We start from the raw sequence: 56,512 nt of genomic DNA on the forward strand, positions 1-56,512 counted from the left end.
TCTTGGAGGGGCTCGCAGCCATCGAGCGGGACTGAGAGTCCCGACCTCGCGGGCACCGGCGTGTCGACCGGTCGGCCCGCAGCCGGCGGACCGCGTCGTCACCGTGCCAGAGCCGCCGCGATCCACCCCGGCCGGTGCGCCCGGACCCCGAGCGTCACCGCCCGCACGCCGATGTACCCGAACGAGAACACCGCCCACAGCGCCGCCAGCCCGTCCCCGAGCCACCACAGCAGCGGCAGGTACACGACCAGGTTCACGACGCCCGCGAGCGCCAGGTAGCGGGCGTCACCCGCACCGATGAGCACCCCGTCGAGCACGAACACGTAGCCGGCGACCGGCAGCCCGACCGCGATGAGGACGAGCACGAGGGGGAGGGCCGCCCGGACGTCGGCGGAGTCGGAGAAGACCGGCCCGAGCACGCCGCTGGCAGCGGCCGTCAGCACCCCGAGCAGGACGCCGCCGACGATCCCGAGCACCACGAGCCTCCCGGTCACCAGGCGGACGCGCCCGGCGTCCCGCGCCCCGAGGGCGTGCCCGACCAGCGCCTGTCCGGCGATCGCGAGCGCGTCGAGTGCGAACGCGAGCGTGCTGAACACCGTCAGCCCGATCTGGGTCGTCGCGAGACCGATCGTGCCGAGGCCGGCCGCGGTGGCGATCGTCGCGAGCATCGCGACCCGCAACGACGCGGTCCGGAGGAACAACCACGCGCCGGACCGCAGCACCCGTACGACCCCGGAGGCGCCGGGCCGGAGCGGTGCGCCCGATGCCCGGGCGGCGCGGACGGCGATGCCGACGTACACCGCGGCCATCGCCCACTGCACGACGACCGTGCCCGCGGCCGACCCCTCCACGCCCCAGCCGAACCCGTAGATGAGGAGCGCGTTGAGCAGACCGTTCGCGACGAAGCCGACGCTCGCGACGACGAGGGGGGTGCGGGTGTCCTGCAGTCCGCGGAACAGCCCGGTCGAGGCCGTGACGACCAGGATGCCGGGCAACCCGATCAGCGAGACGGTGAGGTACGCCGTGGCGGCCGCGGAGACCCCGGGCGTCGCCCCGAACAGGTCGACGAGCGGCCCGGCGAGCGGCCAGCCGACGAGCGCGAGCACCACCCCCAGCGCGAGCGCCAGCCACATACCGTCGATGCCAGCGTGCACGGCGCCGCGGCGGTCACCGGAGCCGAGCGCCCGGGCCACGGCCGGCGTGGTGGCGTAGGCGAGGAAGACCAGGAGGCCCGTCACCGTCTGCAGGACCGCGCTCGCCACCCCGACGGCGGCGAGTGGTGCCGCGCCCAGGTGCCCGACGAGTGCGGTGTCGGTCAGCAGGAAGAGCGGTTCGACGACGAGCGCGCCGAGTGCGGGCAGCGCGAGCCGGACGATGTCGCGGTCGACGGCTCGACGCACGTGGCGGGGGTCGGTGTCGGACGCGGAGGGCACCAGGACATCCTGCCGTCGCTCCGGCCGGGCTGGTGACCCCGCCGCTCCGGGCCGAGGGCCACCCCTCCAGTGGGACGACTCTCGTCGAGGACCTGTCAGCGCGCGGTCGCTGCTGACGCTGTGACACCGGCGCGGTGGGCGTCCGGCTCAGCCGGGCAGGAGATCCGGGTGAGGACGGCGTCGCCCTCGAAACTCTCGACGCCGCCCGCCCAGACGGTGAGGGGGACGTCCTCGTGGAGCTCGACGGGGATCACGAGGTCGTGCGGGTTCCCGGTGGCGCCGTAGCCGTCGTACACGGCGAACTGCACGTCGGCTCGCGCGCAGTCGCGGCCGGGGATGACGTCGAAGCCGACGCAACCGAGGTCCCAGCACCCTTCGGGCTGGGCCTCGTGGTCCAGGGTGGGGAACCAGGTCGCGACGTGGTCGTCGATCTCCGGTCGCGGTCGGCACCCGGCGGCGTCGATGCTGCTCCACGACTCCGCACCGACCGAGGCGATGAACGCCGGTGTCCCCGGTCGGACACGCACCGATCGCTCTTCGGTGCGAGCGATCGGCCCGGTCTCGGTGTCGGCGAAGCTGATCGTCACTTCGAGGTCGCACTCGACGGCAGCGACGACGCCCCACGCCAGACAGTCGGAGTCGCCCATGGCCGCTCCGCAGAGTGCCCACCAGGCGTCCTCGTCCTCGACCTGCCCGATGCGCACGGCACCGCCCTCGACGGCGAACGGCGGGACGGGGAAGCCGCGGGCGCCGCGGGTCGCGGCGACGGTCGGTGTCGGTGTCGGTGACGGTGTGGGCTCGTCCACGACGGCGGGGCGTGCTGCCGTGGACTGTGCGGGGACGGGCGCCGGGAGGCCCTGAGCACCGATCCCCACCACGAGCGCCAGGACCGAGAGGGTCGCGCTGAGCACCAGCGCGATCCGCCGCGCGCTGCTCACGGCGGCGACGGAGACCGTCGGGTGGCCGACCAGCGGCCGGGTCCGGAGGTCGTCCTGGGCGCGGATCGCCCGTGCGGTGTCGACGGCGAGGTTCCACCACCGGACCGACGACACGGTGAACAGCGCGCCACCGCCCAGGACCGGGACCACGGCGAGCACGCCGACGATCCCCGTCCCGGGCACGGACAGGACGACACCGACCACGACGAGCCCGAGTCCGACCCACCGCAACGTCTCGTACTGCCACCGGTAGGCCGGCATCATCGCACGCACGACGTGGACGGAGGTTCTCAGCGCCGGGCGACTCACGCGGCGAGGCTAGTGAATGCGCCGTCGCCGCTGCAGGCCCCTGTTCGGGTCGGACCGACGGCCGCGAGCATCTGGCGTGCTCGCTTCTTCGTCAGTCCCTCCGGTCCGGACCCGCACGCGACCGGCGGAGCCTCGTCGGCGAGAACGACCCGTCCACCGGCTCCCTGCACGAGTCGTCGAGGGGTCGCTCGGTGACGGGTCCTCCTACCGATGGTGGCGGCTGGTGGCGATCACGAGGTCGCCTTGTCGATCATGGCGAGCACGTGCGGCGTACTCCATCGCAGGAGGTCATTGGAGGGCGAGTCCTCGAGGTCCTCTCCCCAGATCGCGACCGCCGCGCCCGCCATCGGAGCAGCGAGGAGCGCACCCGATTCGCCGTCCCACGTCCGCAGTGACCAGTTCTCGCGGAGATCGGTGGCCATGTACTCGCTGTCGGCCTCGTCGAGGTCGCTCGGCACCTCGTAGAGGTAGTACGAGTTGTAGTTGAGCAACTCGACCCCTGCCGCGTACAGGTCGTTCGCACCCGCTCGTCGCTGTCGGCGTTCGCGGCGCTCCGCAGCGTCCTCCGTGTCGCCGTCGAAGCTCCAGTACGTCACGTGGATGCGCGGATCCAGTCGGTTCACCGCAGCCCGGTCGATGCCGTCGTTCCAGGCCCAGACCTCACGGTCGCCGAGAGCGGCCGCCATCGCGTTCAGCCACCCGACCCGTTCGTCTGCGGTGACGCCACCTCCCCATTCATCACCGCCGATGTGGACGGTGCGGCTGGAGGGGAAGGTCCGCGTCACCTCCGCTACGAGCTCGGTTGCCAGCGCGAGGCTCCCGGGTGCCGACGTGTCGAGCTCACTCTCACCCGAACGGATGCGATCGACCCACTCCTTGCCGTGTCGCGCCTCGAGGAGGGCGAACGCGGCTGCCATGTGGCCGGGAGTGTCGACCTCGGGCACGATCGCGATGCCTCGCTGGGCGGAGTACGCGGCGATCTTCCGCGCCTGTGCGGCGCTCAGGAACGGACGGCCGGTCACGCGGCTCGTGTAGACGCCGTCGTGGAGATCGGCGTTCGCGGGGGTCTGGCCGAGGACGTCGCTCTCGATCCCGACGTTCTGGTCGTCGGTGAGGTGCAGGTGCAGGAAACGGCCGCCATTGTCGGCCAGCAGGTCGACGTACCGCTTGATCAGCGCCACCGGGTAGTAGGCGCGAGCGACGTCGAGCATCACACCCGGTTCGGGACGTGCGCGGGACGCGGGTCTGCTCGTGACGGTCGTGGCAGACGTGCGGCATCGCTGTACGGAGTAGACCCCGGTGCAGCCGAGGACCCTGTACTTGCCGGCTTCCGCGCGGAGGGGTGACCTGTGGATCGCGCGGACCGTGGTGCTCGCGCCCGCGGCGAGCGGCTTCACGGTCACGTGGCCGAGCGTGTACTTCTTGCTGCCGACGGACAGGTAGAGCCAGGCGTGGGCAGCCGGCTTCCGCACCGAGCTGGTGTTCTTGACCGTCAGGGTGGTCCGCACGGCCGTGCCGGTGGAGGTGACGGTGTTGGTCGCGGTGACCTTGGTGACCGTCGCTGCCGAGGCGTTCGACTCGATGGCGACTGCCTGCACAGCAGGGGCGTCGGGCGTCGCGCCCTCCGCCGGTCCCGCGGTCGCACCGATCCCGACCAGGGCTCCTGCCGACATCGCGATGGTCAGACCGACGGCGGTGATCCAGCCGACGCGTTCACGCGGACGCACTTCCGGCATCGGGGACGGGTTCGGTTCCTGACGCATCGCGACGTTCTTCCCCTCGACCATGCGGAACGTCCACCGCGCTACCGGGCCGGCTCGGATGGACCGGATGGCGCAGATCGTACCGGAACCGCTGGGGCCGCACTCCGAGCACCCGGTACTCGACGCGTGGCCTTTTGTGGCAGTCGCGGCGAGTGGCGACGGAGAGCTCGCGGAACTCCGGATGAGGCAGGTCCGAGCGAGTGGCGCGACGCCGTGGCGCGCCTCGTCCTGAGCCTCGACGCCGGGTAGCGGACGCGGAATCTCACCGCACCTCGCGGGAACGGTGCGCTGCCTGGTGCACTGCGGCGCTCGGACAGCCAGCTGCCTACTGCGACGGTTCCCGCCACCATGTGGCACGAGGCAAGCGTTCGAACGTGGCGGGATCAGCACCCACGAAGACGGTCTCGGCGCACGCCTCGGCGACGGGCAGATCATGCACCGAGTCCGTGAAGAACCGTGCTCCAGCGAGCGGGATGCCCGCCGCCCGGAGCGTCGCGTGCTTCTGTGCGCCGACGTTGTGGAGCCCGAATCGCAGACCCTCCGGGGTCGACTCGAGTTCCGACCCGAGCACACGGACGTCGTCGATCCCCATCGCCTCGACGAGTGCGCGCACGAGCCCTGCCTCGCTCGCCGTCGTGACGACTGCCCTGCCCGAAGCCGCTTCCGTCCGGAGCTCGGTGACGAACGCAGCCCGGAGCCAGTGAGAGGCGATGAACCGCGACACCACCCGTCGGACCAGTTCGTCGTACGTCCGGCGGTCGAGGCCGACGAGAGCAGCCTCGACGAGCGCTGCGTCCGCTCGCTGACGGGCGCGCGAATCTCGGGCGACCACGCGACGCACGAGTGACGGCACGGCCGCGACGAGCCGGCGCGGGTCACTCAGCAGGCGGAGCCGACACACGTAGGCCATCGTGTCGCGGCTGGTGATCACTCCGTCGAAGTCGAAGACGACCACACCGACGGTACGCACGGTCGTCTGTCGGGCCGACGACCGGGACGGCCGGTCAGCCCTTCCGGTGTCCGTCGATCCGCGGCTCGACGGAGGTGCCACCCGTCGCGGCCCGCTCGGCCTCGGTCGCGTCCGGGGTCACCGGATCGGTGCCCCGGGCCCGGCCCACCAGGTCCATGAGGTGGTAGACGACGATCGCGGCGATGGTGCCGATGATGATCCCGCCGAAGGTCGCGCCGCCGAACGAGAACGTGAAGTCCGCGATGCCCATGATGAGCGCGATGCCAGCGGTGAGCTGGTTCTTCGGCTTGGCGAAGTCGACCCGGTTCTCGACCCAGATGCGGATGCCGATCACGCCGATGAGTCCGTACAGCGCGGTGGTGGCGCCACCGAGCACGCCGGCCGGCACCGTCGAGATGACTGCACCGATCTTCGGCGACAGCCCGAGCAGCACCGCCGCGATCGCCGCGACCCAGTACGCCGCGGTGGAGAACACCCGCGTCGCCGCCATGACCCCGATGTTCTCGCCGTAGGTCGTCGTGGCCGAACCGCCGCCGACGCCGGCGAGCACGGTCGAGACCCCGTCGGCGAGCAACGCGCGCCCGGTCAGCGGGGTCAGGTCACGTCCGGTCAGTTGCCCGACGCCCTTCACGTGGCCGACGTTCTCGGCGACCAGGGCGAGCACGACGGGCAGGAAGCCGAGGTAGACGGCGGTCTGGGACAGGTCGAAGGCCGGAGCCGTGAAGGTCGGCAGTCCGACCCAGGCGGCGTCCTGCACGGCGCCGAGGTCCACCTCGCCGGCGACGAGTGCGACGAGGTAGCCCACGACGACACCGACGACGATCGACAGGCGACCGACGAGCCCCTTGAACAGCACGGTGCAGAGGACGATCGCGGCGAGCGTGACCGCGGCGATCACGGGCGCCTCCACGAAGTTGTCGCGGGCGGCCGGCGCGAGGTTGAACCCGATCAGCGCGACGATGGCGCCGGAGACCACCGGCGGCATGAGACGGTCGATCCAGCCGGCGCCGGCCAGGTGCACGATCAGTCCGACCACCGCGAGCAGCGCCCCGACGACGATGATCCCGGACAGTGCGAGCGGGATGCCGCCGATCTTCGTCGCGGCCCCGATCGGCGCGAGGAACGCGAACGACGAGCCGAGGTAGCTCGGGAGCCGGTTGCCGGTGATGAGGAGGAACAGGATCGTGCCGATGCCGCTGAACAGCAGGGTCGTCGACGGGGGGAAGCCGGTGATGAGCGGCACGAGGAAGGTGGCGCCGAACATGGCGACCACGTGTTGCACGCCGAGGCCGACCGTCCGGCCCCAGGTGAGTCGTTCGTCCGGCGCCACGATCGCCGAGGCGGACACGGTGCGGCCGTCGCCGTGCAGCTTCCAAGGGAGTCCCATGCGATGACCGTAGCGGGCGCACGGGCGTCCGTGGGTCCGCAACCCGCCCTGTGGAGAACCGTGACGGACGGCCGGAATGCTGGATATGGTGTGTGGGACACCACGAGGAGCACCATGCGAACCACCAGCCACGTCCTTGTCCCCGTCCTCGCCGCACTCGCGGTCGGCGCAATGACGGCCGCGCCCGTGCTCGTCGCCGACCCCGCCCTGGCCGCGGGTGTCGACCGGCACGCGACGGAGACCTCGCGGTCGCCGGCGTCCGACCCGCCTGCCCCCGTCGACTTCACCGCCGGGGTGCGGTCGATCGCACACGGCACCGGCGTCGTCACCGTCACCGGCACCGTTCCCACAGGCGAGAGCGTCCAGGTCGCCGGGGACGTCGTCGAGCCCGTCTGGACCGAAGGGGACGCGGACGGTCGCTGGACGGCGCGGGTCCGGGTGCATCCGGGCGACCACGTCATCCGAGCCACGTCCCAGGTGTCCGGGCAGTCGATCGACATCCCGGTCCGGATGCTCGTGCTGCTGCCCCCGGACATGACCGCGACCGTCGACGGCATCGGACGGACCATCACGCTCGACGGCTCGGGCCATCCCGGAGCGCACCTCGTCGTCCGGGACCGCGGGACGGAGCGCGCCGAGACCGACGTCGCCGACGACGGCACCTGGCACGTCGTGCTGCGTGGTCTCGCCTTCGGTCGCCACCACGTGGAGGTCGGCCAGTACTTCGACGGCACCCTGAACGGCGGGGTCGACGACGTCTACGAGCTCTCGGGCACCCCGACCGTCGAGCACGCGACGGCTTCCCGGCAGACGGAGCACCTCGTCCTGGACGGACGTGCTCCCGCCGGCAGCACGCTGACCTTCGCGGACCGCCGGGGTCCGGTCACGGGAGCGGACGGCGAGCCCGTGGTCGTCGACGTCGGGGACGACACGTCGTGGCGGGCGGAGCTCCCGATCCCCGACGACGTCCGTCTGCACGTGGTCTCGGTCATCGCCTCCGACGGAGGGGACGAGATCGGTCGGACGGACGCGCACGTCACGATCCCGTCCGTGCTCACCGGCGCGGTCGAGCGACTCGACGACGGCCGCCTCCGGTTCAGCGGCACGGGAGAGGTCGGCGGCACGGTGACGCTCGAGGACGAGGCCGGGAAGACCCTCACCGCCGCGGACGGCGAACCGCTCCGCACCACGATCGGTCGGTCCTGGGAACTCGTCGTCCCGCGCGACGCCCTGCCCGCCGCTGCCGTCGTCGCACAGCAGCGCGTGCAGGACGTCGAGCAGGGCGCCCTCCGGCTCGTGCTCCCCGGCGCACCGGGACGCCCCGGTCCGGGCACCGGGAGCGCCGGGAGCGACGGTGGCACTCCGACGGGAGGCGGCGTCACCAGCGGGGAGGAGGCCCGTCATCCGGCCGCGGCCCGCCTCCGGACCGCGGGCGCGCGTGCTGCCGCTGCCGGACGACTCGCCTACACCGGTGCGGACGTCGTGCGCCCGGCCGTCGCGTCCCTCGTCCTGCTCGTGCTCGGAGCCGGCACCCTCCCGCTCGCCCGGGTCGTGCGCCGGCGTGCGACTCCCCGTCGGTGAGGGGCTGACGACGTGGACAGGTCGGTGAGCGAGCACCGGGTGGCGGAGGAGGGACCGGTGGCTATCGTGGAGCCCATGACCGACGTCGCAGGCACCACCGGAATCCGCACCGACGAACTCGACGAGTCGGTGCGACCGCAGGACGACCTCTACCGGCACGTCAACGGCAGGTGGATCGCCGACACCCCGATCCCGGACGACAAGGCCCGCTACGGGTCCTTCACCGTCCTGGCGGAAGAGGCCGAGGCCGCCGTCCGGACGATCATCGAGCGCGCGCAGACGGCTGAGCCGGGCACCGAGCAGCGGAAGGTGGGCGACCTGTTCACGTCCTTCACGGACGAGGTCGCCCTCGAGTCCGCGGGCTCCGGGCCGATCGAGCCGCTCCTGGCCGACATCGCCGCGATCGAGGACAAGAACGACGTGCTCCGCATGGTCGGTCGCTTCGAGCGGCTCGGGCTGCCGAGCTTCATCCAGCTCTTCGTCGACAACGACCCGGGCGACCCGGACGCCTACATCGTCTTCCTCGAGCAGTCCGGCCTCGGTCTGCCCGACGAGTCGTACTACCGCGAGGACCGGTTCGCCGACATCCGTGAGAAGTACCGCGAGTTCGTCGGGTCGATGTTCCCCCTGGCCGGCTACGACGAGAGCGGCGACCGCACCGAGCACGTGATCGCCCTCGAGACGGCCATCGCGTCGGCACACTGGGACAACGTCGCCACCCGCGACAGCCAGAAGACCTACAACAAGATGCCGTGGGACGAGGTCTCGGCGCTCGCCGAGGGCGTCGACCTCCGCATCTGGTGGGACGCCATCGCCGCACCGGCGGGTGCGTTCGACACGGTCGTGGTCCGGCAGCCCTCGTTCATCACCGGCCTCGCACAGCTCTTCCGCGAGCAGCCGCTGCCCGTCTGGAAGGACTGGCTCTGCTGGCAGGTGATCCGGGCCTCCGCCCCGTACCTGACCAGCGCGTTCTCCGCGACCAGCTTCTCGTTCTACGGCACAGCCCTGACGGGTGCGCCGAAGCAGCGTGACCGCTGGAAGCGCGGAGTCTCCCTGGTCGAGGGCGCGATGGGTGAAGCCGTCGGACGGATCTACGTCGAGGAGCACTTCGACGAGACCTCCAAGGCGACGATGGACGACCTCGTCGCGAACCTGGTCGAGGCCTACCGGCAGAGCATCACCGGGCTCGAGTGGATGACCGACGAGACCCGTGCCCGCGCGCTGGACAAGCTCGAGAAGTTCACGCCGAAGATCGGCTACCCCGTGAAGTGGCGCGACTACAGCGCCCTGCCCATCCGGGCGGACGACCTGCTCGCCAACGTCCGCGCGATCGCGTCGTTCCAGGTCGACCGCGAGCTCGGCAAGATCGGGAAGCCGATCGACCGCGACGAGTGGTTCATGACCCCGCAGACGATCAACGCCTACTACAACCCGGGCTTCAACGAGATCGTGTTCCCCGCGGCGATCCTGCAGTTCCCGTTCTTCGAGGCGACTCGCGACGCCGCCGCGAACTACGGAGCGATCGGCGCCGTCATCGGGCACGAGATCGGCCACGGCTTCGACGACCAGGGTTCGCAGTACGACGGCGACGGCCGCCTGCAGAACTGGTGGACCGAGGCCGACCGCCAGGCGTTCGAGGAGCGCACGAAGGCCCTCATCGCGCAGTACGACGCCCTCGTCCCGACCGAGGTGCCGGACGGCCACGTCAACGGCGCCCTCACCATCGGTGAGAACATCGGCGACCTCGGCGGCCTCTCGATCGCGTGGAAGGCGTACCTGATCTCGCTGGACGGTGCCGAGCCCCCCGTGATCGACGGCCTGACGGGTGCCGAGCGGTTCTTCCTGAGCTGGGCGCAGGCCTGGCGCATGGCGATCCGCACCGAGGAGGCCGCACGCCTGCTCAGCATCGACCCGCATTCGCCGAACGAGTTCCGCTGCAACCAGATCGTGCGCAACATCGACGTGTTCTACGACACCTTCGCCGTCTCCGACAGTGACGCGATGTACCTGGCTCCGGCCGAGCGCGTCGCCATCTGGTGATGGTGGAGCCGGACGCGCCGAACTCGTCGCGCCGGCGCCGCCCGGGACGCCCCTCCGACGACGGCACCACCGCAGGGAGCGGGGGTGCCGCTCGGTCCGGCGGTGGCCGCGCCGGTGGTGGCGGTCGCAGCCGCGGCAAGCACCGGGGAGGTGCGGACGAGCGCTTCACGGCGACGACCGAAGCGCTCGGCGCGATCGCCGTCGACGGCGCCGGGGTGAGCGCGTCGATCATCGACACGTCCACCGGTCGGGCGCTGCTCGCGATCGACGACCGCCTCGTGCAACCGGTGGCGAGCCTCGGACGGGTGCTGCTCCTCATCGAGGTCGCCGCGCAACTCGAGGACGGTCGCCTGCACGGTGACCGCCTCCAGCGGATGGCCCGCGACACCGCGACCGGCGCGGGCCTGTGGCAGTTCCTGCAGGAACCGACCATGCAGGTGTCGGACCTGGCGACCCTGGTCGGCGCCACCGCCGACGCCTGGGCGACGAACGCGCTGCTCACCACGGTCGGGATGGACGCCGTGCGGTCCCGCGCGGAGTCGCTCGGCATCGAACGGACGGCCCTGATCGACCGGGTGCGCGACCGGCGCGGCCCCGACGACGCCCCCGACGTGTCCGTCGCCGCCGCGGGTGAACTGAGCTGGCTGTTCCGGGGCCTCGCGCTCGGTGAGGTCGTCGACGAGGCGGTGTCGAACCGGGTGCTCGGCTGGTTGTCGCTCGCCGCCGACCTGTCGCTCGTCGCGGGGTCCTTCGGGCTCGACCCGCTCGCGCACCGGGCCCTCGACCACGGCCTGCAGTCCGTCGCCGTCACCGGTTCCGGACCCGGCGTCCGCGCGGAGGCCGGGGTCCTCCGTGGGCCGGCGTCGTCGGTCTGCTACGCGGTCACGATCCGGTTCGAGGACGACTCGCTGCAGCGCCGCCTCGCGGTCGTCGACGCCCTGCGCACCATGGGGACCGAGGTGCTCGAGGTCGTGCACGCCCCCGCCGAGCGCTGACCCCGAACCGGCCGCGCCGAGCGCTGACCCGGAACCGGCCGCGCCGAGCGCTGACCGGACCGGCCGCTCCCAGCGCTGACCCGGACCGGCCGCACTCAGGCCGTGCTCCCGCCCCGCTGCCGGTCGTGGGCCTCACGCATCTTCGCCCCGGCCATCACCCGCGTGACGCGGCCGTCGGCCTCGCGCGTCAGGCCGTGCCACTCCCCGACGATGCCGCACACGACGGGGATGCTCACCACGGCGAAGCGCACCCGTTCGGGCATGGAGTCGGGTTCGAGCGGCGTGGGCACGAGGTGCACGAGCCCGAAGACGGCAGGGCTCCCGTGGCGCACGTCCTCCCAGGAGCACACCGCCGCACAGCGACATCGGGCAGGATCGGCAGCGTGCACGTCGACGACGACGTGCCGGACGGAAGGACAGACCCATGGCAGCAGGCAAGCACGAGGCAGCACGCGGCGACGAGGACCGCGCGGACGGCGTGGACGAGCGCGCCGGCGAGTTCGTGGACAGCGAGATCCCCGGCGAGCACCGCGTCGCCGATGACGAACCGGTCGGTGAGTTCGTGTCGAGCGACATCCCCGGCGAACGGCGTCCGGAGTCCGAGGGTGAGCGCGGCGAGTACGTCGAGTCGGACATCCCCGGCGACGTCGAGCCCGGCGGCCCGGAGACGGCCGGCGAGTACACCGACCGCGACCAGTAGCGGCGAGGCGGGCCGACCTCAGTCGACGAGGTCGGCCTGCGTGAGCAGGCGCAGCGTCTCGACCCCGGCGGGCGGGCACCGCCCGGCGTCCTCGGAGGTGACCCACTCCACCTCGTCGACCTCTGCGGAGGCGAGGGGCGTGGCGGTGTCGAGCGCGCCTCCCGGCCGGGCCAGGAACAGCGTCATCGCGACGATCGTCCCCGGTGCCTGCCCGTGCGCCGGCTCGGTCACGGTCGCGAACTCGTCGACGTCGGCGGGCGTGAGCCGCAGCCCGGTCTCCTCGAACGCCTCGCGGACCGCGGCGTCCACGCTGCTCTCGCCGGGCTCGACCTTGCCGCCGGGCAGGTAGAGGACGTCGCGCCCGCGGGCGCGCACCATGAGCACGCGACGGTCGCGGACGAGCAGGAGGGCGCTGACCCGCAGCAGCGGGGCGGCGGCCGGGAGGCCCGGATCGTCCGACCCGGTCAGCTCGCGTCCGCCTCGTCGTCGCGCACACGCGCGGCCCGGTCGGCGAGGGGCACGACGGCGGACGGCACGTCCGCGACGGGCTCGGGGCGCACCCCGAAGAGTGCGTCGAGCGCGCCGGTGAAGTCGTCGCCCCGACCGGCACGGCCGAGTTCGCGGGCCCGGACCGAGGGGCGGTGCAGGAGCACGCCGACCAGGTGCCGGAGTGCTCGCTCGGTCTGCTCGGCGGACTCGGGGGTGGTGTCGCCGCGCCGCTTCACGCGGTCGATCTCGTCGTCCAGGATGTCGAACACGTGCTTGCGGAGGGCGACGAGGGCGGGGGTGGTCGACTGCTCGAGGGCCTGGGCGCGGAAACGGGACACGGCGTCGTCGACGATCGCGCGTGCTTCGGTCTCGGCGTTCAGCTCGGCGATCGGGGCGTGGATGCTGATCGTCTCGAGGTCGAGCAGTTCGACGCCCTCGACGTCGGCGGCGTCCGGGTGCACGTTGCGGGGGAGGCCGAGGTCGATCACGATGCGGCGGGCCCCGTCGTCGAGGTCGCACGCCTCCACGACCGGGACCTCGCTCGACGTGCAGGTGATGACGACGTCGCTCGTGCCGATCGCGCTGCGCAGGTCGGTGGCGGCGACGAGGTCGTGCTTGGCGGCGAACCACGGCGCGCGGCCGGACGGCGAGAAGACCTGGATGTGCTGGGCCCCGCGGTCACGGAGGGCGGCGATGGTGGTGGCGGCGTAGCTGCCGGTCCCGACCAGGAGCACGCGCGTCGCGGCCCAGTCGGTGATCCGCGAGGACGCGAGCTCGAGCCCGAGGCGGACGAGCGACCGGCCGGCGGCGCCGATCCGGGTGCGGGTCTTGACGCCGCGGGAGGTGTGCGCGGCCTCCTGGAAGAGCCGTTCGAGGTCCGAGGTGGTGGTGCCGTTCCGGCGCGCGTCCTCGAGGGCCCGGCGGACCTGTCCGGAGATCTCGGTCTCGCCGACGACGACGGACTCGAGCCCGCTCGACACGGCGAAGAGGTGCTGCACGACGTCTCCGCCGCCGAGCACCTGCACGGCGTCGAGGACCTCGTCGGCCTGCAGCTCGCTCGCTGCCGAGACGGCCTCGACGGTGGCGCGGACGGCTGCGCCGTCGTCGCCCGCGATGTCGAGGTAGGCCTCGAACCGGTTGCACGTGGCGAGGACCACGGCGCCGTCGAGGACGTCCGAGTCCGTGACGAGGTGGCTGGCGGCCGCGGGTGCTCCGATGCTCAGACGCTCCAGGAGGTCGAAGCTGGCGTTGCGATGCGACGCCGTGAGACAGATGAGCACGTGTTCAATGGTAACCCCGGTGCCCCGAGCACCGGGTCGGGGAGCCGTCCTGTTCGCGGTGCGAGAATCATCCGGTGACCGACGCGCTCCCGACCACCCATCCGCTCGCCGACGGCCGCACCACGGGCTCGCGGCTCGTCCGTGCCCTCCGTGGGGACCGGCCGGAGACGCTGCCGGTGTGGTTCATGCGGCAGGCCGGCCGGTCGTTGCCGGAGTACCGGGAGCTCCGCGTCGGGACGGCGATGCTCGACGCGTGCCTCGACCCGGCCCTCGCGTCCGAGATCACCCTGCAGCCGGTCCGTCGGCACGGAGTCGACGCCGGCATCTTCTTCAGCGACATCGTCGTGCCGATCAAGCTCGCGGGCGTGGACGTCGAGATCGTCCCCGGTCGTGGTCCGGTCCTCGGGTCACCCGTCCGGACGGCGGCGGACGTGGACGCCCTGCGTCCGCTCGAGGCGGAGGCCCTGGCCCCGATCACCGAGGCGGTCGCCCGGACGGTCGCCGAGCTCGGCAGCACGCCGCTCATCGGCTTCGCGGGCGCGCCCTTCACACTGGCCGCGTACCTGGTCGAGGGCGGCCCGTCGAAGGACCACATCCGGGCCCGCACGATGATGCACGCCGAGCCGGAGACCTGGGCACGGCTGCTCGACTGGGCCGCCGACGTGTCGGGGGCGTTCCTCCGTGCCCAGGTGCTCGCCGGTGCCTCGGCCGCGCAGCTCTTCGACTCGTGGGTCGGGTCGCTGTCCCGCGCGGACTACGTCTCCCGGGTCGCTCCGCACTCGGCGCGGGCGCTGTCCCACGTGACCGACCTCGGCGTCCCGCGCATCCACTTCGGCGTCGGCAGCGGCGAGGTCCTGGCCGACATGGCGACCGTCGGCGGCTCCGTCGGTGCCGTGGACGCGGTCGGCGTGGACTGGCGGCTGCCCCTCGACGAGGCCGTGCAGCGCGTCGGCGGCGACGTGACCGTGCAGGGCAACATCGACCCGGCGATGCTCTCGGCCCCGTGGCCGGTCCTCGAGGCGCACGTCCGCGACGTCGTCCGCCGCGGTGGCGTGGCCCGTGCGCACGTCGTGAACCTTGGCCACGGCGTCCCGCCCGAGACCGACCCGACCGTGCTGACCCGCGTCGTCGAGCTCGTGCACGCACTGGGCGACGGCACCGACGTCGGGACCGACGGGACCGACCGGGTCGAGTCGTGACCGACGTCGTCGTGGTCGGCGGCGGGGTCGCCGGGCTCGTCGCCGCGCGTGACCTGGCGAAGGGCGGCGCCCACGTGGTGCTGCTCGAGGCCTCGGGCGTGCTCGGCGGGATGATCCGACGGCACACGGTCGCGGGCCTCGACCTGGACATGGCGGCGGACTCGTTCGCGACCCGGACGGATGCCGTGTCCTCGCTCGCGGTCGAACTCGGTCTCGGCAACGACATCGTCTCCCCGGACCCGAGGGGTGCGTGGCTGATGACCCGCGACGGGCGGACCGCGCCGATCCCGTCGACCGGCCTGCTCGGGATCCCGGGCACCCCGATGGCCGCGGACGTCATCGCGGTCGTCGGTGGTGCCGGCGCCCTCCGCGCACAGATGGACGCGCTGCTGCCCTCGCCGGTGGGCGCACGGGCGACGTCGCTCGGCGCGATGGTCCGGAGCCGGATGGGCGCGAAGGTCCTCGACGACCTGGTCGTCCCGGTCGTGGCCGGCGTGCACTCGACGCACCCCGACGACCTCGACCCGGACCGCGTGGCGCCCGGGCTCCGTGCCGCCCTGCAGCGCGAGGGGTCGTTGGCCCGTGCGGTGCTCGCCCTCCGGAAACGTGCCGTCGCCGGGTCCGCCGTGCAGGGGCTCCGAGGCGGCATCGCGCGGCTCGTCGACGAGCTCGTCGCCGACCTCGACACGTACCGCGTCGACGTGCGGCTGCACACGCGGGCCACCTCCGTCGGACGAGCGGCCGTCGAGACCGTGTCGGCGGACGGCACGACCGAGCGGCTGGCGGCGGACCACGTCCTCGCGACGGTCGCCGACCCGGCCCGGACGGCGGCTCCGCGTCGGTCCGGCATCGAGCTCGTCACCCTGGTCGTGGACCGGCCCGAGTTGGACACGGCTCCGCGCGGCACCGGCATGCTCGTGCACCCGGCAGCGACCGGCGTCGCCGCGAAGGCGCTCACGCACGCGACGGTCAAGTGGCCCTGGCTGGCGGAGCGGGCGGCCGGGAGGCACGTGCTGCGGCTCAGCTACGCCCTGCCCCCGGCAGGCGCGGACCAGGCGACCGGCGCTGCCGGCGCGACGGACGCGGACGAGGTGGCCACGAGCCTCCCGGTCGACCCCGCCGGTGCGGTGAGCGCACGGGCGACGACGGACGCGACCGCGCTGCTCGGCCTGCCCGTCGGTCCGGAGCACGTGGTCGGCGCGGCCCGCGTCCGCTGGCACGGACCGGACGCCGAGGCCGCCGGGCTGGCGGAGGGCGTGGTCGGGATCGGTGAGGCGTCCTCCGGACGGGGCCTGTCCGGCATCGTCACCGCTGCCCAGGCGGCTGCTGAGCGCATCCTGGATTCCTGAGCGGACCGCGGACCCTCCGAGGGCTACTGTTGGGGGAACCGTCGGACACATGCCGATCGGTGCATGACCACGCACGGTGCCTTCACAGCACACTGACCCAACGGAGGAATCGCTCATGCGAGGAAAGCTCCTGTTCGTCGCCGGCGCAGCACTCGGGTACGTCCTGGGATCGCGAGCCGGACGGGCGCGGTACGAGCAGATCAAGACCGTCAGCGGCAAGATCTGGAACAGCAACGGCGTCCAGAAGAGCGTGAACCAGGTCGAGGACTTCGTGTCCGACCGCACCCCCGACGTCGCCGACTTCATCGGTGAGCAGACCAAGAAGGTCGTCCGCAAGGTGAGCTCGAAGGCGTCGTCCGGCAAGGGCTCGCAGATCTCATGACCGACACACGCGACCGGAAGTCGCGGTCGCTGTTCGGCCTCGTGAAGGACGTCCCCGACCTCGTCAAGGACCTGGTCAAGGGGGAGATCGCCCTCCTCAAGGCCGAGATGATCGGCAAGGCGAAGGTCTTCGCGGTTGCCGCGGGCATCCTCGTCGCCGCGCTGGTGATCGTGCTGTACGCGATCGGCGTGCTCCTCACCGCAGCGGTGATGGGCCTCGCCACGGTGATGCCCGCGTGGCTCGCCGCGCTGCTGCTCGCCGTCCTCATGCTGATCGTCGCGGCGATCCTCGGGCTCATCGGGTGGAAGCGGCTCAAGAAGGGCCTGCCGGTCACGCCGAAGCGCACCATCGCGAGCGTCAAGAACGACGTCAACGCGGTGAAGGGCCTCGGCCGGAAGCCCACCCCCGAGACGCTCCGTGCGTCACGGAAGCCGGACGTCGACGGCCGGTTCTGACGCCCGTCATCCCCACGACTCCCTCGGAGGACCAGTGACCGACCCCCAGCACGACGACCAGTCGAAGATCGCCGACCGCGTCGCTGCGACCCGTGCCCAGCTCTTCGACACCCTCGACGCGATCGAAGACAAGCTGAACGTGCCGAAGCAGCTCGGCATCGCCGCGTCGAAGGTCAAGCGTGGCGTCGACGCGAACCCGGTGCCGTACCTGGCCGGGCTCGCAGCGGGAGTGGCAGTGGTCGGGGGTATCGTCGTAGCGGTGCTCCGACGGCGGTGATCCACACGCGGCGAGCCTTCGCGAGCCGCAGTGGACGATCGTCCCGGACACCCGCTCGGCGAAGGGGGCCGGCGAACCACACCCCCGGCGAACGTGGAGGACGACCGATCCATGAGCACTGACGTGCCCACCCCAGCAACTCCCGCAGCACCAGCGGCCAGCACAGCGCACGAGACGGACCCGGCTTCCGGGATCGACCCGAACCTGCTCACGGCCTACGCCCTCTGGGCGGTCTTCCGCCGCCCGGTCGGCGCCGTCCGACCCGGCGGTGCGGATGCGGTCGCGGAACTCGACGCGGTCGTCTCCGCGGCTGCCGAGCGCGGCGTCACCATCCGCGGCTTCTACGACGTCTCCGGCTTCCGGGCCGACGCGGACGTCATGATCTGGCTGCACGGCGACGACGCACAGGCGATCCAGGCGGTCCTCCGCGAGATCCGCCGCACGGCCCTCTTCGCCGAGGCCGAGCCCGTCTGGCACGCCATGGCCATGCACCGGGAAGCCGAGTTCAACAAGCGGCACACCCCGGCCTTCCTGCGCGGCAAGGACCCGGAGCCGTGGATCACGGTGTACCCCTTCGTGCGCTCGTACGAGTGGTACCTGCTGCCCGAGGAAGAGCGTTCGAAGATGCTGCGCGACCACGGCATCGCCGGCGCGAAGTACCGCCGCGTCCTGACGAACACCATCGCGTCCTTCGCCCTCGGTGACTACGAGTGGATCCTGCCGCTCGAGAGCCCGGACCTGGTCGACCTCGTCGACCTCATGCGCGACCTCCGCTACACCGAGGCCCGCATGCACGTCCGCGAGGAAGTGCCCTTCTACACGGGTCGTCGCGTGACGACCGCCGAACTCCCGGAGGTGCTGTCATGACCGACACCAGCATGATCACGAACGGCCAGCCCGTCCTCGCCGCCACCGCTGCGGCCGCGTCCGGCCCGGAGCATGTCGAGGTGCCGACCGCGTACGACGCGATCCTGCTCGCCGGCTTCGGTGGGCCCGAGGGTCAGGACGACGTCATCCCGTTCCTCCGCAACGTCACGCGCGGTCGCGGCATCCCGGACGAGCGCCTGGAGGAGGTGGCGCACCACTACCGCCACTTCGGCGGCGTCAGCCCGATCAACGCCCAGAACCGTGCGCTCAAGGCCGCGCTCGAGGCCGAGCTCGCCTCGCGGGGCATCGACATGCCCGTCCTCTGGGGCAACCGCAACTGGGAGCCCTACCTCGAGGAGGCGTTCACCGAGGCGGCCGACAAGGGCTACAACAAGCTCATCGCGATCGCCACGAGCGCGTACTCGTCGTTCTCGAGCTGCCGCCAGTACCGCGAGGACTACGCCCGCGTGCTCGACGAGACCGGTCTGATCGACACGATCCAGATCGACAAGGTCCGGCAGTTCTTCGACCACCCCGGCTTCGTCCGGCCGTTCATCGACGGGGTCCGCGACGGACTGGCCCGCGCGATCGCCGAGAACGACGGCCTCGACGTCGCGACGGAGCTCCAGGTGCTGTTCTCCACGCACTCGATCCCGTCGACCGACGCCGCCCGCTCCGGCCCCGACTACCGGGGCTTCGACGAGCACGGTGCGTACGAGGCGCAGCACCTCGCCGTCGGCCAGGTCGTCCTCGACCAGGCATGGACCGAACTCCTCGAGCAGCCCGAGCACGCGCACCTGCAGGGCACGTCGAAGCCCGCCTGGAAGCTCGTCTACCAGTCGCGCTCGGGTCCCCCGACGCAGCCGTGGCTCGAGCCCGACATCAACGACTACATGAACGAGGAGCTCAAGGGCGGCCCCACCCGCGCCGTGCTCATCGTCCCGCTCGGCTTCGTGAGCGACCACATGGAGGTCATGTGGGACCTCGACGAAGAAGCCACCGAGACCGCCGGCGAGCTCGGCTTCTGGTCGCTCCGCACGCAGACCCCCGGCGTCGACCCGGCCTACGTGGCCGGTCTCGTCGACCTCGTGCTCGAGCGGGTCAACGGCACGCCGACCGCCGAGCGTCCGCACATGACCGACATCGGCCCCTGGTACGACGTGTGCCGTCCGGGGTGCTGCGAGAACGTGCGAGCGGGGTTCAAGCCCGCAGCCGCCGGCGTCGCTCCGTGACCGAGGCGACCGCGGACCACCCCAGCACCCCGGCGACCGACGGCCCGGCCCCGATCCGGCTCGGCACCCGTGCCAGCCGACTGGCGGTCGCCCAGTCGCAGGACGTCGCCGACCGCCTGGCGAAGGCCGCCGGCCGTCCGGTGGAACTCGTCACCGTGACGAGCGAGGGCGACACGAACCGGGCCTCCCTGGCGTCCCTCGGCGGTACCGGCGTCTTCGCGTCCGCGCTGCGCGAGGCGCTCGTGGCGGGCGAGGTGGACGTCCTCGTGCACTCGCTGAAGGACCTGCCGACCGCGCCGTACCCGGGCCTGACGATCGGTGCCGTGCCGAAGCGTGCCGACGCTCGTGACGTCCTCGTGGCGCGGAACGGCGCCACGGTCGAGACCCTGCCCGAGGGCGCGAAGGTCGGCACGGGGTCGCCCCGCCGTGTCGCGCAGCTCAAGGCGGACCGGCCGGACCTGGACGTCGTCGACATCCGCGGCAACATCGACACCCGGCTCGCCCGTGTGGAGGACGACCTCGACGCGGTCGTGCTCGCGGCCGCCGGGCTCGGACGCATCGGACGGCTCGATGCCGCGACCGAGCTGCTCGACCTCGGGTTCTGGCCGAGTGCGCCCGGCCAGGGTGCGCTCGCGGTCGAGATCCGCACGGACGAGGACGACCGCAACCTGCTCGCCGCGCTCCGGAAGATCGAGCACGCCCCGACCCGCCTGACGGTGACCGCCGAGCGCGAGGTGCTCGCCAAGCTCGAGGCCGGCTGCTCCGCCCCGATCGGCGCGACCGCGGTCGTCGACGCCGAGATGCTCCTCGTCTCGGCGACGGTCTACCGCCCCGACGGCTCCGAGTACCGCACCGCGTCGCACGCGGCCGTGCTCGACGGGTCGGCGCAGGACCGCCTCGACGAGGCCCTGTCCGTCGCCGACCGGGTCGCCGCCGAGCTGCTCGAGAACGGTGCCGCCGAGCTGGCCGACCTGTCGAACTCCGCCGGGTCGGACTCGGCCGAGCACGACGCCGGGCACACCGTCGGCCCCGGCCTCGACACCCCCGGTACCGAGGGGCCGTCCGACACGTCCGCCACCACGACCGAGTAGGGCGACGATCACCACGGACACCACGCGGGACGACAGGACCGGGCCCCGGCCCGTGGTCGTCGTCCCGCGCGGTGGCTCATGGGGTGAACGGGTCGCCGCGGCAGCTGCGGCGCGCGGGCTCGACCCGCGCATCGTCCCGCTCGTCACCGACGCGCCGCCGCTCGACGCCGGTCCCCTCGACCGGATGGTCGCCCGGCTCGCGGCCGGCCGCCCCGCCCCGGCTCCGGAGCGGGCCGGAGCGGCTCCCAGCGCCGGCCGCCCCGCGCCGGTTCCCGAATTCCGGAACCTCGAGGCGTCAGGTTCCGACATCGTGGAACCTCGACGACCCGCACGCGGCGAGTCGTCGCACCTCGACGGCGAGGGCGCCGGTCGAGCGGGCGACGACTGGCTCGTGGTGACCAGCGCGACCACCGTGCGGGTGCTCGCGGAACGCCTGCCGGGCCTCCCGGCCGGGGTCTGCGTCGCCGCCGTCGGCGAGTCGACCGCCCGCGCGGCCCGCGCCGTCGGGTGGACCGTCGACCTCGTGCCGGACGACCACTCGGCAGCCGGACTCGTGCGGGCGCTCCCGGCGGACGCCCGAGTCGTCCTCCACCCGCGCTCCGACCTGGCCGCACCCACCCTCGTCGACGGCCTGCGGGCCAGGGGCATCGACGTGTCAGAGGTGGTCGCGTACCGTACGGTCGGGACCGGTGACGCGCCGATCCCGGGCGACCCCGCGCCGGACGTCGTCCTCGTGACGAGCGGCAGCATCGCCCGCGAAGTCGCTCGTCGTCTCACCCCCCTCGACCCCCGCACCCGGATCGCCTGCATCGGCCCCGGCACCGCCGACGAGGCCCGCGCCGCCGGCCTGCCGGTGGACGTCGTCGCCGCCGAACGGTCCGCAGAAGCCCTCCTCGACGCCGTCGTCGAGGCCCTCGACCCATCCACCCCCGAACAGGAAGGCCACCCGTGACCGGCCGCTTCCCCCAGGTCCGCCCCCGACGTCTCCGCGCCACCCCCGCGATGCGTCGTCTCGTCGCCGAGACCCGGCTCCACCCCGCCGAGCTCGTGCTGCCGATGTTCATCCGCGAAGGCGCCACCGACGCGATCGACATCTCGAGCATGCCCGGGGTGCAGCAGCACTCCCTCGACTCGTTCCGCCGTGCACTGAACGAGGCCGCGTCGGTCGGCATCGGTGGCGTCAACCTGTTCGGCGTCCCGCAGCACAAGGACGCGGTCGGCTCCGGCGCGACCGACCCGGACGGCATCCTCAACGTCGCGATCCGCGTGGCGAAGGAAGAGGTCGGGGACGCCCTCGTGGTGCAGTCCGACCTGTGCCTCGACGAGTTCACCGACCACGGGCACTGCGGTGTCCTCGCGGCGGACGGCTCGGTCGACAACGACGCGACGCTGCTCCGCTACCGGGACATGGCGGTCGCCCAGGCCGAGGCCGGCGCCGAGCTCGTCTGCCTGAGCGGCATGATGGACGGCCAGATCGCCGCCGCCCGGGACGCGCTCGACGTCTCCGGGCACTCCGGCACCGCGCTGCTCGCCTACGCGGCCAAGTACGCCTCGGCGTTCTACGGACCGTTCCGGGAGGCCGTCGCGAGCACCCTGCAGGGTGACCGCCGCACGTACCAGCTCGACTCCGGCAACGGGCGCGAGGGCCTCCGCGAGGTCGAGCAGGACATCGAGGAGGGCGCCGACATCGTCATGGTGAAGCCCGCGATGAGCTACCTCGACGTCCTCGCCCGCACGGCCGACACCTCACCGGTGCCGGTCTGGGCGTACCAGATCTCCGGCGAGTACGCGATGATCACCGCCGCCGCCCAGAACGGGTGGATCGACCGGGACGCCGCCGCGATGGAGGCCCTCATCGGCATCAAGCGCGCCGGCGCCGACGCGGTCCTCACCTACTTCGCGGTCGACATGGCCCGCAAGCTCAACGAGGAGGCCGGCCTGCGCACCTCCGGCAGCTCGGCGGACGTCGCCGGCATCGCACCGACCGGGAAGGCACCCGAATGACCACCAATGACGACCTGTTCGGCCGCGCGAAGGACAGCATCCCCGGCGGCGTGAACTCGCCGGTGCGTGCCTACGGCTCGGTCGGCGGGACGCCCCGCTTCCTGGTGTCCGCGAAGGGCGCCACCGTCACCGACGCCGAGGGTCGCGAGTACGTCGACCTCGTCGCCTCGTGGGGCCCGGCGATCCTCGGCCACGCGCACCCCGGCACGGTCGAGGCCGTGCAGCAGGCGGCGGCCCGGGGTCTGTCGTTCGGTGCCTCCACGCCCGGGGAGACCGAACTCGCGGAGCTCGTGAAGCAGCGCGTGCACGTGGACGGCGACGGTCCGATCGAGAAGATCCGCATGGTGTCCACGGGCACCGAGGCGACCATGACGGCGATCCGCCTGGCCCGCGGCTACACCGGCCGGGACCTGCTCGTGAAGTTCGCCGGGCACTACCACGGCCACTCGGACTCGCTCCTGGCCGAGGCCGGTTCGGGCGTCGCCACGCTCGCACTGCCCGGCAGCGCGGGCATCACCGCCGAGACCGCCGCGCAGACGCTGGTGCTGCCGTACAACGACCTGGACGCCGTCCGTCGCGCCTTCGACGAGCACTCGGAGCGCATCGCGGCCGTGATCGTCGAGGGCGCCCCCGCGAACATGGGCGTCCTCGCCCCGGAGCGCGGGTTCAACCGGGCCCTGGCGCAGATCACGCAGTCGCACGGCGCGCTGCTCATCGTCGACGAGGTCCTGACCGGCTTCCGTGTCGGCCCGGCCGGCTGGTGGGGGCTCGAAGCGGACGGCACCGTGCCCGAGGGGACGGGGTGGAAGCCCGACCTCGTCACCTACGGCAAGGTCATCGGCGGCGGCATGCCCCTCGCCGCACTCGGCGGGCGCCGCGAGGTCATGGACTTCCTCGCCCCGCTCGGCCCCGTGTACCAGGCGGGCACGCTGTCCGGGAACCCGCTCGCGGTGGCCGCGGGCATCGCCACGCTCCGGGCCGCGACCGCCGACGTCTACGCGCACCTCGACCGGACGGCGGACGTCGTCTCCCGGGCCACGAGCGAGGCGCTCGCGGCCGAGGGCGTCGCACACACCGTCCAGCACGCCGGGAACCTGTTCTCGTTCGCGTTCCTGGACACCCCGCCGCGGGACTACGACGACGTCCGCGCGCAGGAGGCCTTCCGGTACGCGGCGTTCTTCCACAGCATGCTCGACTCCGGCGTGACCCTGCCGCCGAGCGTGTACGAGGCGTGGTTCCTCACCGCCGCGCACGACGAGCGCGCGGTGTCGCAGATCCTCGACGCGCTGCCGGCTGCCGCGAAGGCGGCCGCTGCCGCGACCGAGTAGCCAGCCGACGACGGACGGGAGGCGCGGTCCGGAGGGGCCGCGCCTCCCGTCGGCCCGTCCGCGAGGTGCGCGAGACGCCGCCGTCTGCCCGTGACGGAGGCGTCTGCCCGTGACGCCGCCGAGTGCGCGAGACGCCGCCCTGTTCGACGGCGTGCTGCGACGAAGGCGGCGTCCGTCACTGACGGGGGCGTCTCGTGGCCACGGGACGACCGCGGTCGCGCGACCGGTCCGCGCCAGCCGGGAGGCCCGCCCGCCTCAGTCCGCCCGTCGTGCGTGCCAGCGCCCACCGCTGCGCTCGACCGCCAGCGGGAAGTCGAACGCGGCCGACACCAGCGCCGAGGTGATGACCTCGTCCGCCGGCCCCTGCGCCACGACGCCCCCGTCGCGGAGGAGCATCGCGTGCGAGGTCGAGGCCGGCAGGTCCTCCAGGTGGTGGGTGACCATCACGCTGCCGAGCTCCGGCTGCCGGACGCGGAGGGCGTCGACGGTCTCGAGCAGGTGCTCCCGTGCGGCGACGTCGAGTCCGGTCGCGGGTTCGTCGAGCAGCAGCAGCCGCGGGTCGGACAGCAGCGCCCGTGCGATGAGCGCACGTCCCCGTTCGCCCTGCGACAGCACCGGCCAGCGGGCGTCGCGGCGCGCGGTGAGTCCGACGTCGGCGACGAGCTGCTCGGCACGGACGAGGTCGTCGGCCGTCGGCTCCCACCGCGTCATGAGGTCGGTCGTCCCGGTGCGCCCGGTCAGCACGGTCTCGAGGACGGTCAGCGGCGACAGCATCCGGTGCCGAGGGTCGACGTGCCCGATGTGCTCACGGAGTTCACGGACGTCCACGCGTCCGAGCTGTCGACCGAGCACCTCGACGTGGCCGGCGGTCGGGTGTCCGGTGGCGCCGAGCACCCCGAGCAGGGTCGACTTGCCGGCGCCGTTCGAGCCGAGCAGCGCCCAGTGCTCCCCGCTGCGGACGGTGAGGTCCACGTCGTGCAGCAGGTCGCGTCCGCTGCGGGTGACACGGAGGGCGGTGGCGCGGAGCAGGACGTCGGTCACGTCTCCATCCTTGCGCAGGACGTACGACGCAGGACGCAGGACGGCCCCGCCACATGTGGGTGGCGGGGCCGACCGGTCGCCGGATCAGGCCTCCGCGGCCTTCGCCGCCCGTGCCGTGGCGAGGTGCTCGGCCATGGCGCGACCGAGTCCGCGCACGAGTGCGCCGCCGGCCTCACCGTCGCGGCCCTTCGCGGCGGCACGGAAGCCGTCGAGCGCGTCCGCGACGTCCCAGAAGACGAACTCGGGCTCACCGATGCGGACGAACTTCGCGCGGTTCAGCAGCGACTCGCTCGTCTTCACGAGGAGCTCGTTGCCCGACTTGGCGACCATGAACGCGATCGCCTTGTCGATGTCGTCGTTCAGGGCGCGGTCCTCGGCCTCGGCGTGCGTGCGCATGTCGTCGAGGATCTTGCCGAACGCCTTGACGTCGGCGTCCTCGAAGCGGGGGAACGACCAGCGGGCGGCGAGCTCACCGATGCCGAACAGCACCTGGAAGGCGTCGTCGTACTGCTCGCGGGTGGGGGAGGCGACGCGCGTGTAGCGGTTCGCCTCCATCTCGACCAGGCCGTAGTCGACCAGCTTCGCGATCGCCTCGCGGATGGGGGTGCGACTCACACCGAGCCAGGCGACCAGCTCGTCGTCGTTGAGGCGTTCCCCGGCCTGCAGGGTGCCGTCCTGGATCGCGGCGAGCATCTTCTCGAGGACGACGTCGCGGAGGAGCTTCCGGGGCGAGTTCTCGACGGTCGACTTGGGTACCGGCATCCGGGTCTCCTCAGTGAAGGTGTTCGGTACTCAAATCCTAACGTGACATTGTGCAAACGCTTGCTAAGGAGCGGGCGCAGGAGCGGGGGCCGCCGCCGCCCGTGCCCGCCCGGGTGCTGACCGGTGCAGCCCCGTCGGCACCGCCGGCCGGGAGGCCCGGATCACCGCGTGACGTCGACCACCGTCCGCCCGTGCACCCGTCCGGCGACGACCTCCGCGCCGACCTCGATCGCCTCGGCGAGGCCGACCGTGCGGGTCACCGCCCGGAGCAGCGCCGGGTCGAGGTCCGTCGCGAGCCGTGCCCAGGCCCGCTGCCGCAGGTCGAGCGGCGCCGCGACCGAGTCGATGCCGAGCAGGGACACCCCGCGCAGGATGAACGGCAGCACCGTCGTCGGCAGGGAGGTGTCCTGCGCCAACCCGCACGCCGTGACCGAGCCGCCGTACTGCGTCGCCGCGAGGACGTTCGCGAGGGTCGCACCACCGACACTGTCGACCGCGCCGGCCCACACCGCGCGCTGCATCGGCTTCCCCGGCTCGGCGATCGTCGCGCGGTCGATGACGTCCGCCGCGCCGAGGGCCCGGAGCGCGTCGCCGTTCTCCGGCCGACCGGTCGACGCGGTCACCCGGTACCCGCGGGCCGCGAGCAGGGCGATCGCCACCGTGCCGACCCCGCCCGAGGCTCCGGTCACCAGGACCGGCCCGTCCTCGGGGGCGACTCCGCGCTCGAGCGCCAGGACGCTGAGCATCGCGGTGAACCCGGCCGTGCCGATCGCTGCCGCCAACTCGTCGTCGATGCCGTCCGGCAGGGAGACGAGCGCGTCCATCGGGACGACGCACTGCTCCGCCCAGCCGCCGTGCCGGGTCTCGCCCGCGCCCGCGCCGGTCAGGACCACGCGCTCGCCGACCGCCACGTCCTGCACGTTCGGTCCGACCGCGGCCACGGTGCCGACCACGTCGATGCCGGGCACGAGCGGGTCGGCCCGCACGACGCCGGGGTCGCCGGCGACGGCCAGGCCGTCCTTGTAGTTGACGCTCGACCGCGTGACGGTGACCAGGGCCTCCCGGTCGCCGGGGGCGGGCAGGTCGACGTCGGTGACGGTGGGGGCGGCGGAACGGGACACGAGGACGGCGCGGGTCATGCGCGCGACGCTACCCCGGGCCTCCCGGTCGGGCGCGGGCGCAGCCGATGCAGGTGGGCCACACGCTCCAGGTCGCACGACATGCCGCTCGTCTCCGGAGCGGACGGCATGTCGTGCGACCTCGGCGAACGGCCGGCGGCGTGTTGTGCGACCCCGGTGGCCGAGGACTGATCGAGGTCCCGGCGCCCGGCGTCAGCCGAACATGATGGCGGCTTCGTCGTACCGGTCCTGCGGCACGGTCTTCAGTTCGCCGAGCGCGTCCTCGAAGGAGACGTGCACGATCTCGGTGCCCTTCAAGGCGACCATCCGGCCCCAGCGCTCCTCGACGACGGCGTCGATCGCCGCCAGGCCGAGCCGGGTCGAGAGCACCCGGTCGTAGGCCGTCGGGGTGCCGCCGCGCTGGATGTGCCCCAGCGTCGTGGCGCGGGTCTCGATGCCCGTCATCTCCTCGATGAGCGGGGCGAGGCGCTCGCCGATGCCGCCCAGGCGCGGTCGGCCGAAGGCGTCGAGGCCGCGTTCGGTGTGGGCGGTGTCCTCGTGGTCGGGGACGAACCCCTCGGCGACCACGACGAGCGGTGCACGCCCGCGGTCGTAGGCGGCCTGGACCCACTCCGCGATCTGCGCGAGGGAGGTCTTCTGCTCGGGGATGAGGATCGCGTGCGCGCCCGCCGCCATGCCCGAGTGGAGGGCGATCCAGCCGACGTGCCGGCCCATGACCTCCGCGACCATGCAGCGCGAGTGGGACTCACCCGTGGTGCGGAGGCGGTCCATCGCCTCGGTCGCGATCGCCACCGCGGTGTCGAAGCCGAACGTGTAGTCCGTGGCGCCGAGGTCGTTGTCGACCGTCTTCGGGACGCCGACGATCTTGAGCCCGGCGTCGGTGAGGCGCTTCGCGGCGGCCAGCGTGCCCTCGCCGCCGATGGCGACGATGGCGTCGATGCCGTGCCGCTCGAGCGTCGCGGTGATGTTCTCGACGCCGCCCTTCGGGCCCTCGAACGGGTTCGTCCGGCTCGTGCCGAGGATCGTCCCGCCCTGCTTCGCGATGCCCTGGATGTCCTTGCGCCCGAGCGGCACGATGTCACCCTCGACCACGCCCCGCCAGCCGTCCCGGAAGCCGACGAACTCGTGGCCGTGGATCGCGATGCCCTTGAGCACGATGGCCCGGATGACCGCGTTGAGACCGGGGCAGTCGCCGCCGGAGGTGAGGATGCCGATGCGCATGGAGAGGACTTCCGATGTCGGGTTCGGTGGACCCCCTCATCATGGCCGACGCGACTCCGGTATCGCCATGCTGTGACCCGAGGTCGTGGACAACCGCCGTGGGAGCGTCGGCCGCGGTCGCCGGTGTCCGTGCCGACGCTTACGATCCCTGCATGGCTTCCGTCCGATCCGCTGCGGCGTCGACCGGCGACGACGAGCAGGATCGCGACCCGCTCGTCGACCTACGCCGTGTCGACACCGTCTACCGGCCGGGAGGCCCGGTGGACGTGATCGCGACGCTGCGGCCCCTGTCGCGCGGCTCCGGCGATCCGGCGCACCGGGTGGTCGGGTCCGACGTGTGGCTCGCGTTGCGCACCCCGGAGGGGCCGGCATCCGTCCTCGTCCGGGCCGTCGGCGACGCCGTCGCGATCAGCGCGTGGGGTGCCGGAGCCGCGTGGGCCGTGTCGCACGGACCGGACCTCGTCGGCCGCGGTGACGACTGGTCCGAACTCGACGTGTCCGCGCACGCGTTCCTGGAACAGGCGCGACACCGCCAGCCGGGGTTACGGCTCCTCCGGACGAACACGGTCGTCGCGATGCTCGTGCCCGCGATCATGGAGCAGAAGGTGACCTCGCGGCAGGCCTGGCGTGCGTGGCGGTACCTCGTCCGACGCTTCGGCACGCCCGCACCCGGCCCGGCTCCCGAGGGCATGGTCGTCCCGCCGGACGCCGACACCTGGGCGCGCATCCCGAGTTGGGAGTGGCACAAGGCCGGCATCGAGCCCGGGCGCTCGGCGACGGTGATGCGCGTCGTGAAGGTCGCGCCCGCACTCGAACGGACGCTGGCGCTCGGCCGCGGCGGGGAGCTCGTCGCGAGTCGGCTGCAGTCCATCCCCGGCGTCGGACCGTGGACCGCTGCCGAGACGGCGCAGCGGTCGCACGGGGACCCGGACTCGCCCAGCGTCGGGGACTACCACGTGCCCGCCCTCGTCGGATGGGCACTCACCGGAGGGCCGGTCGACGACGACGGGATGCTCGAACTGCTCGAACCGTGGCGGGGGCACCGCGAACGGGTCGTGCGGCTCATCTCGGGGTCGGGGTTCCGGAAGCCGGCGTTCGGGCCGCGGATGACGATCCAGGACCACCGGGGGCACTGAGACCGGACTGGCCGAACTCGACCCTCGGCCCTCGACCCTCGTCCGCGGTCAGCGGTGCCGTGCACCCTCGCCGGCGAGCACCGCGCGGTAGCCCTCGCGGAAGGTCGGGTAGCGGAACGTGAAGCCGGTCGACCGCAGGAGCGCGTTCGACAGCCGCTTGTCACCGCCGGCCTGCCGGTCGGACGCCGGGCCGGGCTGCGGTGCCGGAAGCTGCAGTTCGTCGGCGAGGAACCGGAGCACGTCGTCGAGCCGGACCGGCTCGTCGTCGGTGCCCAGGTAGGTCGGTGCTGGGTCGTCGAGTGCCGCGAGGTGCACGATCGCGGCCGCGGCGTCGTCGCGGTGGATGCGGTTCGTGTGGGGAGACGCCCCCGGGCTCGGCGCGAGTCGGGCCGCGCCGGATCGCACCTGGTCGATGAGCCGCTCGCGCCCGGGCCCGTAGATCCCCGAGAGTCGGAGGAGCACCGCACCCGGAGCTCGCTCGCGGAGGAGCGCTTCGGCCTGCACGAGGACCTGCGCCGTGGGCGTCCCGCCGGTCGCCGGGGTCTCCTCGGTGACTTCGCTGCCGTCGGACACGTCGTACACCGCGGTCGAGGACACGACGACGATCCGTGGGCGCGCTCCCGACCGGTCGATGCCGTCCAGCACGTTCCGGAGGCCGTCGACGTAGGTCGCCCGGTACTCGTCCGGGTCCCGGCTGCCCGCGGCCAGGGCGACGACGACGATCGCGGTGTCGGCGTCGATCTCGGGCACGTCCTGGCGCAGGTCGGTGCTCCGGCCCTCGATCGGTGCGGGCAGGAGTTCCGCGCGACGACGGAGCCCGACGACGCGGGACCCGAGGTCGGCGAAGCGGAGGGCGGCCTCGGTGCCGAGGTCGCCGCAGCCGGCGATGACGACGGTCTTGGGGTGCAGCATGTCTCGACCCTCGCACGGATGTGGTGCAGAAGACCACCGGCTTGACCTCCGGGTCGTCTCGGGCTCCGGCGGGTCCGGTCGTTGACACGACGACCCTCGACCGCCGGGTCGGACGTGCTTGTCTTCGGCCGCGCGTTCTGAGCGGCCTCATCCCCATCTCGCCGGATGAAGGAGCACTTGTGCATGTTGTGCGCAGAGATATTGCGCGCTTCGAGCAATCCTGGCAGACTGACCTCCTCGCAACCCGAGCCACGAGGACCCTTCCGGGGTCGAACGCCGCGGGTTGCAAGGGACGTTCACTGAAGAACTGCACCAGGTACTGGTGCCCACCGTCATCGTCGACTGGAGGACCCCCGCATGAGTGACTTCGATGGGCTCTTGCGAGCCCGGTCCGACGGGGGTGCCGAAGCGCTCCTGCCCACACCGACGGTGCAGTGCCACGCGGCGAACCTCGCCTTCCTGCCCGGGGGAGACCTCGCCTGTGTGTGGTTCGGTGGCACGCAGGAAGGCGTCTCCGACATCTCCGTCCACCTCTCGCGGCTCCCCGCCGGGACGGATCGCTGGCTCGACCCGGTGCAGCTGAGTTTCGACTCTGCGCGCTCCGAGCAGAACCCGATCCTCTTCACTGCGCCGGACGGCGCCGTCTGGTTGCTCTACACCGCACAGATCGCCGGCAACCAGGACACCTCCGAGGTGCGGCGGCGGACCTCCCTCGATGGCGGCGTGACCTGGAGTGAGCCGACGGCGCTCCTCGGCGACGACGCGCCCGTCGGCGTGTTCGTGCGGCAGACCCCCGTCGTGCTCGAGAGCGGTCGGATCCTGCTGCCGGTGTTCAACTGCCGGACCGTCCCCGGGGAGAAGTGGGTCGGCAACGACGACACCGCGTCGGTCTGGTACTCGGACGACACCGGGGAGACCTGGTCCGAGGTCGCCGTTCCCGAGTCGAGCGGGTGCGTGCACATGGACATCGTGCCGCGCGAGGACGGCGTGCTCTGGGCGTGCTTCCGCTCCCGCTGGGCGGACCACGTGTACGAGTCGTCGTCGACGGACGGCGGGATGACGTGGGAGCCGTGCCGGCCGATCGACCTCCCGAACAACAACTCGTCCATCCAGGCGCGCGCACTCGACGACGGCCGGATCGCGATGGTGATGAACCACGCGAGCAAGGACGACGCGACGAGCCGCCGGGTCTCCCTGTACGACGAGATCGACGACGACGGCCTGGCGGCCGATGCGGCCGACGGTGTTCCGCCGGTCGCGGAACCGTCACTCGACGCCGACGGACCGAGCGCGTTCTGGGGCGCCCCGCGTGCGCCGATGACGCTCGTGGTCTCGAGCCCCGACGGGCGGTCCTGGCCGACCGCCTACGACATCGAGAACGGCGACGGGTACTGCCTCTCGAACAACAGCCGCGAGAGCCTCAACCGCGAGCTGTCCTACCCCTCGGTGCTCCCCGACCCGGCCGGGGGACTGCACATCGCCTACACCTGGCACCGCAAGTCGATCAAGCACGTGTACCTGCCTGCCGACGTCCTCGCGGCGATCGTGTCGACGCGATCCACCTCCGCCGGTCCGGCCCTCTCTGCGAAGGAGCAGCGAGCATGACCCTCCCCATGGTCTTCGCACTCGCGATCACCGTCCTCATGATCGTGCTGATCATGATCGACCGCCTGCCGTTCGGCGTCCCGCCCCTGATCGCCTGCCTCCTCATGGTGGTGTTCAACGTCGTCCCGATCAACGTCGCCTTCAGCGGCTTCGCGAACGCGACGATCATCATGCTCGCCTCGTTCATGGCGGTGATCGCCGCGTTGCAGAAGACGGACCTCGTCTCGGGCTTCAAACGCATGATCACCCGACTCGGGACGAAGGGCGGCTTCCGGGCCTACGTGCTCATCGTCGTGTTCGTCATGCTCGGCTGCAGCATCTTCGGCACGGGGTCCACGGCCTACTACGTCCTCGTCATCGGCCTCCTGTCGACGCTCGCGTACAACAAGAAGCTGCCGCCGTCGAAGGTCCTCATGCCGGCCGGCTTCGCCGCGAACCACCCGATGCTCCCCTTCAACGTGGCGCTGCAGTACGGCATCGTCGTCGCGGTGCTCGAGGCGGCCGGCGTGCGGGAGAACATCGACCTGGTGCGGTTCTCGATCGTCAACCTCGTGCTCAGCCTCGGGTTCCTCGTCTGGTGCCTCATCGCGTACCGGATGCTGCCCGACCACCCCATCACCGACGACGAGACCGGCGCGACGACCCCGACCGGGGCGAAGGAGCCGGCCCTGGCCGGTGCTCGCACGACCGCCGCAGCCGGAACGGACGCCTCCGGGGTGCACGCCGACACGGCGACCGACCCCGCGGCACCGGGCCCGCACGCCGCCGAGGCGAACGCGACCGCGATCGCCGCGTCGAGCGCGACCGCGACCGTGGCCGCGCCGAGGCTCGACCGCCGGAAGCAGCTGGCGACGTACTTCTGCTTCGTCCTGGCCATCGCCGGGATGATCTCGTACAGCTCCATCGGTGACGCGGGCTACGCCATCACGGGACTCGCCGTCGCGGTCCTGCTCATCACGCGTGTCCTCGACTTCACCGAGATCCGCGACGCCATCAGCCAGCCGATCATCATCATGTCCGCCGGCGTCATCGGCATCGCGGAGGCGCTCGGTGCGACCGGGCTCACGAAGCTCGTCGGCAAGTCGGTCGCCGGGCTGCTCGGCGGCGACGTCAGTCCCTTCCTGCTGGTGTTCGCGTTCTGCGTCCTGACGAGCGTCCTCGCGACCCTCACGGGGTCGACGATCGGCACGGTGTACGTCTTCGCGCCACTGGCGATCGCGACCTGCGTCAGCCTGGGGCTCAACCCCGCGGCCGCTGCGGTCGCCATCGTCATCTCCGGCTGGAACGGCCACTTCTTGCCGATCGACGGGCTCCCCGCGATGGTGATGGGCGTCGGGAAGTACTCGCTCATCCAGTTCTGGAAGTTCACGATCCCGATGTACGTCATCCGCCTGCTGGCCCTGACCGCCGGCGCGCTCCTCCTCTTCCCGATGTGACGGAGAACCCGACATGGAGAACACCTTCGAGCTCGCGCACGTGGGCATCAACAACTCTGACGCAGCAGCCGCGCAGGAACTGTGTGACCTCTTCTGCCTCATGTTCAACCTCGATCCCCGCCAGGGGAAGAAGTCCGCGTTCGCCGGCACCTTCTTCGAGTGCGTACGTTCGCAGTACCTCGGGACGCACGGTCACATCGGGATGTCGACCGGTGACCTCGAGGCAGCGGTCGAGGAGCTCACCGCGAAGGGCTTCGGCTTCGACCAGGAAACGGCAGCCCACTTCGACGACGGGCGTCTGCAGAACATCTACCTCGCGGGTGAGTTCGGCGGCTTCGCCGTCCACGTGATGCAGCAGCCCCGCCCCTGACCTCCCACCGGCCGCCCAGGCCACCCCGCCCACAAGGAGCACCTGAAGTGACCACCACGATCCGCGGCAGCATCCACGCCCTCGTCACCCCGTTCCACGACGACGAGTCGCTCAACCTCGACCAGATGCGTGCGCACACCGACCGCGCCGTCCGAGCCGGTGCCGACGGCGTCTTCTGCCTCGGGACGAACGGCGAGTTCTTCCAGCAGACGGAGGACGAGCGCCTCGCCGTCCTCGAGGCGGTCGTCGACGCCACTGCGGGCCGCGTGCCGGTCTACGGCGGCGCCGGTGCCGTCGGGACGAGGGTGACCGTGCGGATCGCCAAGCGCATGCAGGCAGCGGGCGCCGACGTGCTGTCCGTCATCACGCCCTACTTCGCGGCTGCGTCGCAGGACGAGCTGTACCGGCACTTCGCCGTGGTCGCCGAGGCCGTCGACATCCCGGTGCTCATCTACAACATCCCCGCTCGCACCGGGAACACCATCAGCCCCGCGACCGTCGCCCGGCTGGCGGAGATCGACAACATCGCCGGCGTGAAGGACTCCTCGGGCAACTTCGACGCGATCCTGCAGCTCATCGAGCTCACCGATCCCGAGCACTTCGCGGTGCTCGCCGGGACCGACTCGCTGGTCCTGCCGACGCTGCAGGCCGGCGGCGCGGGCGGCATCACGGCCGTCGCGAACGTCTACCCCCGCACGATGGTCGAGATCCACCAGCGGTGGGCATCGGGTGATCTCGACGGCGCCCGCGCGGCGCAGGCGTCGATCCGCCCGCTGCGGAACCTGTTCGCGCTCGGCAACCCGAACACGATCGTCAAGGCGGCCACCAACGCAGCCGGCGAGGCCGTCGGCCCCTGCCGGGCACCGTTCAACCTGCTGAGCGATGCAGCCCTCGCGAAGATCGCGGACACGGTCCGCGCGGACCAGGCGGCGGGCTTGGGCTGAGCGGTCCTGGACGCGACCACGGCCGTGGCGCCGGTGCCAGCTGATGGGTCTCACGCCCAGGCCGTCGTGTGGTTGCGTCGCGACGGTCTCGTCAGCGGTTGTACGCCGGCATCGGACCACGCAGTGCAGCGGCGACGTCGTCGACGGCCCGCTGGACGTCCTCGGGCAGCGCACCCGCGGCCAGCGCGGCGAGGTTCGCCTCGATGTTCGCGACGCGCGACCCACCGATCAGGACCGCGTCGACGACGGGACGGCCGATCGTCCACCGCAGCGCGAGCTCGGCCATCGGCATCCCCGCGTCCTCGGCGACCGCGCGGAGCTGCTCCACGGCGCCGAAGACCTCGTCGTTCCAGTACCGGGTGCGGTACATGCCTGCGAGGGGCGAGGAGCCGAAACGCCCCTCCGCTGGCTGCTCGTCCGGGCGGTGCTTCCCGGTGAGGAGCCCGCCGCCGAGCGGGTTGTAGACGACCGTCCCGAGTCCGGTGGTCCGGGCGAACTCGGCGTACTCGTCGTCGATCCGCGTCGCGATGACGCTGTAGACCTGCTGGCCGAGGACGGGTGCGGCCAGCCCGAGGCCCGAGGCCGTGTGTCGCAGTTCCGCGATCTGCCAGGCCGCGTGGTTCGAGACGCCCCACGTGCGGACCGCGCCGGAGTCGACGAGCGTCCGGACGGCGGTGAGCGTCTCCTCGTGCGGGGTCGAACGGTCGGGCTGGTGCAGGTAGAGCACGTCGACGTGGTCCGTCCGGAGCCGACGCAGGCTCGCGTGCACGCATCGGTCGATCGCGGCGGCGGACAGGGGAGCGGCACCGTGGGCGTCCGGGTTCGCGATGCCGACCTTCGTCGCGAGCACGACGTCGTCGCGCCGACCGGCGAGCACCGAGCCGAGGATCTCCTCGCTGCGGCCGCCGGCGTACCCGTTCGCGGTGTCGATGCCGGTCCCGCCGGCCTCGAGGAACCGGTCGACCATCTCGGCCGCGGTCGGCTCGTCGACGCTGTCGCCGAAGGTCATGGTGCCGAGGACGGCGGGGGCGAGCCGACGGCCTCGGATGTCGATGTCGCGCAATGGGTTCCTTCCGTTCGGTCGCCGTCGGGCGACTCGTCGTCGAGCTGTGGGCAGACCACGAGCAGATCACGCTTGCGTGTTTCACGCAACTGACATAGCGTGTTTCGTGCATGAGGCCGCATGGCCGATCCGCCTACCGAGCCCGAGGAGGGGTCCGATGTCGAACCGCCTCGCCGCGATCGCTGACGACCTGTCCGGAGCCGCAGAGGTCGCGGCCGTCCTGGGCAGCGGTTCGGCGACCGTCGCCCTCACGCTCCCCGCCGCGCTCGAGCACGTCGCGCGCGCCTCGTCCGACGTCGTCCTGGACTGTGACACGCGAGCGCTCGACCCGTCCTCGCGACGAGCGGTGATCGCGCAGGCCACGCTCCGCATGCGTGCGGCCGGCGCACCGGTCCGGCTGGTGAAGACCGACTCGCTGCTGCGCGGCGGTGTCGGCGACGTCGTCGACGGCCTCTCCGACGCCGGCGCGCGCGTCGTGCTCGCCTCCGCGCTCCCGGCGCTCGGACGTACGGTCGTCGACGGTCGGCTCCTCGTCCACGGCAGGCCCGTGGCGGACGCGGGACTCCACGGCCTGGAGGCCCGGGTGGTCCCCGGTCCGCTGGCTGCGGTCGGACGTCGCGCCCGGTCCGTCCCACTCGCGGTCGTCCGTGCCGGCTCCGATGCCGTCCTCGACGCGGTCGTCCGAGCACATGCTGCCGACGCGGTCCCCGTGCTCGACGCCGACTCCGACGAGGACCTCGACCGGATCGCAGTGGCGCTCGACGGTGCGGACTGCACGGTCGTCGGTTCGGGCGGGATCGCTGCGGCCATCGGTCGGCTCCGTGGAGCGCGGGCCCCGTCCGCGACCGCACCCGGATCCGGAGATCCGACGGGGGCGCCGGGAGAGCGTCAGTCCGTGCTGCTCGTCGTCGGCACGGCCAGCACGGAGGCCACCGAGCAGCTCGAGGTCCTCGCGGCGAACGGCGTCCCGGTCACGCCCGTGCCCCGTGACGTCCTGCTCCGTGCCGTCGACCGCAGGGAGGTCGACGACATCGACCACCCTGCACTCCACGCTGTGCGGGTCGCCTTACGCAGCGGGAGCGCCGCGATCTGCGTCGAGGACCGACACGAACCGGTCCCGCACCTCGCCCGACGGCTCGCTGACGGCCTCGGCATCGTGGCTGCGGCCATCAGCGGGCGCGCCGCCCTGGTGCTGACCGGCGGAGAGACGGCCCGGTCCGTGCTCACCCGCCTCGAGATCACGGCCATCGTGCCGGAAGGTGTCGTCGAACCCGGATGCATCGTGTCCCGCGCGGACGACGGCCGCCGTGTGGTCACGCGACCCGGCAGCTTCGGGACCGTCACCAACCTGCTCGACGCCGCCACGTTCCTCCAGGCCGCTCGAGAAGACCCCTTCACGGCCGGCGGCCGTGTGCAAGCGGCCGCACGCCGCACGAACGAAAGGCAGCACTGAAGATGAACGCAACTCCGATCATTGCCGTCACGATGGGCGACGGGGCCGGTGTCGGCCCCGAGGTCGTCGTCGAGGCCGTCGTGTCACCGGACGTCCTGGCCGTGTGCCGGCCCGTCGTCATCGGGGACCTCGGTCGCCTCCGCCAGGCCGCAGCGATCCGGGGCGTCGAGGTCACGTTCAACGCTGTCGAGGACGTCGCGGACGCCACGTACCAGGACGGCGTCATCGACGTGGTGGACCTCGGACTCCTCCCGGAGGACCTGCCGTGGGGGCAGCTCTCGCCGGTCGCCGGCGATGCGGCCTTCCAGTACATCCGGGTCGCGTGCGAGGCGGCGATGGCCGGGAAGGTCCAAGCCATCTGCACGGCTCCACTGAACAAGGAAGCCCTGCACGCCGGTGGCCATGTCTTCCCGGGGCACACTGAACTCCTCGCCGAGCTCATGGGCGTCGAGGAGGTGTCGATGATGCTCTCGACAGCCAAGCTGAAGGTCGTCCACGTGACGACCCACCTCGGTCTCATCGACGCTGTCGCGCGGATCGAGCCCGGACTCGTCGAGCGGACCATCCGGCGGGGCAACGAGGCCCTGGTGCGCGCGGGCAACCCGCACCCGAAGATCGGCGTCGCGGCGATCAACCCGCACGCCGGCGAGAACGGCCTGTTCGGGTACGGCGAGGAAGCGGAGAAGATCGCTCCGGGCGTCGAGGCCGTACGCGCCGACGGGATCGACGCCGTCGGACCGCTGCCCGCCGACACCCTCTTCTTCCTCGCCGGTCGCGGGGACTACGACCTCGTCGTCGCGATGTACCACGACCAGGGTCACGGCCCCGTGAAGGTGCTCGGGATCGAGGCCGGCGTCAACATCACGGTGGGTCTGCCGGTCATCCGCACGTCGGTCGACCACGGGACAGCGTTCGACATCGCGGGCACCGGCAGGGCCGATGTCGCTAGCATGATCGAAGCGCTCCGCCAGGCGGCCGAACTCGCCCCGACAGCGGGGGAGCCGAGCCCGGCCCAGGGCGTCTGACACGTCCCAAGTCCCTGCCGTCCGGAGGTGCCCGGTGTCGATCTCGGCCAGAGCGCGGCGCGATGCCATCGTCACGCTCGCAACGACGGTCGGACTCGCGAGCGTCGACGAACTCTCCGAGCGGTTCGGGGTGACGGCGTCCACCATCCGGCGCGACCTCGCTGCCCTGCAGGAGCAGCGGAAGTTGACCCGGACGTTCGGGGGGGCGATGGCGGTGGCCGCGCACCCCGAGGCATCGTTGCGCCAGCGGCTCGGCGAGCACTTCGACGCAAAGCGCGACATCGCCCGCCGGGCCGCTGCGACCGTGGCACCCGGGGCGTCACTGTTCCTCGACAACGGCTCGACCGTCGCGGCGTTCGCTCATGCACTGCCGATCGACGCCGACCTCACCGTCACCACCACCAGCGTCGGGGTCATCACCGACATGGCCGACCGCGACGACGTCCGACTCGTCATGCTCGGGGGCGAGTACCGGTCGTTGAGCAACGGGTTCGTCGGTCCCCTGACGGAGGCTGCGCTCGAGTACCTGACCTTCGATGCCGCGTACCTCGGTGCAGATGCGGTGTCGCCGGAGCGCGGGATCTGCGAAGCGGACCTCGGTCAGATCCGGCTGAAGGAACTCATCGCTCGTCGTGCGGCAGCCGTGTACGTCCTCGCTGACTCGTCGAAGCTCGCGCAGTCGGAATTCCACGCATGGACCCGACTCGGGAACGGATGGACGCTGATCACCGACGACGGCATCGCACCGGACCTCATCGAGCGCTTCGGAGCAGCGGGCGTCACCGTGGGCACGGCCTGACCTCCGCCACACGGAGTCAACGACTGCGGGAGCTTGCAGGGTCGCGACGCGCGCCGATGATGGAAGTCATCTCGGACACGACGCCCGCGTTCCCCGACGACCAGCGCGACGAGCGGCGTCAGCGTGCAGTCGTGGACGCACAGGTCTGCCGTGGTCCGTCGAGAAGTGCCCGATCCTCACCGCGGAGCCCGAGGTAGGTGTCGCCGACGACGTGGAGCCACCGGGTGAGAGCGCACGCGAGACAGTCGACGTCGGCCTCCGGTACGCCACGACGACTGCTTCCCCGCCGTCGTTCACCGCCCGGCGAGATCGGGCGTCGGCCGGAGCACGTTGGCTGTTGCATCCATGTGGACCTCTGACTCCCGTCCAGAGTCGAGGACCACATTGTGCACTGCGGTGGGGTCGATCATCACTGCGAGCACCGCGAGTTGACTGATTCCGGTGGCCAGGAGCGCGTCTACCTGACCGGAGAACGCGGACGCATTCGAGCGCGAGTGAGCATCCTTGGCCACGACGTGATTCGTCGCGACGGAGTTGCCGGAGCCACGTACGAGCCGGATGATGACGGGCGCTTCGCCGGGGGGCGTCACGCGCTGCGAGTCGACGACTTCCGAGAAGTGGTTGCTGACGATGGTGTTGTCGCTGCCATCGACGCGGAGCAGGCCGTACTGGTCGTCGAGGCCGTTGTCGATGTCGAGGAACGGCGTCCACGGCTCATGGTCGCGGAGGAGGTGGTTCGCGGCGATGAGGTTCTCAGAGCTGTTCTCGGCGAGGACGACCATCCCCGGGTAGAACGAATGCAGCCGGTTGTTGGTGATGCTCGACCGAGTGACGCTGCTGAGGTGGACGCTGCTCGCCCCGCGGGGGAACACGTTGTTGGCCGTGATCAGGAGCCCGCCGTGGTGTTCGGCGTAGATGGAGTGGCCCTTGAAGCCGGCACCGATGAGGTTGTCGGTGACCTTCGATGCTTGTCCCCATCCGCGGAGCTCGATGCAGTTGCCGCACTCGGCGATGAAGTTGTCGTGGATGGAGAGGGCGTCGGCGTTGTGGATCGTGAGGCCGTGTTCGAGGTAGACCAGTCCCATCCCGTTGAAGCGGAAGGAGTCGTTGGCGCTGGCGACGTGGACCCCGGTCTTGCCGTTGACGTAGGTGTTCTCCGGGAGCAGGTCGGAGCCGTCTGCGATGAAGTGCATGCCGTCGATGCAGAAGTCCTCGAACTCGACGGAGCTGATCCGAGGACTGCCCTCGCGCTCCACGAGGAACGCGGCGCCGGCCCGCTCGTCCGCATCCTCCGGGAGCGGCATGTCGACGAGGACGCGGCTTCCGCCGGGCCAGAGCTCGTGCAGGTCTGGCCACTCTTCCTCGGGGACGTTGAACCGGATGCTGGAGGAGGTGAATCCGTGCCCGGCGCCGCGGATCTTCAAGAAGCTGATGTCGATGAGGACCTGTGTGCGGAGGCGGTAGTCCCCCGGCGGGAGGTAGACGACAGCGCCAGGGTTGCCGCCGTCGCCGTCGGTGCCACTCTGTCGGCTCTTGACGTCGGCGATGATGCTGTTGAGCACCTCGCCGATGTCCTCGGCCGGATCGCCGACCGGCCAGGTGGTCACGTCGTAGTCGTTGCTGCTCGGCATGGTTGTTGGATCCTTTCGTCTCGTCGTTGCTGTGGCCACTGCGCGCAGCGGAACAGCAGGATCAGTTCGAGGGCCGCTACCGCGTGACAGCGACCGGGGCACGCAAGGGTGCGGCGAACAGTCCGGCTCTGGTGCTGAGCTCGAGGACCGGTCCGTCGAGGAGGATCTCCACGACCTCATCACCTGCCGGCACCGTTCCACCTGCACCGGTCGCTGCCGCGATGTGCAGGTTGTCCCCGGTGCGGTTGATGGTGAGGATCGGTTCCTCATCTCTGGTGACGACCAGCTGTCCGAGATCGGGGTCCCAGTTGATGATGTCAGCGCGGCCATCGCTCGTGAGGTCGATCCGATCGAACGCGGTGTGCGTGTTGACGCCATCGCCGCTGACGACGTCAGGGTGCGGCCGCGCGACGAGCTCATCGCCGTCCAGCGTGAGCACGTGGGGCACGCTCATGGCACCGGTCCAGGTGTCCCCGGCGTGATCGCGGATCTCGCGGAGCCAGAAGACCAGCCCGGGCCGACCGTCGGAGTCGCGGTAGAAAGAAGGTGCGTAGTAGCTGTTCCCCCACGTCAGCCGACCCCATCGCTCGACCTCGAAGACGCCGTCCCGCCACTCCCCGAGTCCGTAGGCGACGTAGTGGAGCTCGTCGTCGTTCCAGACGGAGGTGATCAGCACGTCGACACCATCGATGGTGAAGACCTGTGGGCACTCCCAGAGCTTGCCGGTCCAGACCGGTTCGGTCAGCGAGGTGTTCCGCTGCGCGGCGACGCCGTCGTACTGCCAACTCTGGAGATCCGGCGAAGAGTACGACAGTGCAGCGGCGGTGGTGCCGTCGATGTTCGCTCCGACGAGCATCCGCCATCGGTCACGATCACGGAAGACGAACGGGTCGCGGTAGACCTGCACATCGATGTCCTCGGGGGGAACGGCGACGACGTCCCCCTTGGTCCACGTTGTCCAGTCCGAAGCGGTGGGCGTAGCGGTACGGATATGGCCGATGCTGAAGTCCGGCGTCTGGATCGACGTGTAGAAGATCGTCGCACGATCGCCGTCGATGGCGAGGGAGCCTGACCAGATCCCGTCGTCGCCCTCGCCGGGCACCAACGCCACCGGCTGTTCCGTCCACGTCCGCAGGTCGGTGGACGTCGCGTGCCCCCAGTGGCAGGACGGGGCCCAGCTGGTCTGTTCCGGCACGTACTGGAAGAAGACGTGGTACCTGCCGTCGTGCCAGGTCAACGACAGGGGGTCGTTGATCCAGCCGGATCGAGCGGTCAGGTGGATGCTGGGGCGATCGTCGTCGATCATGCGCAAGGGGTCCCCTCGGAGCGATGGGCCGTTCGCTTGACGGCCTCTGCGTAGATGTATATCTTGGGCCAAGTCGTTTTGGCAAAACGCTTTGTCATTGACACCGTACCCGATCGCAGCGCTGCTGCTGCAGACGAAGGAGACGAAGTGATGATGCTTCGTAGGAAGTCCGGCACGCGTGCCGGCAACAGAGGTCGCATCCTCGCCGGTACTGCCGTGGCCGTGGCATCGGCGCTGGTCCTCAGCGCGTGCGGTGCTGGTGGCGGCGACGGTGGCGGGTCGGCGAAGAGCTTGACCGTCCTCGTCGAAGCCGGGGGGCACGGCGAGCTCCAGCCGATCGCTGATCGCTACAAGAAGGAGACCGGGACGAAGGTCCAGTTCGTCGAGCTGCCCTACGACGGCCTCTACAACCGCGTCAACAGCGAGCTCAACTCCGGGTCGGTGTCCTTCGACGTCGCCGCGCTCGATGCGATCTGGCTGCCCACCTTCAAGGAAGGGCTGACGCCGCTGAACTCGCTCTTCACCGAGGACGTGGAGAAGGACCTCTTCCCGGCGGAGTTGCAGGAGGGCAAGATCGGCGGCGACTACGTCGGTATGCCCGCGTGGACCAACACGGAGATCCTCTACTACCGCAAGGACCTCCTCGACGACCCGGCGAACAAGACTGCGTTCAAGGAGAAGTACGGCTACGACCTCACGCCCCCGACGACATGGGAGCAGTACCAGGACGAGGCCGAGTTCTTCACGAAGGACGGCATGTACGGCACTGCCACGAAGGGCGCTGTCGAGACCGAATACCTCGCTGCCCTCTCGCAGGCCGGCGAGAAGGACATGGTCGTCGACGACAAGGGGAACGTCACCCTCGGTGACGCTGCCAGCTTGAAGGCGTTGGACTTCTACACGAGCATGCTGAAGTCGTCGGCACCCGGTGCGGCGCAGACCGACTGGGCGGCAGCGCAGAACCTCTTCTACCAGGGCAAGACCGCGCTCATGCTGTTCTGGGGCCACGCCTACCGGCAGATCCCCGAGGACTCGAAGGTCTCCGGCAAGGTCGGCGTCGCCCCGATGATCGCTGGCCCCGCCGGTGTTGCTGGCGTCCCCGGCCCCTACTACCTCAGCGTCCCGAAGGCATCGCCGAACCAGGACGCAGCCGAGGAGTTCATCAAGTTCGCGTACGAGCACAACGACCTGAGCGCGACCACGGACCTCGGGCTCGCCGCGCGGGTGTCCGCGTTCGAGAAGTACCAGGACAAGCCCGGCTACGAAGCGTTCAAGCCGATGGTCGAGACCCTGCAGGCGGAGGGCACCATCCCGCGTCCGTCGAACCCCAAGTGGCAGCAGATCGTCGACAACGCGCTCGTGCCGATGCTGCAGCAAGCCGTCCGACCGGGTGCGGACAACCAGCAGCTCCTCGACCAGGCCAAGACCAAGGTCGAAGACATCCTCAAGTAGAGCGTGGTGGCCCTACGGGGCCACCACCTCCCCCGAACCGAAAGTCGCTCGTGCGCATAACTGACCGACGCTTCGCCGTGCTCATGATCCTGCCGGCGGCGCTGTTCCTGCTCATCTTCATCGGCTGGCCGCTCGTCCAGTTCGTGACCAACAGTTTCTTCGACATCAACCAGCTCGCAGGCACTCGCCGGTTCGTCGGTTTCAGCAACTACATCACCGCGTTCACCGACCCGGACTTCGGCAACTCCGCCTGGCGCACCGCGGTGTACACGGCGATCGTGGTGTTCTTCGAGTTCGCCATCGGCCTGCTCGTCGCACTGCTCTTCGCCACGATCGGTGACCGCTCACGCGTCTTCCGCACGATCTTCCTCTATCCCCTGATGATCGCGCCGATCGTCGCGGGCCTGCTCTGGAAGTTCCTGCTCAGCGACAACTTCGGCATCGTCGGGCAGCTGCTCTACAGCGCCCACCTGCTGCCGTCCCCCAACGCGATCCAGTGGCTGAGTGACCCGAAGATCGCTCTGGTGTCGGTCTCCATCCCGGACGTCTGGCTGACAACGTCGTTCATCACGCTCGTGCTGTTCGCCGGTCTGCAGAACATCCCCGGCGACGTCCTCGAGGCGGCCCGCCTCGACGGAGCCCGATACCCCACACTGCTGTTCCGCATCGTGATCCCGCTGCTGCGTCCCGTGATCGCCGTCGCGCTCATCGTCCGTGGTGTGGACGCCGCTCGCGCATTCGACGTGATCGTGCTGCAGACCAACGGTGGCCCACAGAACGCCACCGAGACGATGTCACTGCTGGTGTACCAGACCCAGATCCGCTACGGCGACCCCGGCCTGGCAAGCGCAATGGGCACCATCTACCTCATCGCGATGCTGGCCGTGGCCATCTTCGCGATCTTCAAGATCTGGCGACCCGGGAGTGACCAGTGAACGGCCTCGAAACACAGCGCATCGGCACGAAGACCATCCTCTGGATCGCCCTGATCCTGCTCGTCGTGCTCTACGCGTTCCCCTTCCTCTACATGGTGCTCACCTCACTGAAGGTGCCGGTCGAGACGATCGCGGTGCCGCCGACCATCTGGCCGCGGAACTGGACGCTGGAGAACTACAGCTCGGCACTCGGCACCAGCGGAGTTCCAGCGTCCTTCATCAACAGCATCGTCACCGCGGCGATCAGCACCGTCATGTCCCTCGTGCTGGCAGTGCCAGCCGCGTACGCAGTCACCCGGTACCGGACCCGCTTCGGGCAGGTGTTCATCCTCGTCGCCCTCGTGACCCGCATGGTTCCGGCGATCGTCGTCGGGGCCCCCTTGATCACGATGTTCCGTAGCGTGGGCATCCAGGACACGTCATTCGCCCTCGCGATCGCCCACACCACGATCTCACTGCCACTGTCGATCTGGCTGCTGTCGAGCTTCTTCCAGGCTGTTCCAGAAGAACTCGAGGAAGCTGCCCGTGTTGACGGCGCTTCCAGGATCGGCGCGTTGATCCGCGTGATCCTGCCGGTGACCGCCGGCGGCCTCGCGGTCACCGCGATCTTCGCGTTCCTGGCATCGTGGAACGACTACATCTTCGCCCTGCTGCTCACCTCGGTGCGTGCGCAGACGACTCCACTCATGATCGCCGACTTCCAGACGCAGTTCGGTCTCGACTGGGGAACGATGACCGCCCTCGGCATCGTGTACTCGGTACCCGTCATCCTGCTGACGTTCGTTCTGCAGCGGCACATCGTCGCTGGCCTCACACTGGGCGCAGTCAAGGGGTGATCATCGCCCACTCGGAGATCCCGCTTCCGGTGGACTTAGGGTGATGATGCTCGCGTTTCACACCGGGAGCGGGACCTTCCCACGGCCGCGAGCATCAGCGATGGTGTGCTCGGCCAAGACGGATGCCGCCGACCAACGCAGGGCCGGACGCGATCCGACCTCCCACGGAACGAAAGGATCGATGGTGGCTCCGAGACGCGTCGGCATCAAGGACGTCGCAGCCGAGGCCGGGGTGTCCGTCACCACCGTCTCCCACATCCTCAACGACGTCGACTTCCTCCGAGCCAGCGACGAGACCCGCGAGCGGGTCAAGGACGCTGCACGCCGCCTCGGCTACGGCCCGAACCGGATGGCGCGGGGCCTGCGCATGCAGCGCTCTGAGATGATCGGCCTGCTCAGCGAAGAGATCGCCACGACCCCGCACGCTGGTCGGATCATCCTCGGCGCGCAGAACGCGGCCCGTCGCCACGGGTTGACGCTGGTCATCATCAACACCGAGCGGGACGACGTCGCCGCGAACGCCACCGCCCTCATCCGGCAACAGGTCGATGGTGTCCTCTACGCCACGATGTACCACCGCGAGATCACTCCCCCGACCGAACTCGATGCCATACCGACCGTGGTCATCGACGCGACCGACAGCACCAGGAAGCACCCCGCGGTCGCCCCAGATGAACGCAGCGGTGCCCGCGCCGCGATGGAAGAGCTCCTCACTGCCGGGCACCGACGCATCGGCTTCATCAACAACGTGGACGACGTTCCCGCCACCCGTGAACGCTTGGCGGGGTACACGGAGAGCCTGCTGGAAGCCGGTCTCGACGTCGACGAGTCGCTCGTCCGCGCGGCCCCGTCCGAAACCCCGGGCGGCTACGACGCTGCGCGTGCGCTGTTGCAGCGTCCTGACCGGCCGACCGCCCTGTTCTGCTACAACGACCGCATGGCGATGGGCGCTTACCGCGCTGCAGCAGAGCTGCAACTCCGCATCCCCACCGACCTCTCAGTGGTGGGCTTCGACAACCAGGAGCTCATCGCAGAGGGGCTCTTCCCCGCGCTGACCACTGTGGCGCTGCCGCACTACGAGATGGGCGAGTGGGCCCTCGAACGCCTCGTCGAGCTGCAGAACGACCTTCCGACCCGCGAGCAGCAGCAAGCCGTCGGACCGGTGTTCTTGACCTGCCCGATCGTGCGTCGCGAATCCGTCGCCGCACCATCTCAGTGACGTCCGGACGGTGACATCACCGTTCGCGGAAGGATCGCCATGACCACCTCCTACCGCCCTGTGATCGTCTTCGGCGAAGCGCTCATCGACGCCGTCGCCGACGGGTCGGAGACCCGCCTCACACCAGGCGGGAGTCCCATGAACGTCGCAGTGGGGCTCGCCCGCCTCGGCGTGCCCGTGACCCTCGCCACGCAGTTCGGTGACGATGAACACGGGCGTCTGATCGCCGAGCACCTCGCTCACGACGGCCTGACGGTCGACCGCGCCGACGGGCCGACCTCAGTCGCGCGTGCGGAGCTCCAAGCCGACGGGTCTGCTCGGTACGACTTCGACATCGTCTGGGACCGGGAAGCGCCCGTGCTCCCGGCCGGGGCTGCGCCAGCTGTTGCGCACACCGGCTCGTTGGGGGCCTTCTTGCAACCCGGCGGCCGCGCCGCAGTGCAGCTGTTCCGTCAGCTTCCCGCGGCGACGGTGCGCAGCTTCGATCCGAACATCCGGCCGGCGCTCCTCGAGCAGGCCGATGCGCTGCAGCAGTTCGACCGCATCGTCAAGCGGACGCACGTGGTCAAGCTCAGCGATGAGGACGCCGACTGGCTCTACCCGAACGTGGACCCCGATGGCGTCCTCGACCGTCTCCTCGACGGCGGGGTGCGCCTCGCCGCCATCACCCGTGGTGCAGCCGGATCGATCGTCGCCGGCCGGGACACTCGTGTGCAGGTCATGGCGCCCGCGGTGACGGTTGCCGACACGATCGGAGCAGGGGACGCCTACATGTCCGGGCTGCTCTTCGCGTTGCTGCAGGGCAGCGGACTCCAACGGATACAGCAGTCCGCTGTCGACACGACGCTGCTGAACCGCGTGGGGGGCGTGGCGGCAGCATCGGCGGCGGTCGCGGTGAGCCGTGCTGGCGCGAATCCTCCATCACCGGTCGAGCTCTTCGCAGCGACGACCGGCGACCATGACTGATCACGTCCGCACGGAGAGACAACGGGCCCGTCACGATGCGTGACGGGCCCGTTGTCTGCGCACGGTCCTACGGAGTGGGTCGGAACCCATAGCTCGTGGAGGCGGCGGCGAACTGCGCCTCCGTTCCGCTGTCGAAGACGTGCGAGTTGGTCGTGCCCGCGTCGAGGACCACAGTGTGCAGCGTCAGGTTGCTGATCACGTGATTGGCGCCGATGAGGTTCTGATCGCCGCTCGCGACGCGGAACACCGCTGCGGTCGCGCCGGCGGGTGCGACCTGCTCTGGCGGGATGATCACGGTCACGTGATTGCCGGTGATGGTGTTGCCGTCACCGTTCACCTGCACGACACCGAAGTCATCCGGTCGGCCGTTGCCGACTCCGATGAACGGCCCGTACGTCTCCACCTGCCGCTCGAACATGTTCGAGCCGATCAGGTTCTCCTTGCAGTTCCCCTCGAGCGTGATCATGCCCGGGTAGAACGAGTGCAGTCGGTTTGCGGAGATGGTGCACCTCGTCGAGTTCTTGAGGTGCACCGAGTCGATCCCGCGAGGGAAGATGTTGTTGCCGGTGACGAGGAGACCGTTGTGCTGCTCGGCGAACAGCGAGAACCCGATGGGTCCCGCTCCGAGGTGGTTGTCGGTGACCTTCGACGCCTGGCCGGACCCGGTGAGCTCGATGCAGTTGCCGCACTCAGCGATGAAGTTCCCGGAGACGTCCAGCGCGTCCGCGTCCTGCACGATCAGGCCGTGCTCGAGGTACACCATCCCCATCCCGCGCACCCGGGTTGCGTCGGTCGCGGACGCGAACCGGATCCCGACCTTCCCGTTGCGGTACGAGTTCTGGTTGCCGGTGAACGACACCCCGTCGAGGCAGAAGTTCTCGAACTCGATCGAGCTCAACCGCGGGTCTCCCGATCGCTGCACGAGGAACGCCTCGGACTTGCCGTCGGCGTTCTCCACCGTGATGTGGCTGCCCCCCGGGTTGATCTCGTGCCACGTGGACGTGCCGCCGGAGTTGTAACGGATGCTCAACGAAGTGAAGCCGTGTCCGGATCCGCGGATGCAGAGGTAGCTGATGTCGACGACGACCCGCGTCTTCAGCGAGTAGGTTCCCGGCGGGATGTAGATCACGGCGCCGGGCTTGTCCGCCTGGTTGGTCTGGCGGCGCTTGATGTCCCCGATGATGCTGTTGATGACGGCGCCGATGTCCCGCACCGGATCGAGAGCGCCGGTCGGGTTCCAGTCGGTGACGTCGTAGACGTTCGGCTCTGGCGGGATGGCCACCGGCTTCTTCTTGTCGGCGGGCATCAGAGCAGCCCCACCGGGACGCGACGACGGCGAGGCTCGAGCTTCCCGCGGTGCCCGGCAGAGGGGCTCTGTCCCGCGGTCGCCTGCAGAGCGGGCACGTTGTGTGCGGCCACGGCGAGAACCGCCATCCCCGTCAGCACCGTGCGCCGAGACATCACGAGGTGTTTCGTCATTGCTGCTACCCCTTCGTAGTGTGCCAAACCGATTTGGCACCTCGCGAACATGGTACTGCGACCTCAGCCGCAGGGAAAGGAGCGGACTGCAACTCGTTCTCGGAGGCGCGCATCCGGCAGGGACGTTGCATCGTCAGCCCATGCGAGGCACCGGCAACGAGACGAGCCTCCCGTCCGTCGCGATGACGGCCAGGAGGCCCGGTGCACTCGGGTCGGCTGCTCAGGCCATCGACTCGCGCACCTCGTCGACGTCGACGACCTCGTGCCGGAGGGTCTCGTCGACGACCACGTCCTGCGTGACGGTGTGCGTGGTGAGTGTGACGCGCTCGACCGGCACGACGGTCTTGGTCACGACGAGCTGCTCCTCGTGCAGGACGACCACGATCGGTTCGCGGACGGTGTCGCCGGCGCCGGCCGGCAGGCGCGTCCCGCCGGTGATCGGCTCGCGGGTCAGACGGATCTCCTCACGGCTGACGTCGACCGTGACGGTGCGCTGCTCGGTGACGATGTACCGCTCGAGTCGGACGCGTTCCGTGGCGTGACGCTCGGTGGTGACGGCGAGGCGCTCCTCACTGCGGACCACCTCGACGTGGTCGTCGGCGTCGGACACGTGCTGCTGGTCTCGGTTCATGCTCTGCTCCGTTGGGCCGTGCGGTGCTCCGGCGAGGGAACGGGAGGGGCGGGTACGCCTGTCGGCCCCGCTCGTCATGATCGGGGCCGACAGGTGTGAGCGGGCTCAGTCCCGGCGACGGAGGGGTCGCCGCCGGTGGTGCTCAGGAGCGGAGGTCGCGGTCGGTGGTCCCGGTGGCGCTGCGGACCTCGCTGTCGTCGAGTTCGATCTCCTCGTGGGCGACCTCCTCGTCGACGGTCTGCTGCTCGGTGACGGTCTCCGTGCCGAGGCGGACGCGTTCGACGGGGACGGTCTCCTTGGCGGTCACGACGCGCTCCTCGGAGAGGACGACCTCGTGCTCCTCCTCGCTGAGCTCCGGGCCGGCGAGGGCGTCGGCGGCGTTCGCGTCGGTGATCGGCTCGCGGGAGAGGGTGACCTCCTCGTGGCTGACCGGGACGGTCTTGGTGACCTGCTCGGTGACGACGTGCTTGCGCAGACGAGCACGGCCGGTCCGGACCTGCTCGGTACCGACGCGCAGACGCTCCTCGGAGCGGGTCATGGCGTCGTCGGTCGTCGGGCCGGACGTGTCGTGGCCCTGGGTGCCGTGGGTGTTCACACCACGGTCGGCATCCTGGTCGTACAGGGGCTGCTCGTCCGCCGCGGAGGTGTCGGTCATGCCGTAGTACGAGTAGAGCGCCTGCTCCTCCTCGTCGCTGAGGGCACCATCCGCCTCGACGCGCGGTGCGTCCTTGACGAACGCCTTCTCGTACGCGACGCGGACGATGCCGGCGTCGAAATTGGCGTCCGTCAGCGGGGCGAAGGTCTCGGACGAGCCGAAGAGCCCCGTGCGGATCGTCACCCAGGTCGGGGCCTGCGTGTCGTTGTCGACGTAGACCTGTCCGACGGTGCCGATCTTCGCCTCGCCGCTGCCGTAGACGTCGGCGCCGATGAGGTCGTTGATGCTGTTGCTGTCGATCATGGTGGTGCTCCTGTTCCCCGGCGTGGTCACCGGATCCGATGAGGAGTGCGTCCGAGATGGAGGTGCGGGATCACCTCGGCGGACTTACGGCGTAAGCCCGCGTCGGAGCTTACGACGTAAGCGCGCGTACGGTCTCAGGTACGGCGGCGTCGCATCACGAGGACGCAGTCGGGGCCGGACGCCACCCACAGCGAGGGAGATCCGCCATGGCGGCACGCGACAGGACGACCGCACCCGGGCTGAGCCGGGACCTCATCGTCGCGACCGCGCTCGGGCAGATCGACCGGTCGGGCACGCAGGGGTTGTCGATGCGCTCCCTCGCGCAGGAGCTCGGCGTCGAGGCCATGTCCCTCTACCGGTACGTGCACGGGAAGGAGGACCTGCTCGAGGGCATCGTCGCCTCCCTGATGAGCGACCTCGTCTCCCACCTCGAGGAGGCCGAGGGCACGCACTGGCAGGCGTTCCTCCAGACGGTCGCGCATGCGGTCCGCCGGATCGCGACGGACCACCCCAAGGCGTTCCCCCTCGTCGCCACCCGCCACCCGGCCGCACCCTGGCTGCGTCCGCCGCTCCGGAGCATCGAGGTCGTCGACACGTTCCTCCGGGCCCTCACCGGGAACGGGTTCTCCGACGCGCAGGCCGTCAACGCCTACCGCGCGTTCAGCAGCTTCCTGCTCGGCCAGCTCCTCCTGCAGTCCGTGGTCAGGGGAGCCGAGGCAGGACCCGCCGAGGAGCCGCTCGACGAGGGCGGCGCCGCCGTCCCGGAGGGCGACGGGAACCTGTCCCTCGACATCGCCCCGGAGGTGCAGCGGCTGCGTGCCCTGCTCAGCGAGGACCGCAGCGACGAGGAGTTCGAGGTCTCGCTCGAAGCGCTCCTCGACCGCCTGGACCGCGAGCTCTCGCAGTAGGTCGGGAACCGCTCCCGCACCCGTCCGGGTGGACATGTGCCGGGTGGTTCACTCGAAGCATGTTCCTGCTCTTCGGCACCCGCGCGGTCGCGGCGCTCCTGTTCGTCGTGACCTTCGTGTGCGGGCACTGCGGGGTCGCGGCACCGCAGCAGATCGTCCGCGAGCGGCAGAAGGTGACGCTGTTCTTCATCCCGCTGTTCTCCCTGGGCACGTCCTACCTGATCGAGTGCAGCAACTGCGGCATGGTGACGGGGTTGTCCCGGCAGCAGGCGGAACACTCGATGCAGTGGGCCGACGCACACGGCATCGCCGTCAGCCCCTGACGCGCACGGGGTCAGCGGAAGGGGTCGCTGCCGAAGATCTCCTCCGGGCTCGGGAAGCGCGGGGCGCGGCGTGGCGGCGGTGCCACGGTCCGCGGTGGCGCGTACGACGGACGCGGCCGCGCCTCCGGCTGCCGCGGGGTCGCGTCCGCGGGCACGAAGCCGGGCGGCAGTTGCTCGCCACACGTGCTGCAGGTGCGGCCGCCGCGGTTGACGCCCTCGCACACCGGGCAGCGCCAGACGGCCGGCATCTCAGCCACGGTCGGGCCTCCGGTCGCGCGGTGTGCGACCGAGCAGTTTGCCCTTGAGCCCGCTCGACGGCGCAGGAGGCGGGGTCGCCTCGGACGGGTCGGCTGCGGGAGCGGTGGAACCGCTCGTCCCGACGGGAGGCGCGGCATGCGTCGGCGTCGCAGCCGGCCGGACGAGCTTCCCGCGGAGGCCCCCGGAGGCGGCCGGCGCTGCGGCTGGAGCCGGAGGGGCGGGCGCCGCGGCCGGCGCGCTCACCGACGGAGCCGGCGTCACGGTCGGCGCGACCGCCTCGCCGGATCCACGGAGGCCCATGAGTCCGGCGTGCACCTGTCCGATCGTGGGTCGTGCCGCCGGATCGGCCAGCAGCATCCGGTCGACGAGGTCGGCGAGTGCGGGGTCGAGCGAGGTGCGGTCGACCCGGAGGACGACGCCGCTCCGCGCAGCCACGGCCGGTTCGCCGTACGCACGGTCGTAGGCGGGCAACTGCCCCGTCAGGAACTCGCTGAAGATGAGTCCGAGCGCGAAGATGTCCGCAGCGGTCCCGAGGTCGGCGGCCGCGACCCCGTCCTCCTGGATGTAGCCGAGGAGCTCCGGCGAGTAGTAGTTGATCGTGCCGACGATCTCCGCCGGGGGCGGCGGGTCACCCGCGACGTAGGCGTTGTCGAAGTCGATGAGCTTGCTCGTGTACCCGAGGTCCGTGCGCTTGACCAGCACGTTGTCCGGCTTGAGGTCACCGTGCACGATGCGCAGGTCGTGCAGGATCTTCAGGCTGTGCGCGGCCGACTTCAGCAGGACGAGCCGTTGGCGGAACGGCAGGGCGGCGATCCCGGCGACGCCGAGGTCCTCGGACTCCACGCGCTCCGTCGTCTTGTAGTACTTGGCGCCCGCGCGGAAGAAGTCGAGCGTGACGATGAGGTTGCCGCCGTACGTCGAGAGCGGGGCGAGCGCGGTCTGCATCGCGGCGTGCCGTGCTTCGAAGGCCGCGCACCGTTCGCGCTTCCGCGCCTTGACCCGGTCGCTGCCCGGGGCGCTGTCCTCGGGGTAGGTGGGGCTGAGGAACTCCTTGACGAAGTACTCGCGCCCGCCCTTCGTGGCGAAGGTCCAGCGGCTGAGGCCGGCTCCCACCACGCTGAAGTCGGCGAGCAGCGTGTACCCGTTCAGTACGTCTCCGGCCTGCATCAGGCGACCTCTCCTTCGCGCGTCGGCGCACCCTCGGGTGCCGATGTCTCGTCGGTGTCCACCGTGCCGATGCCCGGCGTGCTGTCGGTCTCGGCGGGACCCGCCGCGGCGATGTGCCCGGTGGCGATCCGCTTGGCGGGCTTCCAGATCTGGCGCGCCGGCGTCTCGTCGACGGGGTCGACCGACGCGTCCGGGTCGTCCTGCAGCAGCTGCTCGTAGCCGTCGCGGTAGCGGTGCCACTGCTCGGCCTGTGCGGCGACGTACCGCGCCTGCAGGTCGACGAGGTCCTGCTGCGCGCGTCGGATCTCGTCGGCCATCGCGTCGAGGGGCGCCACCACCAGGTCGGCGATCTCGGCACGTCGTGGTGCCAGGACGGCCTGGAAGTCGGCGAGGTCGGCGCCGACGACGATCGTCGCCATCGACGCGTCGTCCCCGGTGACGGCGCTGATCGACCGCTGGACGGCGCGGGACCAGTCCTCGTCGGACTCGGCTCCGGCCAGCGCGTCGAGCACCAGTCCCTCGAAGTGCATCGGGGACGGCACGTAGCCGAAGCACCCGTCCGTGGCGCAGACGAGCGCGAACGGCGCCTCGAGCGTCACCCGGCGGTGGTTCACCTGGAACTCGGTGTCCGCTGAGATCGCGTTGCTGATGACCGAGTCGCGCTGGAGGTTCGTCATGGCGTCGCTCGGGTCGCGCAGGTCGTCGATGCTCAGCTGGTGCAACCCGGACGCGTCCAGTGCGTACACGCGGGAGTCACCGGCCCAGAGCACCTCGCAGACCCAGCGGGACCCGTCCGGCTCGCTGCGTTGCAGCGCACCGAGCGCCATCGTCGTCGGCAGCGCCCGCAGCAGGCGGGAGCGCAACCGGCTGACGGGGGCGTTGAGCCCCGTCAGCGCGTCCTGCAACACGGTCGCGATGGCGTCGTGCAGCTCGACGGCCGTGGCCGGCAGCGGCAGCGGACGGTCCGGGGTGAGCGTGCGGAGGAGGTGCTCCTCCACCACGTCGCGGACGAGCCGGGAGGCGAGGTAGGCGCCGGAGCGCGCGCCGTCAGGCGTGTCGTAGACGGTGCCGCCCGCGCCTCCCATGCCGTCGAAGACCGCTGCGAGCCCGAGGTCCGGCCCTTCCCGGAGGATCGGGTCGGAGTCCTCGCCGTGGTCCGGCACCTTGGCCAGGTTGAACCCGAAGGACGCGGTCGGGCCCGCAGCGGTCTCGCTCACACCGAGTTCCCGATGGAGTCGATGATCGTGCCGTAGTCGACGTCGGACAGGCCGCCACCGGCGGTCGAGGGGTTGTGCACGACGTTCTCCCACTCGGCCGAGATGTCGCTCCAGCCGGGGCCGTCGGGGGCGAAGAGGATGAGGCGCTTCGTGCTGGACCCCATGACGCCCTGCTCGTCCTCCCACGCGTCGGTGAGCGCGCTGAAGTCGGCGGGGATGCGGGAGCGGAGGTCCGCGGGGACGGCGGCGGGGTCGAGCGGGTGTGCGGGCTGGTCGCTCCACACCACGATCACCTGACGGCGACGGTCACCGTTCCGGGTCCACGGCGACGCGATGGCGAGGGCCACGGCCTCCAGGCCGGACTCGGGTGCGTCCCCGCCGCCCTCGGCGACGAGGCCGCCGACGAACTCGGAGAAGCGGGCGCGGTCGTCCGGGAGGCCGTAGAACGGCGACTCCTCGATCGCGGCGGCGCCGTCGGCGACGAGGTCGCGGAACGCGACGACGCGGACACGGAGCTCGGCGACGTTCTTGCCCTTCGCGGTGAGGTTGGTCTGCACGTCGTCGTAGAACCCGAGGGCGTTCGCCTTCACGGCGTCGAGGATCGGGTCCATGCTGCCGGTGACGTCGATGCAGAAGACGATGTCGACGGCGTAGCTGACGCCGCGCGAGGCGAGGCTGGTCTGCGGCGGCACGACCGGGGCGACCGGCACGGCAGCGGCAGGGGTCGCAGCCGGAGCGGCCGTCACCGGAGCGGGAGCCTCGGCGGGGACGGCTTCGGCGGCCGGTGCATCGGTCGCAGGGGACTCGGGCGTGGCCTCGACGGGCGGGACGGACGCGGCGTTCGGGTCGACGGGCTCACTCGGAGCGGCCGGGGTGGTGTCGGACATGACACTCCTTCGATCGGGGACGGCGGTGTGCCGACGGCGGGGTCGCCTGGCTCGGAACCTACGCGGTGGCGGATGCCGGGACGTCGAGGGAAGGCTGTGCTCCGTCGTCGAGTCCGAGTAGACGATGATGATTCTCATGTGCATGTAAGGTTCCCGGAGTAGCGCGCCGCGCTGCGTTCCCGTCTCCCACCTGACCAGGACCCCCATGCAGACCCGTCTCGTCATCGGTGCGCTCGCGCTCGCCGTGCTCGTCCCCGGCGCGCTCCTCGCGCGCCCCGCACCACCAGCCGCGGACACGCGGACCCTCTCCGACTCCGTCCCGACCTGGGTCGCCCGCGCCGAGCGTGGTGCCCCGGTGACCACCGACACCCTGGACTTCTCCGTCCTCCTCGATCCCGCGCGCACCGACGCCGCGCCGGACGTGGCCGCGTGGCTGCGCGGGGCGGGCCTCCAGGTCGACGACCTGCGCGAGTCGGTCGCGGTCCTGCCGGTCTCCGGTCCGGCCGACCGCGTCGGCGACGCGTTCGGGACGTCCTTCGCCTCCTGGACCACCGCCGGTGCGACCGCGGTCGCACCGGACCGTGCCCTCTCGGTGCCGCGTGCGCTCGACGCCGTCGTCGGCGTGGCCGGTGTCGTCGACGCCGACGGGATCCGACCGACCGTCGCCGGTCCGACCGACGATCCGACTCCCGGTCCGGGCGAGACGGACGCCCGGCCTCCGGTCCTGGCGGACGACGGCCAGTGCGCCGCCTACTGGGGTGAGCGGGTGACCGATGCGTGGCCCGCCTCGGTGGACGTCACCCACCGCTCGAACGCCCTGTGCGGGTACCAGCCGCAGCAGCTCCGCGAGATCCACCACGTCCCGGCGGAGTACACCGGCGAGGGTGCACGGATCGCGATCGTCGCCGCGTACGACGACCCGGACGTGGAAGCGAACACGAACACGTACTTCCGCGCGGCCGGCGCCCAGCCGTTCCGCAGCGGGCAGTACCAGCACCACGCACCGGCCTCGCCCGACGTGGACCGGTGCGGCGGCCCGCAGAGCTGGACCGAGGAGCAGCACCTGGACGTGCAGGCGGTCCACGCGATGGCGCCCGATGCCTCCGTCGCCTACTGGGGTGCCGACGACTGCAGCACCACAGCGCTCTTCACACGGATCCTCGACGTCGTCGAGGACGACCAGGCCGACGTCATCAGCCTGTCCTTCGGGTCGACCGAGGACCTCGACAGTGCTGACGACCGCGAGCTCCTGAACCGGGTGCTCGTCGAGGCGGCGTCGCGGGGCATCTCCGTCTTCGCGTCCTCGGGCAACGACGGCGACCACAGCGACTTCGGCGACCACGACGAAGGTGCCGACGTGACGT

Annotated in this window: 54 protein-coding genes (2 of these 54 only partly in view); 32 read left to right on the plus strand and 22 right to left on the minus strand. The window is 71.1% G+C overall.

Annotation, left to right across the window (positions count from 1 at the left end; all coding sequences use genetic code 11):
• Window positions 1-35, plus strand: the 3' portion of a protein-coding gene (locus tag DEI84_RS01900) for a M20/M25/M40 family metallo-hydrolase (RefSeq protein ID WP_110889451.1). 1,390 nt of this gene lie to the left of the window's left edge; the window shows 35 of its 1,425 coding nt (coding positions 1,391-1,425); the start codon falls outside the window, past its left edge; the stop codon is at window positions 33-35.
• Between the two features lie 63 nt (window positions 36-98).
• On the opposite strand, the gene DEI84_RS01905 is transcribed toward DEI84_RS01900, so the two are convergent.
• The 5 genes from DEI84_RS01905 to DEI84_RS01925 all read right to left on the minus strand — a co-directional run bounded on the left by DEI84_RS01905 (window position 99) and on the right by DEI84_RS01925 (window position 6,800).
• The gene (locus tag DEI84_RS01905) at window positions 99-1,433 is read right to left on the minus strand and encodes an MATE family efflux transporter (RefSeq protein WP_258371657.1); all 1,335 of its coding nucleotides are present in this window, start codon (window positions 1,431-1,433) and stop codon (window positions 99-101) included.
• Between the two features lie 95 nt (window positions 1,434-1,528).
• Window positions 1,529-2,680, minus strand: a complete 1,152-nt coding sequence (locus DEI84_RS01910) for a hypothetical protein (RefSeq protein ID WP_146236277.1) — start codon at window positions 2,678-2,680, stop codon at window positions 1,529-1,531.
• A gap of 230 nt (window positions 2,681-2,910) precedes the next feature.
• Window positions 2,911-4,467: a family 20 glycosylhydrolase gene (locus DEI84_RS01915; protein ID WP_181420303.1), complete on the minus strand. Its 1,557-nt coding sequence runs from the start codon at window positions 4,465-4,467 to the stop codon at window positions 2,911-2,913.
• 301 nt (window positions 4,468-4,768) lie between these two features.
• The gene (locus DEI84_RS01920) at window positions 4,769-5,398 is read right to left on the minus strand and encodes an HAD family hydrolase (RefSeq protein WP_146236278.1); all 630 of its coding nucleotides are present in this window, start codon (window positions 5,396-5,398) and stop codon (window positions 4,769-4,771) included.
• 49 nt (window positions 5,399-5,447) lie between these two features.
• Window positions 5,448-6,800 (minus strand): uracil-xanthine permease family protein, encoded by a 1,353-nt coding sequence (locus DEI84_RS01925; protein ID WP_110889455.1) that lies wholly within the window; start codon window positions 6,798-6,800, stop codon window positions 5,448-5,450.
• Window positions 6,801-6,914: 114 nt separating this feature from the next.
• Here DEI84_RS01925 and DEI84_RS01930 point away from each other — a divergent pair, with 114 nt between their 5' ends.
• The 3 genes from DEI84_RS01930 (at window position 6,915) to DEI84_RS01940 (ending at window position 11,416) form a co-directional block, all read left to right on the plus strand.
• Window positions 6,915-8,381 carry a hypothetical protein gene (locus DEI84_RS01930; RefSeq protein ID WP_146236279.1) on the plus strand — a complete coding sequence of 489 codons (1,467 nt, stop codon included), beginning with the start codon at window positions 6,915-6,917 and terminating at the stop codon, window positions 8,379-8,381.
• 75 nt (window positions 8,382-8,456) lie between these two features.
• Window positions 8,457-10,421 carry a M13 family metallopeptidase gene (locus tag DEI84_RS01935; RefSeq protein ID WP_110889457.1) on the plus strand — a complete coding sequence of 655 codons (1,965 nt, stop codon included), beginning with the start codon at window positions 8,457-8,459 and terminating at the stop codon, window positions 10,419-10,421.
• Window positions 10,421-11,416, plus strand: coding sequence for a serine hydrolase (locus tag DEI84_RS01940; protein WP_110825723.1), 996 nt, complete (start codon window positions 10,421-10,423; stop codon window positions 11,414-11,416). The genes DEI84_RS01935 and DEI84_RS01940 overlap by 1 nt, the downstream gene beginning before the upstream one ends.
• A gap of 95 nt (window positions 11,417-11,511) precedes the next feature.
• Here DEI84_RS01940 and DEI84_RS01945 read toward each other — a convergent pair whose 3' ends face one another.
• Complete coding sequence (locus DEI84_RS01945) at window positions 11,512-11,748, minus strand: hypothetical protein (RefSeq protein WP_146236280.1); 237 nt, start codon at window positions 11,746-11,748, stop codon at window positions 11,512-11,514.
• 92 nt (window positions 11,749-11,840) lie between these two features.
• On the opposite strand from DEI84_RS01945, the gene DEI84_RS01950 reads away from it, so the two are divergent.
• Entirely contained in the window at window positions 11,841-12,116 is a 276-nt protein-coding gene (locus DEI84_RS01950) for a hypothetical protein (RefSeq protein ID WP_110889459.1), read from the plus strand.
• An 18-nt stretch (window positions 12,117-12,134) separates the two neighbouring features.
• Here DEI84_RS01950 and DEI84_RS01955 read toward each other — a convergent pair whose 3' ends face one another.
• Both DEI84_RS01955 and DEI84_RS01960 read right to left on the minus strand, forming a co-directional pair.
• Window positions 12,135-12,584, minus strand: a complete 450-nt coding sequence (locus DEI84_RS01955) for an NUDIX domain-containing protein (RefSeq protein WP_258371674.1) — start codon at window positions 12,582-12,584, stop codon at window positions 12,135-12,137.
• Window positions 12,581-13,885, minus strand: coding sequence for a glutamyl-tRNA reductase (locus DEI84_RS01960; protein WP_110889460.1), 1,305 nt, complete (start codon window positions 13,883-13,885; stop codon window positions 12,581-12,583). The genes DEI84_RS01955 and DEI84_RS01960 overlap by 4 nt, the downstream gene beginning before the upstream one ends.
• A gap of 74 nt (window positions 13,886-13,959) precedes the next feature.
• Here DEI84_RS01960 and hemE point away from each other — a divergent pair, with 74 nt between their 5' ends.
• From hemE to hemL, 11 genes are all read left to right on the plus strand, one after another.
• A complete protein-coding gene (hemE, locus tag DEI84_RS01965) occupies window positions 13,960-15,084 on the plus strand; it encodes a uroporphyrinogen decarboxylase (protein ID WP_110889461.1) in 1,125 nt (374 codons plus the stop codon).
• Window positions 15,081-16,433, plus strand: coding sequence for an NAD(P)/FAD-dependent oxidoreductase (locus DEI84_RS01970; RefSeq protein ID WP_220032854.1), 1,353 nt, complete (start codon window positions 15,081-15,083; stop codon window positions 16,431-16,433). The genes hemE and DEI84_RS01970 overlap by 4 nt, the downstream gene beginning before the upstream one ends.
• Before the next feature lie 115 nt (window positions 16,434-16,548).
• Entirely contained in the window at window positions 16,549-16,815 is a 267-nt protein-coding gene (locus DEI84_RS01975) for a hypothetical protein (RefSeq protein WP_110825717.1), read from the plus strand.
• Entirely contained in the window at window positions 16,812-17,270 is a 459-nt protein-coding gene (locus DEI84_RS01980; protein WP_110889462.1) for a phage holin family protein, read from the plus strand. Before DEI84_RS01975 ends, DEI84_RS01980 begins: the two co-directional genes overlap by 4 nt.
• Window positions 17,271-17,304: 34 nt before the next feature.
• A complete protein-coding gene (locus DEI84_RS01985; protein ID WP_181419485.1) occupies window positions 17,305-17,547 on the plus strand; it encodes a DUF3618 domain-containing protein in 243 nt (80 codons plus the stop codon).
• Window positions 17,548-17,658: 111 nt separating this feature from the next.
• The gene (gene hemQ, locus DEI84_RS01990; RefSeq protein WP_110825714.1) at window positions 17,659-18,414 is read left to right on the plus strand and encodes a hydrogen peroxide-dependent heme synthase; all 756 of its coding nucleotides are present in this window, start codon (window positions 17,659-17,661) and stop codon (window positions 18,412-18,414) included.
• On the plus strand, window positions 18,411-19,646 hold the full coding sequence (locus tag DEI84_RS01995) for a ferrochelatase (RefSeq protein ID WP_181420304.1): 1,236 nt from the start codon (window positions 18,411-18,413) through the stop codon (window positions 19,644-19,646). The genes hemQ and DEI84_RS01995 overlap by 4 nt, the downstream gene beginning before the upstream one ends.
• Entirely contained in the window at window positions 19,643-20,737 is a 1,095-nt protein-coding gene (gene hemC, locus DEI84_RS02000) for a hydroxymethylbilane synthase (protein ID WP_110889463.1), read from the plus strand. The genes DEI84_RS01995 and hemC overlap by 4 nt, the downstream gene beginning before the upstream one ends.
• 52 nt (window positions 20,738-20,789) lie before the next feature.
• Window positions 20,790-21,689 carry a uroporphyrinogen-III synthase gene (locus tag DEI84_RS02005; RefSeq protein WP_110889464.1) on the plus strand — a complete coding sequence of 300 codons (900 nt, stop codon included), beginning with the start codon at window positions 20,790-20,792 and terminating at the stop codon, window positions 21,687-21,689.
• Entirely contained in the window at window positions 21,686-22,741 is a 1,056-nt protein-coding gene (hemB, locus tag DEI84_RS02010; RefSeq protein WP_110889465.1) for a porphobilinogen synthase, read from the plus strand. Before DEI84_RS02005 ends, hemB begins: the two co-directional genes overlap by 4 nt.
• Window positions 22,738-24,069 (plus strand): glutamate-1-semialdehyde 2,1-aminomutase, encoded by a 1,332-nt coding sequence (gene hemL, locus DEI84_RS02015; protein WP_110889466.1) that lies wholly within the window; start codon window positions 22,738-22,740, stop codon window positions 24,067-24,069. The genes hemB and hemL overlap by 4 nt, the downstream gene beginning before the upstream one ends.
• A gap of 255 nt (window positions 24,070-24,324) precedes the next feature.
• Here the strand turns inward: hemL and DEI84_RS02020 are convergent, their stop codons facing one another.
• The 4 genes from DEI84_RS02020 to DEI84_RS02035 all read right to left on the minus strand — a co-directional run bounded on the left by DEI84_RS02020 (window position 24,325) and on the right by DEI84_RS02035 (window position 28,232).
• Window positions 24,325-25,110, minus strand: a complete 786-nt coding sequence (locus tag DEI84_RS02020) for an ABC transporter ATP-binding protein (RefSeq protein WP_110889467.1) — start codon at window positions 25,108-25,110, stop codon at window positions 24,325-24,327.
• Window positions 25,111-25,194: 84 nt separating this feature from the next.
• The gene (locus DEI84_RS02025) at window positions 25,195-25,872 is read right to left on the minus strand and encodes a GntR family transcriptional regulator (RefSeq protein WP_110825709.1); all 678 of its coding nucleotides are present in this window, start codon (window positions 25,870-25,872) and stop codon (window positions 25,195-25,197) included.
• A gap of 161 nt (window positions 25,873-26,033) precedes the next feature.
• A complete protein-coding gene (locus DEI84_RS02030; RefSeq protein WP_110889468.1) occupies window positions 26,034-27,011 on the minus strand; it encodes an MDR family oxidoreductase in 978 nt (325 codons plus the stop codon).
• A 192-nt stretch (window positions 27,012-27,203) separates the two neighbouring features.
• Window positions 27,204-28,232, minus strand: a complete 1,029-nt coding sequence (locus tag DEI84_RS02035) for a 6-phosphofructokinase (RefSeq protein ID WP_110889469.1) — start codon at window positions 28,230-28,232, stop codon at window positions 27,204-27,206.
• Window positions 28,233-28,384: 152 nt separating this feature from the next.
• On the opposite strand from DEI84_RS02035, the gene DEI84_RS02040 reads away from it, so the two are divergent.
• A complete protein-coding gene (locus tag DEI84_RS02040) occupies window positions 28,385-29,368 on the plus strand; it encodes a DNA-3-methyladenine glycosylase (protein ID WP_258367486.1) in 984 nt (327 codons plus the stop codon).
• Between the two features lie 48 nt (window positions 29,369-29,416).
• On the opposite strand, the gene DEI84_RS02045 is transcribed toward DEI84_RS02040, so the two are convergent.
• The gene (locus DEI84_RS02045) at window positions 29,417-30,280 is read right to left on the minus strand and encodes an NAD-dependent epimerase/dehydratase family protein (RefSeq protein ID WP_110889470.1); all 864 of its coding nucleotides are present in this window, start codon (window positions 30,278-30,280) and stop codon (window positions 29,417-29,419) included.
• Between the two features lie 357 nt (window positions 30,281-30,637).
• On the opposite strand from DEI84_RS02045, the gene DEI84_RS02050 reads away from it, so the two are divergent.
• From DEI84_RS02050 to dapA, 4 genes are read left to right on the plus strand one after another with little or no spacing between them, the layout of a single operon-like run.
• Window positions 30,638-31,885, plus strand: coding sequence for an exo-alpha-sialidase (locus DEI84_RS02050; protein WP_110889471.1), 1,248 nt, complete (start codon window positions 30,638-30,640; stop codon window positions 31,883-31,885).
• Window positions 31,882-33,321, plus strand: coding sequence for an SLC13 family permease (locus tag DEI84_RS02055; RefSeq protein ID WP_110889472.1), 1,440 nt, complete (start codon window positions 31,882-31,884; stop codon window positions 33,319-33,321). Before DEI84_RS02050 ends, DEI84_RS02055 begins: the two co-directional genes overlap by 4 nt.
• Before the next feature lie 13 nt (window positions 33,322-33,334).
• On the plus strand, window positions 33,335-33,691 hold the full coding sequence (locus DEI84_RS02060) for a 2-dehydro-3-deoxyphosphogluconate aldolase (protein ID WP_110889473.1): 357 nt from the start codon (window positions 33,335-33,337) through the stop codon (window positions 33,689-33,691).
• Window positions 33,692-33,738: 47 nt separating this feature from the next.
• Window positions 33,739-34,635 (plus strand): 4-hydroxy-tetrahydrodipicolinate synthase, encoded by an 897-nt coding sequence (gene dapA, locus DEI84_RS02065; protein WP_110889474.1) that lies wholly within the window; start codon window positions 33,739-33,741, stop codon window positions 34,633-34,635.
• A gap of 91 nt (window positions 34,636-34,726) precedes the next feature.
• On the opposite strand, the gene DEI84_RS02070 is transcribed toward dapA, so the two are convergent.
• Window positions 34,727-35,698: an aldo/keto reductase gene (locus DEI84_RS02070; protein ID WP_258371660.1), complete on the minus strand. Its 972-nt coding sequence runs from the start codon at window positions 35,696-35,698 to the stop codon at window positions 34,727-34,729.
• A gap of 157 nt (window positions 35,699-35,855) precedes the next feature.
• On the opposite strand from DEI84_RS02070, the gene DEI84_RS02075 reads away from it, so the two are divergent.
• The 3 genes from DEI84_RS02075 to DEI84_RS02085 are packed head-to-tail and all read left to right on the plus strand — an operon-like array spanning window position 35,856 to window position 38,975.
• The gene (locus tag DEI84_RS02075; RefSeq protein WP_181420305.1) at window positions 35,856-37,151 is read left to right on the plus strand and encodes a four-carbon acid sugar kinase family protein; all 1,296 of its coding nucleotides are present in this window, start codon (window positions 35,856-35,858) and stop codon (window positions 37,149-37,151) included.
• 2 nt (window positions 37,152-37,153) lie between these two features.
• Window positions 37,154-38,176, plus strand: coding sequence for a 4-hydroxythreonine-4-phosphate dehydrogenase PdxA (gene pdxA / locus DEI84_RS02080; RefSeq protein WP_110889475.1), 1,023 nt, complete (start codon window positions 37,154-37,156; stop codon window positions 38,174-38,176).
• A gap of 34 nt (window positions 38,177-38,210) precedes the next feature.
• Window positions 38,211-38,975: a DeoR/GlpR family DNA-binding transcription regulator gene (locus tag DEI84_RS02085; RefSeq protein WP_110889476.1), complete on the plus strand. Its 765-nt coding sequence runs from the start codon at window positions 38,211-38,213 to the stop codon at window positions 38,973-38,975.
• 293 nt (window positions 38,976-39,268) lie between these two features.
• Here the strand turns inward: DEI84_RS02085 and DEI84_RS02090 are convergent, their stop codons facing one another.
• Both DEI84_RS02090 and DEI84_RS02095 read right to left on the minus strand, forming a co-directional pair.
• Complete coding sequence (locus DEI84_RS02090; RefSeq protein WP_110889477.1) at window positions 39,269-40,606, minus strand: NosD domain-containing protein; 1,338 nt, start codon at window positions 40,604-40,606, stop codon at window positions 39,269-39,271.
• Between the two features lie 76 nt (window positions 40,607-40,682).
• Window positions 40,683-41,912 (minus strand): glycoside hydrolase family 32 protein, encoded by a 1,230-nt coding sequence (locus DEI84_RS02095; protein WP_110889478.1) that lies wholly within the window; start codon window positions 41,910-41,912, stop codon window positions 40,683-40,685.
• Window positions 41,913-42,062: 150 nt separating this feature from the next.
• Between DEI84_RS02095 and DEI84_RS02100 the strand changes: the two genes are divergently transcribed.
• The 5 genes from DEI84_RS02100 (at window position 42,063) to DEI84_RS02120 (ending at window position 47,320) form a co-directional block, all read left to right on the plus strand.
• Window positions 42,063-43,364, plus strand: a complete 1,302-nt coding sequence (locus DEI84_RS02100; protein ID WP_258371662.1) for a sugar ABC transporter substrate-binding protein — start codon at window positions 42,063-42,065, stop codon at window positions 43,362-43,364.
• Window positions 43,365-43,414: 50 nt separating this feature from the next.
• The gene (locus tag DEI84_RS02105; protein WP_110889479.1) at window positions 43,415-44,299 is read left to right on the plus strand and encodes a carbohydrate ABC transporter permease; all 885 of its coding nucleotides are present in this window, start codon (window positions 43,415-43,417) and stop codon (window positions 44,297-44,299) included.
• Window positions 44,296-45,135: a carbohydrate ABC transporter permease gene (locus DEI84_RS02110; protein ID WP_110889480.1), complete on the plus strand. Its 840-nt coding sequence runs from the start codon at window positions 44,296-44,298 to the stop codon at window positions 45,133-45,135. Before DEI84_RS02105 ends, DEI84_RS02110 begins: the two co-directional genes overlap by 4 nt.
• 181 nt (window positions 45,136-45,316) lie before the next feature.
• Entirely contained in the window at window positions 45,317-46,354 is a 1,038-nt protein-coding gene (locus tag DEI84_RS02115) for a LacI family DNA-binding transcriptional regulator (protein ID WP_110889481.1), read from the plus strand.
• A 39-nt stretch (window positions 46,355-46,393) separates the two neighbouring features.
• Window positions 46,394-47,320, plus strand: a complete 927-nt coding sequence (locus DEI84_RS02120; RefSeq protein ID WP_110889482.1) for a carbohydrate kinase — start codon at window positions 46,394-46,396, stop codon at window positions 47,318-47,320.
• A 67-nt stretch (window positions 47,321-47,387) separates the two neighbouring features.
• On the opposite strand, the gene DEI84_RS02125 is transcribed toward DEI84_RS02120, so the two are convergent.
• The 3 genes from DEI84_RS02125 to DEI84_RS02135 form a co-directional block, all read right to left on the minus strand.
• On the minus strand, window positions 47,388-48,626 hold the full coding sequence (locus DEI84_RS02125; RefSeq protein WP_110889483.1) for a NosD domain-containing protein: 1,239 nt from the start codon (window positions 48,624-48,626) through the stop codon (window positions 47,388-47,390).
• Window positions 48,627-49,019: 393 nt separating this feature from the next.
• Complete coding sequence (locus tag DEI84_RS02130) at window positions 49,020-49,430, minus strand: YsnF/AvaK domain-containing protein (protein WP_181420306.1); 411 nt, start codon at window positions 49,428-49,430, stop codon at window positions 49,020-49,022.
• Between the two features lie 142 nt (window positions 49,431-49,572).
• Complete coding sequence (locus tag DEI84_RS02135; RefSeq protein ID WP_110889485.1) at window positions 49,573-50,388, minus strand: DUF2382 domain-containing protein; 816 nt, start codon at window positions 50,386-50,388, stop codon at window positions 49,573-49,575.
• 206 nt (window positions 50,389-50,594) lie between these two features.
• Here DEI84_RS02135 and DEI84_RS02140 point away from each other — a divergent pair, with 206 nt between their 5' ends.
• Together DEI84_RS02140 and DEI84_RS02145 are read left to right on the plus strand one after the other, a co-directional pair.
• The gene (locus tag DEI84_RS02140) at window positions 50,595-51,296 is read left to right on the plus strand and encodes a TetR/AcrR family transcriptional regulator C-terminal domain-containing protein (protein WP_110825700.1); all 702 of its coding nucleotides are present in this window, start codon (window positions 50,595-50,597) and stop codon (window positions 51,294-51,296) included.
• 59 nt (window positions 51,297-51,355) lie between these two features.
• Window positions 51,356-51,619 (plus strand): zinc-ribbon domain-containing protein, encoded by a 264-nt coding sequence (locus DEI84_RS02145; RefSeq protein ID WP_110889486.1) that lies wholly within the window; start codon window positions 51,356-51,358, stop codon window positions 51,617-51,619.
• A gap of 249 nt (window positions 51,620-51,868) precedes the next feature.
• Here the strand turns inward: DEI84_RS02145 and DEI84_RS02155 are convergent, their stop codons facing one another.
• From DEI84_RS02155 to DEI84_RS02165, 3 genes are read right to left on the minus strand one after another with little or no spacing between them, the layout of a single operon-like run.
• The gene (locus DEI84_RS02155) at window positions 51,869-53,044 is read right to left on the minus strand and encodes a protein kinase (RefSeq protein WP_110889488.1); all 1,176 of its coding nucleotides are present in this window, start codon (window positions 53,042-53,044) and stop codon (window positions 51,869-51,871) included.
• A complete protein-coding gene (locus DEI84_RS02160) occupies window positions 53,044-54,261 on the minus strand; it encodes a PP2C family serine/threonine-protein phosphatase (protein ID WP_110889489.1) in 1,218 nt (405 codons plus the stop codon). Before DEI84_RS02160 ends, DEI84_RS02155 begins: the two co-directional genes overlap by 1 nt.
• The gene (locus tag DEI84_RS02165) at window positions 54,258-55,148 is read right to left on the minus strand and encodes a vWA domain-containing protein (RefSeq protein ID WP_220032855.1); all 891 of its coding nucleotides are present in this window, start codon (window positions 55,146-55,148) and stop codon (window positions 54,258-54,260) included. Before DEI84_RS02165 ends, DEI84_RS02160 begins: the two co-directional genes overlap by 4 nt.
• A gap of 205 nt (window positions 55,149-55,353) precedes the next feature.
• Here DEI84_RS02165 and DEI84_RS02170 point away from each other — a divergent pair, with 205 nt between their 5' ends.
• Window positions 55,354-56,512: the 5' portion of a S8 family serine peptidase gene (locus DEI84_RS02170; RefSeq protein WP_110889490.1), read on the plus strand. 641 nt of this gene lie beyond the right edge of the window; the window shows 1,159 of its 1,800 coding nt (coding positions 1-1,159); it begins with the start codon at window positions 55,354-55,356; its stop codon lies beyond the right edge, outside the window.

It is taken from the genome of Curtobacterium sp. MCBD17_023, from assembly GCF_003224415.1.
GTDB lineage: Bacteria > Actinomycetota > Actinomycetes > Actinomycetales > Microbacteriaceae > Curtobacterium.

Bases quoted from the DNA above. Each gene is read 5' to 3' on its own strand.
- DEI84_RS01915 (WP_181420303.1), bottom strand. From the start codon at position 4,467: ATGGTCGAGGGGAAGAACGTCGCGATGCGTCAGGAACCGAACCCGTCC.
- DEI84_RS01925 (WP_110889455.1), bottom strand. From the start codon at position 6,800: ATGGGACTCCCTTGGAAGCTGCACGGCGACGGCCGCACCGTGTCCGCC.
- DEI84_RS01930 (WP_146236279.1), top strand. From the start codon at position 6,915: ATGCGAACCACCAGCCACGTCCTTGTCCCCGTCCTCGCCGCACTCGCG.
- DEI84_RS01935 (WP_110889457.1), top strand. From the start codon at position 8,457: ATGACCGACGTCGCAGGCACCACCGGAATCCGCACCGACGAACTCGAC.
- DEI84_RS01940 (WP_110825723.1), top strand. From the start codon at position 10,421: ATGGTGGAGCCGGACGCGCCGAACTCGTCGCGCCGGCGCCGCCCGGGA.
- DEI84_RS01950 (WP_110889459.1), top strand. From the start codon at position 11,841: ATGGCAGCAGGCAAGCACGAGGCAGCACGCGGCGACGAGGACCGCGCG.
- DEI84_RS01975 (WP_110825717.1), top strand. From the start codon at position 16,549: ATGCGAGGAAAGCTCCTGTTCGTCGCCGGCGCAGCACTCGGGTACGTC.
- DEI84_RS01980 (WP_110889462.1), top strand. From the start codon at position 16,812: ATGACCGACACACGCGACCGGAAGTCGCGGTCGCTGTTCGGCCTCGTG.
- hemQ (WP_110825714.1), top strand. From the start codon at position 17,659: ATGAGCACTGACGTGCCCACCCCAGCAACTCCCGCAGCACCAGCGGCC.
- DEI84_RS01995 (WP_181420304.1), top strand. From the start codon at position 18,411: ATGACCGACACCAGCATGATCACGAACGGCCAGCCCGTCCTCGCCGCC.
- hemL (WP_110889466.1), top strand. From the start codon at position 22,738: ATGACCACCAATGACGACCTGTTCGGCCGCGCGAAGGACAGCATCCCC.
- DEI84_RS02025 (WP_110825709.1), bottom strand. From the start codon at position 25,872: ATGCCGGTACCCAAGTCGACCGTCGAGAACTCGCCCCGGAAGCTCCTC.
- DEI84_RS02030 (WP_110889468.1), bottom strand. From the start codon at position 27,011: ATGACCCGCGCCGTCCTCGTGTCCCGTTCCGCCGCCCCCACCGTCACC.
- DEI84_RS02035 (WP_110889469.1), bottom strand. From the start codon at position 28,232: ATGCGCATCGGCATCCTCACCTCCGGCGGCGACTGCCCCGGTCTCAAC.
- DEI84_RS02040 (WP_258367486.1), top strand. From the start codon at position 28,385: ATGGCTTCCGTCCGATCCGCTGCGGCGTCGACCGGCGACGACGAGCAG.
- DEI84_RS02045 (WP_110889470.1), bottom strand. From the start codon at position 30,280: ATGCTGCACCCCAAGACCGTCGTCATCGCCGGCTGCGGCGACCTCGGC.
- DEI84_RS02050 (WP_110889471.1), top strand. From the start codon at position 30,638: ATGAGTGACTTCGATGGGCTCTTGCGAGCCCGGTCCGACGGGGGTGCC.
- DEI84_RS02055 (WP_110889472.1), top strand. From the start codon at position 31,882: ATGACCCTCCCCATGGTCTTCGCACTCGCGATCACCGTCCTCATGATC.
- DEI84_RS02060 (WP_110889473.1), top strand. From the start codon at position 33,335: ATGGAGAACACCTTCGAGCTCGCGCACGTGGGCATCAACAACTCTGAC.
- DEI84_RS02075 (WP_181420305.1), top strand. From the start codon at position 35,856: ATGTCGAACCGCCTCGCCGCGATCGCTGACGACCTGTCCGGAGCCGCA.
- pdxA (WP_110889475.1), top strand. From the start codon at position 37,154: ATGAACGCAACTCCGATCATTGCCGTCACGATGGGCGACGGGGCCGGT.
- DEI84_RS02090 (WP_110889477.1), bottom strand. From the start codon at position 40,606: ATGCCGAGCAGCAACGACTACGACGTGACCACCTGGCCGGTCGGCGAT.
- DEI84_RS02095 (WP_110889478.1), bottom strand. From the start codon at position 41,912: ATGATCGACGACGATCGCCCCAGCATCCACCTGACCGCTCGATCCGGC.
- DEI84_RS02100 (WP_258371662.1), top strand. From the start codon at position 42,063: ATGATGCTTCGTAGGAAGTCCGGCACGCGTGCCGGCAACAGAGGTCGC.
- DEI84_RS02115 (WP_110889481.1), top strand. From the start codon at position 45,317: ATGGTGGCTCCGAGACGCGTCGGCATCAAGGACGTCGCAGCCGAGGCC.
- DEI84_RS02120 (WP_110889482.1), top strand. From the start codon at position 46,394: ATGACCACCTCCTACCGCCCTGTGATCGTCTTCGGCGAAGCGCTCATC.
- DEI84_RS02125 (WP_110889483.1), bottom strand. From the start codon at position 48,626: ATGCCCGCCGACAAGAAGAAGCCGGTGGCCATCCCGCCAGAGCCGAAC.
- DEI84_RS02130 (WP_181420306.1), bottom strand. From the start codon at position 49,430: ATGAACCGAGACCAGCAGCACGTGTCCGACGCCGACGACCACGTCGAG.
- DEI84_RS02135 (WP_110889485.1), bottom strand. From the start codon at position 50,388: ATGATCGACAGCAACAGCATCAACGACCTCATCGGCGCCGACGTCTAC.
- DEI84_RS02140 (WP_110825700.1), top strand. From the start codon at position 50,595: ATGGCGGCACGCGACAGGACGACCGCACCCGGGCTGAGCCGGGACCTC.
- DEI84_RS02145 (WP_110889486.1), top strand. From the start codon at position 51,356: ATGTTCCTGCTCTTCGGCACCCGCGCGGTCGCGGCGCTCCTGTTCGTC.
- DEI84_RS02155 (WP_110889488.1), bottom strand. From the start codon at position 53,044: ATGCAGGCCGGAGACGTACTGAACGGGTACACGCTGCTCGCCGACTTC.
- DEI84_RS02165 (WP_220032855.1), bottom strand. From the start codon at position 55,148: ATGTCCGACACCACCCCGGCCGCTCCGAGTGAGCCCGTCGACCCGAAC.